Annotated in this window: 53 protein-coding genes, 1 tRNA gene and 5 pseudogenes (2 of these 59 running past the window's edge); 21 read left to right on the top strand and 38 right to left on the bottom strand. The window is 72.3% G+C overall.

Annotated elements, in window-relative coordinates; translation table 11 throughout:
- Both P0R35_RS14410 and P0R35_RS14405 read right to left on the bottom strand, forming a co-directional pair.
- Window positions 1-576: the 5' portion of an NUDIX hydrolase gene (locus P0R35_RS14410; protein ID WP_284013105.1), read on the bottom strand. Its footprint begins 12 nt before the window's first position; the window shows 576 of its 588 coding nt (coding positions 1-576); the start codon lies at window positions 574-576; its stop codon lies off the left edge, out of view.
- 93 nt (window positions 577-669) lie between these two features.
- Window positions 670-1620 carry a diacylglycerol/lipid kinase family protein gene (locus tag P0R35_RS14405; protein ID WP_284013104.1) on the bottom strand — a complete coding sequence of 317 codons (951 nt, stop codon included), beginning with the start codon at window positions 1618-1620 and terminating at the stop codon, window positions 670-672.
- Window positions 1621-1671: 51 nt separating this feature from the next.
- On the opposite strand from P0R35_RS14405, the gene P0R35_RS14400 reads away from it, so the two are divergent.
- Window positions 1672-2340 carry a PHP-associated domain-containing protein gene (locus P0R35_RS14400; RefSeq protein ID WP_284013103.1) on the top strand — a complete coding sequence of 223 codons (669 nt, stop codon included), beginning with the start codon at window positions 1672-1674 and terminating at the stop codon, window positions 2338-2340.
- A 41-nt stretch (window positions 2341-2381) separates the two neighbouring features.
- On the opposite strand, the gene P0R35_RS14395 is transcribed toward P0R35_RS14400, so the two are convergent.
- Entirely contained in the window at window positions 2382-2795 is a 414-nt protein-coding gene (locus P0R35_RS14395) for an Lrp/AsnC family transcriptional regulator (protein ID WP_284013102.1), read from the bottom strand.
- 97 nt (window positions 2796-2892) lie between these two features.
- On the opposite strand from P0R35_RS14395, the gene carA reads away from it, so the two are divergent.
- Both carA and P0R35_RS14385 read left to right on the top strand, forming a co-directional pair.
- Window positions 2893-3960 (top strand): glutamine-hydrolyzing carbamoyl-phosphate synthase small subunit, encoded by a 1068-nt coding sequence (gene carA, locus P0R35_RS14390; protein WP_284013101.1) that lies wholly within the window; start codon window positions 2893-2895, stop codon window positions 3958-3960.
- Between the two features lie 84 nt (window positions 3961-4044).
- On the top strand, window positions 4045-5826 hold the full coding sequence (locus P0R35_RS14385; protein ID WP_284013100.1) for a Rieske 2Fe-2S domain-containing protein: 1782 nt from the start codon (window positions 4045-4047) through the stop codon (window positions 5824-5826).
- Between the two features lie 6 nt (window positions 5827-5832).
- Here the strand turns inward: P0R35_RS14385 and P0R35_RS14380 are convergent, their stop codons facing one another.
- The 9 genes and pseudogenes from P0R35_RS14380 to P0R35_RS14340 all read right to left on the bottom strand — a co-directional run bounded on the left by P0R35_RS14380 (window position 5833) and on the right by P0R35_RS14340 (window position 12942).
- Entirely contained in the window at window positions 5833-6555 is a 723-nt protein-coding gene (locus P0R35_RS14380; protein ID WP_284013099.1) for an HAD family hydrolase, read from the bottom strand.
- Window positions 6556-6673: 118 nt separating this feature from the next.
- Window positions 6674-7075 (bottom strand): LWR-salt protein, encoded by a 402-nt coding sequence (lwrS, locus tag P0R35_RS14375; RefSeq protein WP_284013098.1) that lies wholly within the window; start codon window positions 7073-7075, stop codon window positions 6674-6676.
- A gap of 4 nt (window positions 7076-7079) precedes the next feature.
- Window positions 7080-7358 carry a 4a-hydroxytetrahydrobiopterin dehydratase gene (locus tag P0R35_RS14370; RefSeq protein WP_284013097.1) on the bottom strand — a complete coding sequence of 93 codons (279 nt, stop codon included), beginning with the start codon at window positions 7356-7358 and terminating at the stop codon, window positions 7080-7082.
- 66 nt (window positions 7359-7424) lie between these two features.
- Entirely contained in the window at window positions 7425-8345 is a 921-nt protein-coding gene (locus P0R35_RS14365) for a DUF7260 family protein (protein ID WP_284013096.1), read from the bottom strand.
- A gap of 126 nt (window positions 8346-8471) precedes the next feature.
- Window positions 8472-9812: a glutamyl-tRNA reductase gene (hemA, locus tag P0R35_RS14360; RefSeq protein WP_284013095.1), complete on the bottom strand. Its 1341-nt coding sequence runs from the start codon at window positions 9810-9812 to the stop codon at window positions 8472-8474.
- Window positions 9805-10443, bottom strand: coding sequence for a precorrin-2 dehydrogenase/sirohydrochlorin ferrochelatase family protein (locus tag P0R35_RS14355; RefSeq protein ID WP_284013094.1), 639 nt, complete (start codon window positions 10441-10443; stop codon window positions 9805-9807). Before P0R35_RS14355 ends, hemA begins: the two co-directional genes overlap by 8 nt.
- Before the next feature lie 124 nt (window positions 10444-10567).
- A pseudogene (gene ahbB, locus P0R35_RS14350) lies at window positions 10568-11665 on the bottom strand (siroheme decarboxylase subunit beta).
- Window positions 11666-11759: 94 nt separating this feature from the next.
- Window positions 11760-12266: a DUF7344 domain-containing protein gene (locus tag P0R35_RS14345; RefSeq protein ID WP_284013093.1), complete on the bottom strand. Its 507-nt coding sequence runs from the start codon at window positions 12264-12266 to the stop codon at window positions 11760-11762.
- Between the two features lie 277 nt (window positions 12267-12543).
- On the bottom strand, window positions 12544-12942 hold the full coding sequence (locus tag P0R35_RS14340; RefSeq protein ID WP_284013092.1) for a DUF5778 family protein: 399 nt from the start codon (window positions 12940-12942) through the stop codon (window positions 12544-12546).
- A 132-nt stretch (window positions 12943-13074) separates the two neighbouring features.
- Here P0R35_RS14340 and P0R35_RS14335 point away from each other — a divergent pair.
- From P0R35_RS14335 to P0R35_RS14315, 6 genes and pseudogenes are all read left to right on the top strand, one after another.
- A pseudogene (locus tag P0R35_RS14335) lies at window positions 13075-13350 on the top strand (ubiquitin-like small modifier protein 1); the annotation flags it as partial.
- Window positions 13327-13704, top strand: coding sequence for a MoaD-like domain-containing protein (locus tag P0R35_RS16855; protein WP_490396515.1), 378 nt, complete (start codon window positions 13327-13329; stop codon window positions 13702-13704). The pseudogene P0R35_RS14335 and the gene P0R35_RS16855, both read left to right, overlap by 24 nt.
- Window positions 13704-14120 (top strand): DUF8048 family protein, encoded by a 417-nt coding sequence (locus P0R35_RS14330; RefSeq protein ID WP_284013091.1) that lies wholly within the window; start codon window positions 13704-13706, stop codon window positions 14118-14120. Before P0R35_RS16855 ends, P0R35_RS14330 begins: the two co-directional genes overlap by 1 nt.
- A gap of 73 nt (window positions 14121-14193) precedes the next feature.
- Entirely contained in the window at window positions 14194-14601 is a 408-nt protein-coding gene (locus P0R35_RS14325) for a response regulator (protein WP_284013090.1), read from the top strand.
- A 75-nt stretch (window positions 14602-14676) separates the two neighbouring features.
- Window positions 14677-15420, top strand: a complete 744-nt coding sequence (locus P0R35_RS14320; protein WP_284013089.1) for an AzlC family ABC transporter permease — start codon at window positions 14677-14679, stop codon at window positions 15418-15420.
- Window positions 15417-15764, top strand: a complete 348-nt coding sequence (locus tag P0R35_RS14315; protein ID WP_284013088.1) for an AzlD domain-containing protein — start codon at window positions 15417-15419, stop codon at window positions 15762-15764. The genes P0R35_RS14320 and P0R35_RS14315 overlap by 4 nt, the downstream gene beginning before the upstream one ends.
- On the opposite strand, the gene P0R35_RS14310 is transcribed toward P0R35_RS14315, so the two are convergent.
- Together P0R35_RS14310 and P0R35_RS14305 are read right to left on the bottom strand one after the other, a co-directional pair.
- Window positions 15765-16046, bottom strand: a complete 282-nt coding sequence (locus P0R35_RS14310) for a DUF8066 domain-containing protein (protein ID WP_284013087.1) — start codon at window positions 16044-16046, stop codon at window positions 15765-15767. It lies immediately after the preceding gene.
- Between the two features lie 111 nt (window positions 16047-16157).
- Window positions 16158-18086, bottom strand: a complete 1929-nt coding sequence (locus P0R35_RS14305; RefSeq protein ID WP_284013086.1) for an aldehyde ferredoxin oxidoreductase family protein — start codon at window positions 18084-18086, stop codon at window positions 16158-16160.
- A 139-nt stretch (window positions 18087-18225) separates the two neighbouring features.
- On the opposite strand from P0R35_RS14305, the gene P0R35_RS14300 reads away from it, so the two are divergent.
- On the top strand, window positions 18226-18612 hold the full coding sequence (locus P0R35_RS14300; protein WP_284013085.1) for a VanZ family protein: 387 nt from the start codon (window positions 18226-18228) through the stop codon (window positions 18610-18612).
- A gap of 21 nt (window positions 18613-18633) precedes the next feature.
- On the opposite strand, the gene P0R35_RS14295 is transcribed toward P0R35_RS14300, so the two are convergent.
- Window positions 18634-19917, bottom strand: coding sequence for a bifunctional metallophosphatase/5'-nucleotidase (locus P0R35_RS14295; protein WP_284013084.1), 1284 nt, complete (start codon window positions 19915-19917; stop codon window positions 18634-18636).
- Window positions 19918-20761: 844 nt separating this feature from the next.
- Here P0R35_RS14295 and P0R35_RS14290 point away from each other — a divergent pair.
- Entirely contained in the window at window positions 20762-21838 is a 1077-nt protein-coding gene (locus tag P0R35_RS14290) for an archaeosine biosynthesis radical SAM protein RaSEA (RefSeq protein ID WP_284013083.1), read from the top strand.
- A 293-nt stretch (window positions 21839-22131) separates the two neighbouring features.
- Here P0R35_RS14290 and purQ read toward each other — a convergent pair whose 3' ends face one another.
- Entirely contained in the window at window positions 22132-22809 is a 678-nt protein-coding gene (gene purQ / locus P0R35_RS14285) for a phosphoribosylformylglycinamidine synthase I (RefSeq protein ID WP_284013082.1), read from the bottom strand.
- Window positions 22806-23060: a phosphoribosylformylglycinamidine synthase subunit PurS gene (gene purS, locus P0R35_RS14280; RefSeq protein ID WP_284013081.1), complete on the bottom strand. Its 255-nt coding sequence runs from the start codon at window positions 23058-23060 to the stop codon at window positions 22806-22808. Before purS ends, purQ begins: the two co-directional genes overlap by 4 nt.
- A gap of 122 nt (window positions 23061-23182) precedes the next feature.
- Between purS and P0R35_RS14275 the strand changes: the two are divergent.
- A pseudogene (locus P0R35_RS14275) lies at window positions 23183-24067 on the top strand (formyltetrahydrofolate deformylase); the annotation flags it as partial.
- Window positions 24068-24351: 284 nt separating this feature from the next.
- On the opposite strand, the gene P0R35_RS14270 reads toward P0R35_RS14275, so the two are convergent.
- Window positions 24352-25371, bottom strand: a complete 1020-nt coding sequence (locus P0R35_RS14270; RefSeq protein WP_284013080.1) for a phosphoribosylaminoimidazolesuccinocarboxamide synthase — start codon at window positions 25369-25371, stop codon at window positions 24352-24354.
- A 193-nt stretch (window positions 25372-25564) separates the two neighbouring features.
- On the opposite strand from P0R35_RS14270, the gene P0R35_RS14265 reads away from it, so the two are divergent.
- Complete coding sequence (locus P0R35_RS14265; RefSeq protein ID WP_284013079.1) at window positions 25565-26590, top strand: phosphotransferase family protein; 1026 nt, start codon at window positions 25565-25567, stop codon at window positions 26588-26590.
- 65 nt (window positions 26591-26655) lie between these two features.
- Here P0R35_RS14265 and P0R35_RS14260 read toward each other — a convergent pair whose 3' ends face one another.
- Window positions 26656-28092, bottom strand: coding sequence for an FAD-binding oxidoreductase (locus tag P0R35_RS14260; protein ID WP_284013078.1), 1437 nt, complete (start codon window positions 28090-28092; stop codon window positions 26656-26658).
- 132 nt (window positions 28093-28224) lie between these two features.
- On the opposite strand from P0R35_RS14260, the gene cofH reads away from it, so the two are divergent.
- Window positions 28225-29628: a 7,8-didemethyl-8-hydroxy-5-deazariboflavin synthase subunit CofH gene (cofH, locus tag P0R35_RS14255; RefSeq protein WP_284013077.1), complete on the top strand. Its 1404-nt coding sequence runs from the start codon at window positions 28225-28227 to the stop codon at window positions 29626-29628.
- A gap of 159 nt (window positions 29629-29787) precedes the next feature.
- Here cofH and P0R35_RS14250 read toward each other — a convergent pair.
- Window positions 29788-30178 (bottom strand): annotated as a pseudogene (locus P0R35_RS14250) (DUF7971 family protein).
- Window positions 30179-30253: 75 nt separating this feature from the next.
- On the bottom strand, window positions 30254-30409 hold the full coding sequence (locus P0R35_RS14245) for a hypothetical protein (RefSeq protein WP_284013076.1): 156 nt from the start codon (window positions 30407-30409) through the stop codon (window positions 30254-30256).
- A 245-nt stretch (window positions 30410-30654) separates the two neighbouring features.
- Here P0R35_RS14245 and P0R35_RS14240 point away from each other — a divergent pair, with 245 nt between their 5' ends.
- A complete protein-coding gene (locus P0R35_RS14240) occupies window positions 30655-31059 on the top strand; it encodes a hypothetical protein (RefSeq protein WP_284013075.1) in 405 nt (134 codons plus the stop codon).
- 167 nt (window positions 31060-31226) lie between these two features.
- Window positions 31227-31862, top strand: coding sequence for a molybdenum cofactor guanylyltransferase (locus P0R35_RS14235; RefSeq protein WP_284013074.1), 636 nt, complete (start codon window positions 31227-31229; stop codon window positions 31860-31862).
- A gap of 20 nt (window positions 31863-31882) precedes the next feature.
- Here the strand turns inward: P0R35_RS14235 and yqeC are convergent.
- From yqeC to P0R35_RS14170, 13 genes and pseudogenes are all read right to left on the bottom strand, one after another.
- Window positions 31883-32619 (bottom strand): annotated as a pseudogene (gene yqeC, locus P0R35_RS14230) (selenium cofactor biosynthesis protein YqeC).
- Between the two features lie 6 nt (window positions 32620-32625).
- Window positions 32626-33084 carry a hypothetical protein gene (locus P0R35_RS14225; protein ID WP_284013073.1) on the bottom strand — a complete coding sequence of 153 codons (459 nt, stop codon included), beginning with the start codon at window positions 33082-33084 and terminating at the stop codon, window positions 32626-32628.
- Between the two features lie 47 nt (window positions 33085-33131).
- Complete coding sequence (locus P0R35_RS14220; protein ID WP_284013072.1) at window positions 33132-33653, bottom strand: redoxin domain-containing protein; 522 nt, start codon at window positions 33651-33653, stop codon at window positions 33132-33134.
- Between the two features lie 119 nt (window positions 33654-33772).
- Window positions 33773-34000 (bottom strand): hypothetical protein, encoded by a 228-nt coding sequence (locus tag P0R35_RS14215; RefSeq protein WP_284013071.1) that lies wholly within the window; start codon window positions 33998-34000, stop codon window positions 33773-33775.
- A 103-nt stretch (window positions 34001-34103) separates the two neighbouring features.
- Window positions 34104-35807 carry a hydantoinase B/oxoprolinase family protein gene (locus P0R35_RS14210; RefSeq protein ID WP_284014656.1) on the bottom strand — a complete coding sequence of 568 codons (1704 nt, stop codon included), beginning with the start codon at window positions 35805-35807 and terminating at the stop codon, window positions 34104-34106.
- 86 nt (window positions 35808-35893) lie between these two features.
- A complete protein-coding gene (locus tag P0R35_RS14205; protein ID WP_284013070.1) occupies window positions 35894-37954 on the bottom strand; it encodes a hydantoinase/oxoprolinase family protein in 2061 nt (686 codons plus the stop codon).
- A gap of 58 nt (window positions 37955-38012) precedes the next feature.
- Window positions 38013-38441, bottom strand: coding sequence for an SHOCT domain-containing protein (locus tag P0R35_RS14200; RefSeq protein WP_284013069.1), 429 nt, complete (start codon window positions 38439-38441; stop codon window positions 38013-38015).
- Between the two features lie 51 nt (window positions 38442-38492).
- Window positions 38493-40259, bottom strand: a complete 1767-nt coding sequence (arcS, locus tag P0R35_RS14195) for an archaeosine synthase subunit alpha (protein ID WP_284013068.1) — start codon at window positions 40257-40259, stop codon at window positions 38493-38495.
- Between the two features lie 24 nt (window positions 40260-40283).
- Window positions 40284-41819 carry a tRNA guanosine(15) transglycosylase TgtA gene (gene tgtA / locus P0R35_RS14190; protein WP_284013067.1) on the bottom strand — a complete coding sequence of 512 codons (1536 nt, stop codon included), beginning with the start codon at window positions 41817-41819 and terminating at the stop codon, window positions 40284-40286.
- Window positions 41820-41914: 95 nt separating this feature from the next.
- Window positions 41915-42682 carry a CPBP family intramembrane glutamic endopeptidase gene (locus P0R35_RS14185; protein WP_284013066.1) on the bottom strand — a complete coding sequence of 256 codons (768 nt, stop codon included), beginning with the start codon at window positions 42680-42682 and terminating at the stop codon, window positions 41915-41917.
- Between the two features lie 142 nt (window positions 42683-42824).
- Window positions 42825-43433, bottom strand: a complete 609-nt coding sequence (locus tag P0R35_RS14180; protein ID WP_284013065.1) for an NUDIX hydrolase — start codon at window positions 43431-43433, stop codon at window positions 42825-42827.
- A gap of 52 nt (window positions 43434-43485) precedes the next feature.
- Window positions 43486-44820, bottom strand: a complete 1335-nt coding sequence (locus tag P0R35_RS14175; RefSeq protein ID WP_284013064.1) for an aryl-sulfate sulfotransferase — start codon at window positions 44818-44820, stop codon at window positions 43486-43488.
- Between the two features lie 87 nt (window positions 44821-44907).
- Window positions 44908-45405, bottom strand: a complete 498-nt coding sequence (locus P0R35_RS14170; RefSeq protein WP_284013063.1) for a P-loop nucleotide/nucleoside kinase family protein — start codon at window positions 45403-45405, stop codon at window positions 44908-44910.
- Between the two features lie 145 nt (window positions 45406-45550).
- Between P0R35_RS14170 and P0R35_RS14165 the strand changes: the two genes are divergently transcribed.
- Complete coding sequence (locus tag P0R35_RS14165) at window positions 45551-46153, top strand: flagellin (protein ID WP_284013062.1); 603 nt, start codon at window positions 45551-45553, stop codon at window positions 46151-46153.
- A 196-nt stretch (window positions 46154-46349) separates the two neighbouring features.
- On the opposite strand, the gene P0R35_RS14160 is transcribed toward P0R35_RS14165, so the two are convergent.
- Both P0R35_RS14160 and trmY read right to left on the bottom strand, forming a co-directional pair.
- Window positions 46350-46422 (bottom strand) — tRNA-Pro (locus P0R35_RS14160).
- A gap of 79 nt (window positions 46423-46501) precedes the next feature.
- Window positions 46502-47092, bottom strand: a complete 591-nt coding sequence (gene trmY / locus P0R35_RS14155) for a tRNA (pseudouridine(54)-N(1))-methyltransferase TrmY (RefSeq protein ID WP_284013061.1) — start codon at window positions 47090-47092, stop codon at window positions 46502-46504.
- Between the two features lie 143 nt (window positions 47093-47235).
- Here trmY and P0R35_RS14150 point away from each other — a divergent pair, with 143 nt between their 5' ends.
- The 4 genes from P0R35_RS14150 to P0R35_RS14135 all read left to right on the top strand — a co-directional run bounded on the left by P0R35_RS14150 (window position 47236) and on the right by P0R35_RS14135 (window position 53479).
- Complete coding sequence (locus P0R35_RS14150) at window positions 47236-48936, top strand: ABC transporter substrate-binding protein (protein ID WP_284013060.1); 1701 nt, start codon at window positions 47236-47238, stop codon at window positions 48934-48936.
- Between the two features lie 105 nt (window positions 48937-49041).
- The gene (locus P0R35_RS14145; RefSeq protein ID WP_284013059.1) at window positions 49042-50037 is read left to right on the top strand and encodes an ABC transporter permease; all 996 of its coding nucleotides are present in this window, start codon (window positions 49042-49044) and stop codon (window positions 50035-50037) included.
- Window positions 50037-51035, top strand: coding sequence for an ABC transporter permease (locus P0R35_RS14140; protein WP_284013058.1), 999 nt, complete (start codon window positions 50037-50039; stop codon window positions 51033-51035). Before P0R35_RS14145 ends, P0R35_RS14140 begins: the two co-directional genes overlap by 1 nt.
- Complete coding sequence (locus P0R35_RS14135; protein ID WP_345782750.1) at window positions 51035-53479, top strand: dipeptide ABC transporter ATP-binding protein; 2445 nt, start codon at window positions 51035-51037, stop codon at window positions 53477-53479. Before P0R35_RS14140 ends, P0R35_RS14135 begins: the two co-directional genes overlap by 1 nt.
- A gap of 61 nt (window positions 53480-53540) precedes the next feature.
- On the opposite strand, the gene P0R35_RS14130 is transcribed toward P0R35_RS14135, so the two are convergent.
- Window positions 53541-54032 carry a DUF7974 family protein gene (locus tag P0R35_RS14130; protein ID WP_284013057.1) on the bottom strand — a complete coding sequence of 164 codons (492 nt, stop codon included), beginning with the start codon at window positions 54030-54032 and terminating at the stop codon, window positions 53541-53543.
- 47 nt (window positions 54033-54079) lie between these two features.
- Window positions 54080-54370, bottom strand: the end of a protein-coding gene (ggt, locus tag P0R35_RS14125; protein ID WP_284013056.1) for a gamma-glutamyltransferase. It continues 1347 nt past the right edge of the window; only the last 291 of its 1638 coding nucleotides appear in the window; its start codon lies beyond the right edge, outside the window — the gene reads right to left on this strand; it ends in the stop codon at window positions 54080-54082.

Genomic DNA, 54370 nt, shown 5'->3' with positions numbered 1-54370 from the left:
GCGCCGCATCGCGATCTCGAACCACGGGCACAGGCGCAGTTGGCGGTACCACTCGGGGTGCTCGTGGAGGTGGTCGTAGTCGACCCACAGCAGGCCCGCGATCTCCTCCTCGTCGGGGTCGAGCGCGTCGTCGTCCAGGTGGACCTTCAGCACGGCACACACCTCCCACTCCAGCCCCGCGTTCTCGAAGTAGCGCTTGTACTCGAAGCGGTCGGTGAGTTTCACGTCGCCGTACTGGTCGGGCGTGATGCCCAGTTCCTCCTCCAGCCGCTGGCGCGTCGCCGCCTCCTGCGACTGGCCCTCGACGGGGTGGGAGGCGACGGTGCCGTCCCAGTAGGTGCCCCACAGCCGCTTGCCGGGGGCGCGCTGCCCCAGCAGGAGCCGGCCGTTCGAGTCGAACACGAGGCAGGTGAACGCGCGGTGGCGGACGCCGTCGCCGGTGTGGGCCTCCAGCCGGTTCACCGTCCCCTGCGGGTTGTCGTCGCTGTCGACGGCGATCACGTCCTGGAGGGCGTTCTTGTGCTCCACGTCCTCGGCGGCTCCGGCGTCGCTCGCGCCGGCGTCGTCCGTACTCATACGCCGTCGTGCGTGAGGGCGAACCATGACGGCTTCGGTGTCGTCGCGGCCGCGAGCCGCCCGCGGCGGCCCGGGCGCCGGGACGGCGCGGCCTCACACCACGTCCGGGGGGTTCTCCTCGGGGTGGCGGTCGTACGCCTCGCCGACGACGAACTCCATCGCCCGCGGCCGCGCGGCGAGTTCGACGTGACGCCGCTCGACCAGCTCGCCGTCGAGCGAGAACTGGCGCGGCTTGGCGGCGTCGACCGTCAGCGACGGCACCTTCAGCCGGGTGAGGTGCGAGGCCCCCCGCCGCAGGAGTTTGTCGAGGGCGCCGCGCGCGAGGTAGTCGTACCCGGGGGCGTCCTCCACGACCACGACGTTCAGCTTGCCGTCCTCCATGTTCGCCTGCCGGCGCGCCTCCCCCGGGAACCGTCGCCCGTTGCCGACCAACAGCATCGCCGCGGTCCCCTCCCACACCGGGTCGCGCGCGGGCCCGGCGCGGACCTCCAGCTCCAGCCCCTCGAAGCTCCGCGTGTGCGCCATCGTCGCCACGACGTACGCGAGCACGCCGAGGCGGCGCTTCGACTCCCGAGTGGTCCGCGCGCTCGACTCGGCGGTGAGCCCGCCGACACAGGAGTTCAGGAACGGTCGCGGGGGGAGGTCGTCGTCGTGGTCGTCGCTCGGCCCGCGCGGCAGGTCGGCGCTGCCGAGGTCGAGCCGGCGCCGGTCGCCCGACTCCAGCAGGTCGAACGCGTGGTCGACGCCGCGGATCCCGACGTTGTCGGCGAAGTCGTTGCCCGTCCCCGCGGGGACGACGCCGACGGTGACGCGGTCGAGAGCGTCCTCGTCGTCGACGCCGCGGACGACGTCGTTGAGCGTGCCGTCGCCGCCCGCGGCGGCGACCAGGTCGGCCCCGTCGGCGACGGCCTCGCGCGCGAGGTCGTACGTGTCGCCCCGCTCGCGGGAGCTCCGGACGTCGTAGCCGCGGTCGCGGGCGATGTCGGCCGCGCGGGCGCTGCGCTTGCCGTCGCCGCTCCGTGGGTTGTGAACGAGAACGCGCATGCCTCACGACCCGTCCGCAACAGCAAAGCCCTGCCGGCGAGTCCCCCCGCCGTGCCCACGTTCGCCGTCGACCTCCACAGCCACAGCCGCTTCTTCCACGGCTTCGCCGGCCGAGCGACGGCGTACGACCGGCTCGGCGTCCGCCTCCAGACGGCCGCGGCCCGCCGTCGGGGGCTCGACGCCCTCGCGGTGACGAACCACGACTACGCCTACCCGACGGAGACGGCGTTCCCGACGCTCCCCGGCATCGAGGTGTCGACGACGCGCGGCCACGTCCTGATCGTCGGCCCGGACCCGCCCGCGCGCACGACCCCCGGCGAACTGACGCCCGGGGAGGCGGTCGCCGTCGCCCACGAGCGCGACTGCGCGGCGGTGCTCGCACACCCGTACCGCGGGAGCACCGCCCGCCGGAGCGGCGCCGCGTTCGACGCCGTCGAGATCAACGGCAAGAACCCCGAACACGCGGCTCGGACCCGCCGCCTCGCCGCCCGGCTCGACGTGCCGCTCGTCGGCGGCAGCGACGCCCACTACCCCGTCGAGGTCGGCCGGGCGTACACCCGGGTGACGGTCGACGGCGACGCGCCGACCCCGCGGGCGGTCGCCGACGCGATCCGGGCCGGGCGGACCGAGCCGGTGCTCCGGTACGACGGCCTCCAGCGGGTCATCGACCGGGCGTACACCGCCGTCCACGCGTGGCGGGGACGGGCCTCCCGGGAGTGACGGCCGGCCGGTCGGGCCCGCGGCGCGACCCGCGCGCCGACTCAGCCGAGGCGTTCGTCGAGGATGAGTCGCGTCTTCGTCCCCTCGATCTCGTCCATCTCCCTCGCGCGCGTGATGAGTTCGTTGACCGCACGGGTGTCGACGCAGTCGACGATGAGCACGATGTCCTCCTGCCCCGACACCTGCCACACGAAGTCGACCTCCTCCCAGTCGGCCAGCCGCTCGGAGACGGCGCTGGTGTTGACGTTCATGTCGACGCTGATCTCGACCATCGCCTTCACGTTCCCCGTGCGCGTGGTGACCGTGAACCGTTCGATCACGCCCTCGCTCGTCATCCGGTCCACCCGGTTTCGAACCGTCCCCTCGCTCGTCCCGACCTCCTCGGCGATCTCCGTGTACGGGGTCCGAGCGTCCCGTCGAAGGAGGTTGAGGATGCGCCGGTCCAGGTCGTCCATGCACGCCCTTGCCGGAGGGTCGCCAAAGAGATTACGAAATTCGTAACGAGGCTTCGAACGACGCACTTATGGTCCGCCCCTCGTTGTGTATCTCGTAATGGCCGACGCCTACGTCGCCCTGGCCGACGGCCGTGTCTTCGAGGCACGCGCCCGCGCGCCGGGCCGGACACGTGGTGAACTGGTCTTCACGACCGCGTACACCGGGTACGAGGAGTCGCTGACGGACCCCTCCTACGAGGAGCAGGTCCTCACGTTCTCGTACCCCCTGATCGGGAACTACGGCGTCCGAGACGAGCGGTTCGAGTCCGACCGCGTCCACCCCAACGCCGCCGTCGCCCGCGAGCTCACCGACGACGTCGCCGAGTGGCTCGAATCCGAGGGCGTGCCCGCGGTCGACCACCTCGACACGCGCGACCTGGTGACGAGCGTGCGCGAGGAGGGCGCGATGGCGTGCGGCATCGCCGCCGGCCCCGACGCGACCCCCGAGGCCGCGAAGGCTGAGCTCGCCGAGTGCGTCGGCATGTCCGACCACGTCGACATCGGCAAGCAGGTGTCGACGGACGAGCCGTACACCGTCGAGGGCGGCGGCGACGTCGACGTCGCGCTCGTCGACTGCGGCATGAAGGGCTCCATCGCCACCTCGCTGGCCGAGCGCGGCGCGGACGTCCACGTGCTCCCGTACGACGTCGACGCCGACACCGTCGCCGAGTTGGAGCCGGACGTGCTGTTCGTCTCGAACGGGCCGGGCGACCCCGCGAACTTCGCGGCCGCGACGGAGCTGGTCGAGGCGTTCGCCGGCGAGGTGCCGCTGGCGGGCATCTGTCTCGGCCAGCAGATCGTCGCCCGCGCGTTCGGCGGCGACACCGAGAAGATGGCGTTCGGGCACCGCGGCGTCAACCAGCCCGTGCGCGACCTCGAGACGGGGCAGGTCGTCATGACCACCCAGAACCACGGCTACTCGGTCGCCGACCCCGGCGACCTCGAGGTGACGCAGGTGAACGTCAACGACGACACCGCCGAGGGGCTCAAGAGCGACGAGTTCTCCGTCGTCACCCGGCAGTATCACCCCGAGGCGAACCCCGGCCCGCACGACTCGCTGGGCTTCTTCGACGAGGTGCTCGATCTGGCGGGCAACGGGTCGCGGACGCCCGTCACGGCCGACTGACCGCGACGGTCCCGCGCCGTCGCGCGACCGTACTGAAACGAGTTTCAGAGAACCTTCTTCGGGGTTCGTGTCGACTCGCCGAGTATGGCAGTCGACGACACACCGACGTTCCACGAGGTCGTCCCGCTCGACGAACTCCGCGAGACCGGCCGGACGCTGACGGCCGTCGACGGGACGCCCATCGCGGTGTTCCACCACGAGGGCGAGGTGCGCGCGGTGAACAACCGCTGTCCCCACATGGGGTTCCCCCTCACCGAGGGGAGCGTCGAGGAGGGCGTGCTCACCTGTCACTGGCACCACGCGCGCTTCGAGCTGTCCTGCGGCGACACGTTCGACCCGTGGGCCGACGACGTCGACACCTACCCCGTCGAGGTGCGCGACGGGGTCGTGTACGTCGCCCCCGAGCCCCGACGCTCGGAGCCGCCCGCCGAGCACTGGCGGAGCCGGCTCGACGACGGGCTCGAACAGGACATCCGGCTCGTCCTCGCGAAGTCGGCCGTCGGCCTGCTCGACAACGGCGTCGACCCCGGCGAGGTGCTCGACCGGGGCGTCCGCTTCGGCGTCCGCAACCGCGCCGACGGGTGGGGTTCCGGGCTCACGATCCTCGTCGCGCTCGCGAACCGCCTGCCGGACCTCGACGAACAGGACCGCAAGCGCGCGCTGTATCAGGGACTCGCCGAGGTCGCCGGCGACTGCGCGGGCGAGCCGCCGAAGTTCGACCAGGAGGCGTTCGACGCCGCGGACGTGCCGTTCGAGCGCCTGCTCGCGTGGTTCCGCGAGAACGTCGAGGTGCGCGACGCCGACGGCGCCGAGCGCGTGCTCCGCACCGCCGTCGCGGCCGGGTACGGCCCCGAGCGACTCACGGAACTGCTCGTCACCGCCGCGACGGACCACCGCTACCTCGACACCGGCCACGCCTTCGACTTCGTCAACAAGGCGACGGAGGCGCTGGACCGCGTCGGCTGGGACGACGACGAGCGCGTCGCCGACGTGCTCGCCTCGCTGGTGCGCGGCCTCGCGACCGCCCGGCGCGCCGAGGAGACGTCGTCGTGGCGCCAGCCGGTCGACCTCGCGGCCATGTGCGAGGACACGTTCGACCGTCTCGACGACCTCGTCGCCGCCGGCGAGGGCGCGACGTGGACCGAACCCGACGGCTTCACCGACCGCCTGCTCGCCGAGGACCCGGAGACGGTGTTCGAGGCGCTGGAGACGGCGATCCGCGGGGGCGCCAGCGTCGAGCAACTGGCGAGGGCGGTGTCGCTGGCGGCCGTCACCCGCGTCGCGCGGTTCGCGACGAGCAACGAGTTCGCCGACTGGAACACCGTCCACCACACGTTCACCTTCGCCAACGCCGTCCAGCGGGCGGCCGAGCGCACCGACGCGACCGCGCTGTACCGCGGCGTGGTCGACGCCGCGGTCAACGTCTACCTCGACCGGTTCCTCAACACGCCGCCGGCGCCCGAGCCGACGGGCGACCCCGACGCCGACCCCGCGGCCGCGCTGGAGGAGCTCCGGCTGGCGTTCGAACAGCAGGGGAAGGTGGAGGCGGCCGGCGGCGCCGTCGCGGACTTCCTCGCGGCCGGCGGCGACTCCGAGCGCCTGAAGGCCGCGCTGGGGAACGCGCTGCTGGTCGAGGACACGGACTTCCACACGTTCCAGGCGTACGAGGCGGCGTGTCGCCAACACGACGCGCGCGACGACCCCGCCGAGCGGCGGACCTGTCTCGTCGCCGCCGCCCGCTACATGGCCGCCCACTACCCGACGCGGCGCTCGCGCGAGCAGACGTTCTCCATCGCCGCGCGGCTGCTGCGGGGCGAGCGCGTCGACGGCGCCGACGGGGGCGCCGCCGCCGGGGCGGCGGAGTGAGGCGGCTCAGTCGGTGAGGTTCTCGCCGCCGACGCCGGCGCCGTCGGCCCGGGCCGTCCCGAACACCCGGTCGACGCCGGCGCCGCGGGCCAGGTCGTCGAACGTCCACACGCGGTGGTCGGCGCGCACACAGCGTCCGCGCTGCTCGTGGCCGTGGCGCTCGACGTGGACCGCGTCGAGCCCCGCGTTCCACGCCGCGCCCACGTCGCTGTCGCCGTCGCCGAGGTAGACGCCGCGCTGTGTCGCCGGGTCGACGCCGATGTCGTCCATCGCGACGCGGAGGGGGCCGGGGTCGGGTTTCCAGCCGGTGTCGTCGGAACACGAGAGGAACGTGTCGAAGCGGTCGGTCAGCCCGAGGCGGTCGGTGACGGGCCGCGCGAGGAACTCCGCACAGTGGGTGACGAGGCCGAGGGGGACGTCCCGCCCGTGGAGGTCCTCGAGCAGGCGTTCGGCGTCCTCGTGGAGGAAGGTGGCCTCGGCGCGCGCGGCGGGGTCCTCGACGGCGTGGAAGGCGGGCCAGAACTCCGCGGGGTCGAGCCCCCACTCGCGCAGCTGCGGGTCGCGGGCGCCGGTGAGGCCGTGCCACAGCAGTTCCGCCTGCCGGTCGTCGAACTCGTAGCCGATGCGATCGCCCACCCGGTCGAACACCCCGCGGGTGTAGGACCACTCGGCGTCGACGAGCGTGCCGTCGAGGTCGAACAGCCAGAAGTCGTAGGTGTTGGGGACCATCCGAGACCCAACGGTAGGTCGCTCCCCGTGTTATATGTTCGCTCCCTACCGACCGAGTAAACAATCGCCTAACACGACGACCGCGGCCGGACCGCGGACCGGCCCGTCGGCGTCCCGCTCACCCGTCGACGCCGGATCCGCCGGTCGACCCGTCGGCGACCCGGATCGACGAGCCGAGGTACTTGTGGAGCGCCTCGCGGACCGAGTCGGCCCGGAACGCCGGCAGGTCCGCGGCGACGGCCTCCCGGAGCGCTTCGAGGTACGCCTCGTCCGTCTCGAGCTCCCGGAACTCCGCCGTCGACACCTCGACGCCCGCGGGGAGGCGGTCGGCACACAGCTCGCGCACGTGGTCGTCGTCGTTCGCCTCGCCGCGCCACAGCGCGTCGCGGAACAACAGCCACCCCTCCTCGCCGGGCGTCGCCGCGGGGATCCGCACCACCGTCTCGAACGTGTCCGGGTCGATCCGCGCGCGCCGCGGCGAGAGGGTGAACCGGACGCGGAACACGTACGCCGCCTCCATCGGCTCAGTCCGCCAGTTCGTTCAGCCGGCCCGCGAGGTCGAGGTCCTTCCCGGTGACGCCGCCGGCGTCGTGGGTGGTGAGCCGGACCGTCACCTCGCGCCACTCGACGGTCATCGTCGGGTGGTGGAACGCCTCCTCGGCGAGGCCGCCCGCCCCGGCGGCGAAGCCCACCCCCTCGAGGTAGGAGTCGAACTCGAAGGTGCGCGCGATCTCGTCGGCGTCGTGGTGCCAGCCGTCGGGGAGCTGTGCGGCGATCTCGTCGGCGTCGAGGACGTCGGTCACGGTCGATCTGTCGCTCGCCGTGGACAAAAGCGTACCCCGGGGGCGCGGGGAGCGCCCCGCGCCGGGTCAGCGCCGGCTCGCCGCCGAGGTCAGCGCGGTCTTCGCGTCGGCGACCAGCGCGAGCGTCTCCGCGCCCGCCGACAGGACGGGGTACGGCGACGACAGCGAGCGGTAGAGGTAGTCGAACCAGTACCGGCGCTCGCCCTCCTCGTCGTGGATCCGCCCTTGGCGGTCGGTCAACAGGGTCTCGACGCGGTCCTCGTGCCACTCCAGCCGCTCGTACTCGCCGACCAGGTCGGTGTAGGTGGCGTGCGCGAGGTCGCGCTCGACCGTGCGCTCGCCGGCCTCGACCGCCGGCGCGAGCGTCGACTCCGCGTCCGCGAGCGCCGACTCCTCGGTCTCCAGCCGGGTGAGCATCTCGGCGCGTTCCTCGCGTGCGCGCTCGGCCCCGCCGGCGAGCGTCGCCCGCAGCGTCGGCGTCAACGCGCCGCCGTCCTCGACGAGCGCGCCGGCGACGGCGCCGGAGAACTCCTCGGCGACGCTCTCGGCGAGCGTCTCGTCGTACTCCTCGTCGTAGTGTGCGGTGGCCATCACGGTCTCCCGGTAGGCGGCCCGGGCGGCCGCCAAGCCGCCGTCGTCACCCCCTGGAGCGCCGACGCTCGCGGTGAGGACGTTCGTCCCGCCGCCGGTCGGGGTCGGTCGCCCGATCTCGTTTGGCTCCAGCGCGACGACGCGGCGGCGGAACCGCTCGAACGCGTCGCGCTCCGCGCGGGTCCGCGTCACCTCCCGCCCGAGCGCCTCCCGCGCGACCTCGAGGCGTCCCAGGACCGCCCCCACGGCCAGCAGGAACGCCGCCGTCAGGCCCAACACCGCGAGGCCGACGGCGATGTCCGGGTGGTCGCACGCCGCCACCCGGCACATCGACTCCACTCCCTGTTCGACCGGCGCGGTCGAGAGCCGACCGACGCCGTGACTCGCGCCTCTCATGGACTACCGTGCGACGGCATCGCACATCACCCTTTCCCCTGTGGGGGCACTCGCCGTATCGTTCACGGGTAATCGGTCGAAAAGTACCCGACTGGAGTACCGGCCGCGGGGATCGCCCCCGGCGGGTCAGTCCTCGGAGAGCCGGTCGAGCACCCGGGGCGGAATCCCGCCCGCGCCCTCGGATCCGTCGGCGGCGTCGGCACTCGCGGGGGTCGCCGGCGGCGAGTCGAACTCGGGGTCGAACAGCTGCATCGCCGTGTGGATCGTGTTCCAGTCGTCCTCCGCGGCGGCCTCGCGGAGGCTCTTGGTGGGCGCCGCCAGCAGTTGGCCCACGAGCGCGTCGGCCAGCCCCGCGACCGTCTCGCGCTGGTCGTCGGTGAGGTCGCCCTGCGCCTCCAGCTTCGAGAGCGCCTCGCGGAGCTCGCGACGCTTCGTCCGTTCGGCGGCCTCGTACATCATCGACACCGCGTCGTCCGCGCGCTTGCGTTTGAAGTCGTCGAGGAGCCGCTGGAACTCGACGTCGATCATCTCCTCAACCGACCGGGCGGCCGCCGCGCGCCGCTCGCGCGTCTCGCCGGTGACGGTCTCGAGGTCGTCGATGTCGCGGACGACGACGCGCTCGTCGCCCGCGTCGGGCGCCACGTCGCGCGGCTGGCCCAGATCGATGCACAGCGTCTCGCCGGCGTCGGCGAACGTCCCGTCGTGCAGGACGGGGCCGTCCGCGCCGGTCGCCGCGATGAGGACGGCCGCCTCGCGGGCGACGGCGGGGACGCGGTCCAGCGGCACCGCCGCCGAGTCGCTGTCGAGGGCGGCGGCGACGTGTTCGGCCGCCGCGAGCGTCCGGTTCGCGACGACGACCCGCCCGACGGGCGACGCGTCGAGCGCGCGCGCCGCGAGCGTCCCCATCTCGCCGGCGCCGACGACGACGGCGGTGGCGTCCGCGAGGTCGGTCTCGCGGGCGGCCAGTTCGACGGCCGCCGACCCCAACGACACCGACCCCTCGTTGATGCGGGTCTCCGCGCGGGCACGCTTCCCGACCTGCAGCGCCTTCGAGACGGCGTCGTCGAGCACGCCGCCGTGGAGCCCGCCCGCCTCCCGCGCGACCTCCGCGGCGTCGCCGAGCTGGCCGAGGATCTGGTCCTCGCCGATGACGAGCGACTCCAGCCCCGCGGCGACGCGCATCAGGTGCCGGACGCTCCCCTCGTGGTCGAGGTGGACGACCGCGCCCTCGCGGACGTCCGGGGCGAACGGCTCCAGCGCCCGTCGCGCGGCCGCGGCGTCGTCGGCCGCGACGTACGCCTCCGCGCGGTTGCACGTCTGGAGCGCCAGCGCCTCGTCGACCCCGTCGCGGGCGAGCAGCTCCGACACGAGCGTCGACTCGCCGACCGCCTGGGCGGTCTCGATCTCCTCGACCGAGGCGCGGTCGTGGCTCACGCTCACGCCCGCGACGACGCCGGTGTCAGTCATCGATCGCCTCCATAACTCGGTTCGCTTCCTGGCGAGCATTGGAGACTCCGTCTTGTAAAGCCTTCCAAACCTCGGGGGCGTCGACGACCGCGCGAACCCGGTCGCGTCGTGCGGTCGCGGCCATCCCCGCCGCCTTCTGTTCGGCACGGATCTCCGCGACCAGATCGGCCATCGCGCCGGCCCCCTCGATCTCGCGTTCGATCCGGCGGCGAAGCTCCTTCGACAGCGCCGGCGCCGCCCCGCCGGTGGCGACGGCCGCGACGACCGACCCGTCGCGCACCGTCGCCGGGACGACCACGCTGTCGGCGTCGCGCCCGCCCGCCTCGTCGGCCCGGTTGACCAGCGCGCCCGCCTCGCGGGCGGCCGTCTCTGCGGCGTCGTTGACGGCGGCGTCGTCCGTCGCGGCCACCACCAGCGCGGGGGCGAGCCGCGCGACCCAGTCGCCGACCGTCTCGGGGGTCGGCGCGGCGCGCACCAGTTCGGCGTCGCCGAAGTCGCGGTCGGCGAACGCGGGGCTCACGACGACCGTCCGCGCCTCGCGCGCGAACCGCCGCGCCTTCCGCGCGCCCACCGGCCCGCCGCCCACGACCAACACCGTCTCGTCGGCGAAGTCGTGCAACAGCGGGATCACCGCGCGGCCTCCATGTCGTCCGCCGATCCCACCCCGGGGTGATAAACTCCCGGTCGCGGTTCGCAGTCGCGAGACGCGGCGCCGACGGCCGCGGGCGGTCGTGTCCGTCCACGCATCGGCCCGGTCACGCGTCGGCCGGGTCGGCCTCCTCGTCGCGCACCTGCGCGTCGGCGCGCTCGTCGAGGCGGATGCCCGTCTTCTTCAGGATGCGCGTGGAGAACAGCGAGTCCCACTCGTCGTCGGCGACGTCCCAGAACTCGGTCATGGTGTCGCGGACCTGCTCGATCCGCCGCTCGGACTCGGCCTCGTCGCGCCCGTGGGTCATCGCGAAGAAGTTGTACGGCCACACGCCCTCGTGGCGCGGGCGGTGGTAGCAGTGGGTGACGAACCCCAGCGAGGCGACCGCCGGCCCCACCTCCTCGAGCAGGTCGTCGGGCACGTCCCAGACGGTCATCCCGTTCTCCGTGTAGCCGAGCGCGTAGTGGTTCGGGATGACGCCGACGCGGCGCACCTTCCCCCCTCCCGCTCGAACCGCTTGATCGTCTCGACGACCCACTCGACGGGCTGGCCGACCGCCTCGGCGACGTCGGCGTACGGCGTCTCCGTGACGGGGAGTCCCCCCCTGGATCTCGACGACGAGGTCGCGCTCGCGGGCGGTGATGCCGCGCTCGTCCGACGGCTCCACCGCGGGCCCGAGGTGCGACAGGTCGAGGTCGCCGTCGGGCACGGGGCCGTCCAGCAGGAACTTCGCGCCGACGTGGAACTCCTCCCGTTTGGGGAGGTTGTACGTCTCCTGCCCGGTCGCGGCCTCGATGTCCGCGAGCACGCGCTCGACGGCGGCCTCGTCGGCGACGGAGACGACGAACCACATGTTGAGGTGCGGGTGTTCGCGCTCGTAGTTGTGGGCCACCTCGCGGAAGTCGTTGACCGTCTCGGCGACCTCGTCGTAGCGCTCCTCGGGGGCGTGCATCGCGACGAGCGTCGCCGTCCCGCCGATGGCCTCGGCGTTGACGAGCGCGCCGAACCGCGACAACACGCCGCGGTCGTCGAGGTCGCGGACGGTCGCGAGCAGTTCCGCGGCGTCGACGTCGACGCCGCGCTCGGCGAGCGCCGCCGCCGCGGGCTCCCACGGCCGCTCCGCGACCGGGAAGCCGCCCTGGAAGGCGTTGATGACGGCCCGTTCGAGCGTCGTGAGTTCGACGTCCGACCCGACTTCGTCCATAGCGTCGTTCCGGACGCCGCGAGGATAAGCGTCGCGTTCGCGGGTGTGCGCCCGCGCGGGGTGGCGGCGACCGGGTCCGGTCGTGCCGGCCGACTCAGTCCTCGCGGGCGTCGCTGCTCGACCCCGTGTCGGCGGTCGGCTCCGGCGCCCCGGCGGCGCGTCTGTTCGCGTCGGCCGTCGGGCCGGCGTCGGCGGTCGCGCCCTCGCCCGCCAGCGGCCGGGCGCCGAGCGCGCCGAGCGCGAACGCGAGCGCGCCGAAACGGTCGCCGACGGCGACGCGGCCGCGGTCGGCGTCGTACTCGATCACCCGGGCGTCGGCCAGCCGCGGGAGGTGCGTCTGGCGGAGGGAGACGTACACGCGCTTGCGCTCGTCGTAGGCGGGGTCCTCGCCGAACTCGCGTTCGGCGATCGCGTCGATCAGCGGACGGACCTCGACGGTGTCGTCCGCGGCGTCGAGGTGCTCGACGACGTAGCGCCGGCGGACGCTCGCGAGCAGCTCGAACACGAGGGTCTTCGAGAGCCGACCGCCGGTCTCGGGGAGCGCGTCGAACCGCGCGCGCGACCATCGGTGGCTCCACTGGTTCCGGTGAGCGTCCGTCATGCGTACTCCGTGTGCTCGTTTCGCTGGCGGGAGCATGCGCACATAGCAGTTTCGGCCGACGGCAGAAGGTCCCATGCGGGAGTTTTGGTCCCGCCGGCGGCGCGGGGCCGCCACGGTGGTCGGGACCCGACAGCCACCGGGGTGTGGAATGCCGTGGTGATGCCGGAATGGTGGTGTCGGTCCCACCGGTAGTTCCGGACAGGGGGATGTATGTAAGTGGCGCTTACCATCACCGAGTCGAGGGGAGATCGCCCGTGGGCACCGGGGCCCCGGCGGCTCAGGGGACGAGCGTCACGTCGCGCACGCCGTCCAGCGCGGCGACGTCGGCGCCGAGCGCCTCCTGGTCGACGCCGGCCTCGTAGTAGAACACGAGGTCGAACGTCCCCTGTCGGAGCAGCTGCTGGCACTCCCAGACGAACGCCTCGTCGTCGAGCGTCAGCCCCTGGAACTGGTTGGAGGCGAAGTCGGTGTCGTCGTTGCCCGCGTAGATGTACGTCTCTCCCTTCTCGGCGTGGTCGGCGATGACCTCGTTCAGCGCCACGGTCAGCTCGTGCATCTCCAGGTCCTCCTGCCCGGCGAGGTCGGTGTGGACCACCATCCCGAGGAGGTCGATGTCGCCGGGCTCCAGCAGCGCCTTCGTCCGCTCGTACAGGTCTCGGTCGATGGCGTCGGTCATACTACCGACTCGGTCCACCGCGGGCATACCGGTGACGGTTCGTCCCCGCGCGGGTCGCGGGCGACCGCGGTCGCGGCGTCGCGCCCCGCCCGCGCCGCGCACCTTTTTACCCGCCTCCACCCACCTGCGGACATGGAGCTCACGCTGAAGTTCTTCGCCACCTTCCGGGAGGCGGTCGGGTCCAAGATCGTCGAGCGGGAGTTCGCCGACGCGTCCACCGTCGGCGACGTGCTCGCCGCCCTCGAGGCGGAGTACGAGGGGCTCGCGGGGAACCTCCTCGTCGACGGGGACCTGAAGCCGCAGATCAACGTCCTGCTCAACGGCCGGGAGGTCCTCCACATGGAGGGCGTCGACACCGGCGTCGCCGACGGCGACACCCTCGCGGTGTTCCCGCCCGTCGCCGGCGGCGGCGTCGACTGCGACCGCCGCGGGGCGACGGGCGACCCGCACCGTGCCGACGGCGGCGCCGGGGGCGACGACGGGACCGGGGACGCCGCGACGCGCGTCGAGGCGTACCGCGGCATCTCGCGGCGCCTCGCCGTCCACTACCTCCGCAACCTCGGCGGCGAGGCCGACGCCCCCGACGAGGAGGCGACGGCGGTCGTCGGCGACGGCTGGCGCGCGAGCGTCGACACCGCGGAGGTGAACGCCGCGGGGAGCATCACGCTCACCGAGGTGACCGTCACCTTCGAGGGCGACGCGGCCGCGCTCGACGACCTCGTCGAGCGGTTCGGACGGAAGGCGATGCGCGCGGGCGGGTGATGGCCGGCGGCGACGGGGGCGACGCGCCGGCCGAGCGCGACTACGACCCCGAGGCGCGCGACCGCGGCCACCCGATCGACGCGAACGCGCTCATGATCGCCGCCGCGAAGGCGAGCGTCGGCGCGGGCCGCCTCCCGGAACTGCTGCGTCGGGCGGACGACCACCTGCGCGCGAACGCCGACGAGTACGAGCGCCGCTTCGAGCGCGTCGACGACACCGACGGCGTCGCCACCTACCTCGTCCCGGACGGCCACTGGGCCGAGGTGGGCGAGGCGCTCGGGGTGAACCGCCGCGAGGTCGACGCGCTCCGGCGCGCCCACGAGCAACACCTCCTCCGTGTCGGCACGCGCAGTCGGCGCCGCCGGGAGTTCGAGACGGCGCTCGAACTCCGGGAGGCCGCCGTCGTCGAGCGCTGATCGGGTTTCGTTCCGCCGTTCGCTCGCGGATCCAACGGCGCACATTTATTACTCGACGGACGTGTTGACGAACGTGAACGACCGCGTGCTCGTCGTCGAGGACTCCGCCTTCCAGCGGGCACGCATCCGCGAGTGTCTCGAGCCGACGTTCGAGGTCGTCGCGTCGGTCGGCGACGGCGACGCCGCGGTCGACGCCTACCGCGAGCACGACCCCGACGCGGTGACGATGGATTTCGCGCTCCCCGGCCGCGACGGGCCGGCCGCGACCGCCGCCATCGTCGCCGACGACCCCGACGCCGTGGTCGTCTTCTGTTCGTGCGTCGCCCAGCAGGCGCAGTTCAAACGCGCGATCCGGGCGGGCGCGGCCGACTACGTCCGCAAGCCGTTCGACGAGGAGACGCTCGTGACGGCGCTGCGGGGGGCCGTAGCCGACGCGGAGGGGGACGCCGACCCCGTCGACGCCCGGCCCGTCTCGGAGTGAGCGGGCCGCGGGCCGTCCGGGCGGCCCGTTCGCCGGGACCGACGACACCTTGAGGCCACACGGCGCGCGTTCGACATGGACAGTCGCCTCCCGCCCGACCTCCGCGAGGGGGTCCGGGACACGCTCCCGCTCCTGTTGGGCATCGTCCCGTTCGCGCTCGTCGCCGGCGTCGCGGGCGTCGAGGCCGGCCTCACGCCGCTCCAGACGGTCGGGTTCTCGGTGGTCGTGTTCGCCGGCGCCTCCCAGTTGGCCGCCATCGAACTGCTCGGCGACGACGCCGCGCTCGTCACCGTCGTCCTCACCGTCGTCGTGATCAACCTCCGGATGCTGATGTACTCGGCGTCCATCGCGCCGTACTTCCGCCACCTCTCGACGCGGGTGCGCGCCGGCTGTGCGTACGTGCTCACCGACCAGGCGTACGCGCTGGCGCTGGCCCGCTACGCGGGGGACGACGACGGCGACATCCGCCGGCCGTTGTACTACCTCGGCGTCGCGTGGACGCTGTGGGTCGTCTGGCAGGCCGGCACCGTCGTCGGCGTCGTCTTCGGCGCCGCCGTCCCCGACGGGTGGCGCCTCGGGTTCGCCGTGCCGCTCGTGTTCCTCGCGCTGGTCGTGCCCGCGGTCGCCGACGGCGCGACGCTCGTCGCGGCCGTCGTCGGCGGGGGCGTCGCGGTCGTCGGCGCCGGCCTCGACTACAACGCGGGGCTGATCCTCGGCGGCGTCGTCGGCGTCCTCGCGGGCGTGGCCGCCGAGCGCGCCGGGCTCGCCGGCGGCGACGGCGACGCTGACGACGGCGACGCCGCGGAGGGCCACCCGTGACGACGACGTACGGACCGCTGTCGGTGTGGGGCGTGATCGTCGCCGGCGGCGTCGCCACGTTCGCGATCCGGCTGTCGTTCGTCCACCTGTTCGGCCGCGTCGACGACGTCCCGCCGTGGCTCGAGCGCGCGCTGGTGTACGTCCCCGCGGCCGTGCTGGCCGCGCTCGTCGCGCCGAGTTTCGCCCCCGCGTCCGCGACCGTGTCGGCGGCGCTCGCGCCCGACTACCTCCCGGAGCTGTGCGGCGGGCTGGCCGCGGTGCTGGCGGCGTGGTACACCGAGGACGTGCTGTGGACGGTCGCCGCCGGGATGGCGGCCCTCCACCTCGCGCGGTTCCTGCTGTAGCTACGCCTCGGCTGGCTCGTCGGTGTCGTCGGTGTCGGTGTCGGTGGCCGGCGAGGCGGCGGCCGCGCGACGCGCCTGTGCGTCGGCGATCCGTTCGTGGGCACGGACGAAGCGGTAGAGGAGCCACAGCAGGAGCCCGAGCGACACGTAGGAGACGACCAGCAGGATCTGCGACTGGATCACCACCGCGTACAGCGCGAGGAGCACGAACGCGACGGCCGCGGCGATACCGGGCGGCGAGCGGAGCGACTCGCGGAGGGACGGCGGGGACTCGGTCGGCATGTGGGATCCGAACGGGGGCGACGTGGCAAAAAGGTGGGAGATCGGCGCGCGTGGAGCCGCCGCTGGCGGGCGAGCGTCGAAAGAAGGTCGCGTCCGTGTGGGCGGCTCGCGTCAGTCGTCGGCGGGTGCGACGCCGGAGTCGCCCGAGGAGACGCCCGTGCCCGGCCCGATGTCGATGCCGAGCTCGTCGAGCTTCTCGTCGGGGACGACGCCGTCGACCCAGCCGCGGACCTCGTAGTACTCCGCTTTCATCTCGGGGAGCTCGCAGTACTCGCCCTCGGAGGCGCCCTGCCCGCGGATGCCGTCCTCGAGGAAGCGTGCCGGCAGCGAATCGTCCGAGCCGTCGAAGCCCGCGAGGTTGTTGTAGTACCGCTCGAGCGTGTACACGCGCTCGCCGGACTCCAGCAGCTCCTCCTCGGAGACGTCGAGGCCCGTCATGCCGTTGTACTGCATGACGTACTCCTCGATGCCCTCCGCGAAGGCGTTGAACTTGCAGATGTCGAACGAGTCCGAGATGGCGTGCATGTCCTGGAAGGTAGCCGTCAGCTCGCCTTTCCCCTCCCAGGCGTACGGGTCGACCTTCTGCGGGAGGCCGAGGATCTCGGCCGAGGGGGTGTACGCGCGCAGGTGGCACGCGCCGCGGTTCGAGGTCGCGTACGCGATGCCCATGCCCTTCATGCAGCGCGGATCGTACGCCGGGATCGTCTGGCCCTTGACGGCCAGCGAGTTGCCGGCGGCGTCGAAGCGCTCGGCGAGGCCGTTGGCGCCCGCCGCGAGCGCGTCCGCGAGCTCGCCGTCGCGGTGGGCCGTCTCCGTGATCAGGTCGATCATGCGCTCGGTGTCGCCCCAGTCGAGCTGCTCGTCGAGGTCGTCGAGTTTGCCCTCCTCGGACATCTCCATCGCCATCGCCATCATGTTCCCCATCTCGATGGTGTCGACGCCCATGTCGTTACACCGGTCGAGCATGATCGCGATCTCGTCGCGCTCGGTGTGGCCCGAGTTGGGGCCCAGCGCGAACGCCGTCTCGTACTCGTACGACTCGGTCCGGACGTTCATCTCCTCGCCCTTGTGCATCACCGACACCTCGACCTCCTTCTTGCAGGCGACCGGGCAGGAGTGACACGTCGGCTCGTCGACGAGGATGTTCTCGCGGACGTTCTCGCCGGAGACGCGCTCGGCGTCGATGTCGATCCCCTCGGCGTCGCGCATCGCCCCCGTCGAGGTGTACTTCGCGTTCTTCGTCGGGAGCCCGTCCATCTCCTCGGTCGCGTTCATCAGGACGTTCGTCCCGTACAGCGACAGGCCGCCCTCGTTGGGCGCGGTAACCTCCGACTCCCGGATCACCTGCATCGCCTGCTGGTACCCCTGTTTGAACGTCTCGGGATCCTTCGGCTTGGGCATCCTCGTGCCCGACTTGACGACGACCGCCTTGAGGTTCTTCGACCCCATGACGGCGCCGGTGCCGCCGCGCCCGGAGGCGCGGTCGTCCTCGTTGACGATGCAGGCGTACTTCACGCCGTTCTCGCCGCCCGGTCCGATCGCCATCACGGAGACGTTCTTGCCGACCGAGCCGTCGACCTCCTCACCGAGCGTGTCGATGGTGTCGTGGACGCCCATCCCCGTCAGGTGGGAGGCGTCGCGCAGCTCCACCTCGCCGTCCTCGACGTAGGCGTACACCGGCTCGTCGCTGGCGCCGTCGAACACGAGGCCGTCGAAGCCCGACCACTTGAGGCGCGCGCCCGACCAGCCGCCGTGGTGGCTGTCGGTGACCGTGCCCGTGAGGGGGGACTTCGTCACGACCGCGATCCGACCGGACATGACGGTCTGCGTGCCCGTCAGCGGGCCGTTCATGAAGCACAGCCGGTTCTCGGGGCCCATCGGGTCGACGTCCGGACCGGCGTCGAACACGTACTTCACGCCGAGGCCGCGCGCGCCGATGTACTTCTTGGCGTCCTCGTCGTCGATACCCGCGTACGATACGTCACCGCTGGAGAGGTCCACGTGGCCGACGTGGTCCCGGAAACCGCCGAGGTCTGTCATGGTTAATCTACAATCGTTATATCGGACTGGAGTCTGTTAGCCGTTGCCACGTCGGGGTAACCGGATCCGGTTTCGAGACTCGTCACCGAGTCGAACCCGGTCGTCGGTGTTTTCCCCGCGCAGTCCGGTGGTACGGTCGATGACCGACGACCGACGGCGACTAGCAGTTTTCGTCGCCGTCGCGGCGACAGTCGTCGTCGCCTCGCTCCTCCCGGGCCCGTCGGCCGCCGGCGGGGAGCCGACCCCGGACGCCGCGCCGCCGGGCACGGATCTGGTGCTCCACGCGGCCGGCTACGCGGCGGTGGCGTACGCGATGGCCCGGGCGCTGCCCGCGCGCGACCGCCGACGCGACGCGCTGGTCCCGCTTGCGGGCGTGGTCGTCGCGGCCGTCGCGCTCGGCGCCGGCGTCGAACTCGCGCAGGGGCTCGTCCCGGGTCGGACCCCGTCGGTGCTCGACGCCGTCGCCAACGCGGTCGGCGCGCTGGCGGGCGTCCTGTGGTGGCGCCGTCGCCGGCGGCGCGAGTGAGCCGGGACCGCTGGCGCCGTCTCAGCGGCCGGCGGGGGCGCCGCGCCCGCGGTCGCGAACGGTCGCGGTCACGTCGGCGTTGAGCCGCGAGCGCTCGAAGTAGACGTGGTCGAACTCCGTGGAGTCGTACTCGGCGTACAGGTCCACCGGGAGTTCGTCGCCGTCGGCGGCGTCCCCGACCGCGTCGGCCAGCGCCGCGTCGTCGACGCGGGCGACGAGCGTCCCCTCGTCGGCGTCGAACACGGCGTGCTCGGCGGCGACGCGCTCCCCGTCGGGCGACCGAACCGCGACGGTGTCGGTCGCGACCGACTCGACGTCGGCGGGCGTGTCGAACCGCGCGACGACCTTCCCGTTGCCGTCGACGGTGACCGACGCGTCCGGGAGGTCGCGGTCGACGCGCTGCATCCGCCCCTCGACGGTCGGCGCGACCGTCCCGCGGGCGTCGAGGTACTCGACGACCGCCGTCGCCAGCAGCACGTCCGTCTCGGCGACCCGCGGCTTGTCGGCGAGCGGGTAGCCGCTCCCGCCGGCCGCGATGAAGCTGTTGACGGCGACCTCGTACGTCGCCTCGGGGTCGAGCGGCTCGCCGCCGACGCGCACGTCGCGGACCCGCTCGTCGACGCCCTCGTGGGGCACCCACTCGAAGCGGACGCCGCTGACCTGCTGGGAGATCTCCTCGCCGAACGCCCGTCCGGTGTCGCTCTCCAGCGTGATCACCTGACTCGCGAGCGTCTCGACGAGTTCCTCCCCGGTCAGCTCGACGGTGACGAGCGTGTTGGCGAACGGGAGCGTGTTGAACACGTCGCCGCCGGTGATGGGGCCGGGGCCGTACACCGCGTTCGACCGGATGCCGCCGGCGTTGGTGATCGCCACGTCGGCGCCGGTGCGCTCGCGCATCGCGTCGGTGATCAGGTTGCCGTAGTTGCTCTCGCGGTGGTAGTTGGTCGCGAACCGCGCGTCCAGCGGCACCGCGGACTCGGCGATCACCGTGTCGAGTTTCGCCTCGCCCCGGTAGTCCGCGATCGTCGCGGACGCCTCGGGGTCTTTCGGGATCCCGTCGGTCACCGGGAGCAGGTCGCCGTCGAAGCCGGTGACGGCGCCGGCGTCGGTGTCGACGGAGAGGCGGAGTTCGCCGAGGTAGTTCGCGCGGGCCTCCCCCTCGGTGACGACCGTGCCGCTCGTCGCTTCGGGCGGGTAGACGATCTCGTCGTCGCCGGCGACGACCACGTCGATGGCGTCATCGGTGTCGGCCTCGGCCAGCGCCTCCGCGTCGGGGACGCCGGTGTGGGCCAGCGCGACGACCACGTCGACGTCTTCCTCCTCGCGGAGTCGCTTCGCCTCGGCCGGGCCGGTCTCGGTGTAGTCCTCGACACGGAGCCCCTCGCCCTCGAAGTCGATGTTCGTCTTGCCGAACGTCGCCCCGTCGTCGACGAGGCCGATGAGCCCGACACGGACGCCGCCGCGGTCGACGACCCGGGCGGATTCGGTGCCGGCGAACGCCTCGCCGGTGTCGGCGTCGACGAGGTTCGTCGCGAGCCACGGGAACCGCGAGTCGTTCGTGACGCCGCCGCCGCTCTCGGCGTCGGTGATCGCGTCGAAGCCCGTAGTCGAACTCGTGGTTGCCGATCACGTCGGCGTCCGGACCGATCCGGTTCAACACGTCGACCGGGCACCGCCACTGGGAGATCGGCCCCAGCGCGTGCGGGCCGACCTGGTCGCCGCCCCCGACGACGACCACGGGGCCGTCGGCGGCCGCGCGCCGCCGCTCGATCAGCGTCACCAGCCGCGGGAAGTTCACGTCCTCCGCCGCGGCGGTCTGGATGTCGTTGTACGACAACACCGTCAGCGTCGTGTCGCCGGTCGCGTCCGTCGCGGCCGTCGCCGACCCCGACAGGACCGATCCCCCCCAGGAGGAGTCCACCCGCCTTGAGCACCTCGCGTCGCTCGCACACACCGTCTCGTGGCATCGATCGTCTCCTGTATCCGAGCGTTGGAAAAACTACCTACATAGCGAAATATAATCACGAGTACCGGCCGGTGACGGTCACGAGCCCGCACGCGTCGTCGGCGTCGCCGCCGGCCGGGCGACCGGTCGCGTCCGGAGCGGGCGAGCGAAGCCGTTTTCCGCCGGACCCGCCCAGTCCCGACAATGAGCAAGCCGAGCCCCGAGGCCCACGAGCGCGACCGGGGGATGGACGCGCACAACGCCGTCATGCGCGACATCCGGGCCGAGCGCGACGAGACGTACGACGCCCACGAGCCGACCCGCGTGTGGCTCGACGAGGACAACACCCCCCAGGGAGTGAAGACCAGCCTCACGATCATCCTCAACACCGGCGGCTGTCGGTGGGCCCGCGCCGGCGGCTGCACGATGTGCGGCTACGTCGCCGAGTCCGTCGAGGGGGGCAGCGTCTCCCACGAGGCGCTGATGGACCAGATCGACGTGTGTCTCGACCACGAGGCGGAGAACGCGGACGAGCCGGCCGAACAGATCAAGATCTACACCTCCGGCTCGTTCCTCGACGAGCGCGAGGTGCCCGCCGAGAGCCGCCGCGCCATCGCCGAGACGTTCGGCGACCGCGAGCGGATCGTCGTCGAGTCGCTCCCCGACTTCGTCTCCGCCGAGAAGCTCTCGGCGTTCACCGAGCAGGGGCTGGAGACGGACGTGGCGATCGGGCTGGAGACCGCGACCGACCGCGTCCGCCACGACTGCGTGAACAAGTACTTCGACTTCGCGGACTTCGAGGACGCCTGCGCGGCGGCCGCCGACGCCGACGCCGGCGTGAAGGCGTACCTCCTGATGAAGCCCCCGTTCCTCGCGGAGTCGGAGGCGCTCGAGGACATGGTGTCGTCGGTCGAGCGCTGTGCGGGCGTCGACAACTGCCACACCGTGTCGATGAACCCGTGTAACGTCCAGCGGTACACGATGGTCGACGAGCTCCACTTCCGCGGCGGGTACCGGCCGCCGTGGCTGTGGTCGGTCGCCGCGGTGCTGGAGCGCACCGCCGACGCCGACGCCATCGTCGTCTCCGACCCCGTCGGCGCCGGCGCCGACCGCGGCGCCCACAACTGCGGCGAGTGCGACGACCGCGTCCAGACCGCGATCAAGGACTTCGACCTCCGGCAGGACCCCTCGGTGTTCGAGCAGGTGGCCTGCGAGTGCGAGCGCACGTGGGAACTCGTGTTGGCGGAGGAGACCGCGTACGGCCAGCCGCTGGCGCGCTGAGGCGGCCGCCGCCCCCCGTCGCCGGTGCGGGGGCCCGGGGGACAGACGGCGTCTGACGCGCGGCATACAGCTAAGTACCTTGCTACCATGTGACAACAACATGGGGCCGACAGACCGTGCCGTGTTCACCTGTGCCGACTGTGGAGCGTCAGCGCCGTCGTTCGGGATCGACTACGACCGGCTCGGCTATCCGGTGTGTCCCGCGTGTGAGGCCGTCGAGAGCCCGCTCGGGGGACCGGGCGCCCGCGTCAGACCCTGACCGGGGCGCGTCGGCGACACGCTCGCTCGGTCGACTACTCCGCGAACGCCCGGAGCACGCCCTGGCCGTCGGTGCCCCCGACGTCCGGGAGCGTCGCGCGCTCGGGGTGGGGCATCATCACGGCGACCGAGTCGCGGGCGCCGAGCACGCCCGCGACGTTCGCCGTCGAGCCGTTCGGGTTCGCCGCGTCGGTGACGTTCCCGTCGGCGTCGCAGTAGCGGAACAGCACGCGGTTCTCGGCCTCCAGCGTCTCCAGCCGGTCGGCGCGGATCTCGAAGCGGCCCTCCCCGTGGGCGATCGGCACCTCGATCACCGCGCCCTCGTCGTAGGCGGCCGTCCACGGGGTGTCGGCGCGCTCGACGCGGAGGTGGACGTGTTCACACTGGAACCGCGCCGACCGGTTCGTCGTGAACGCGCCCTCGGTGAGCCCGGACTCGCAGCCGATCTGGGCGCCGTTGCAGACGCCGAGCACCGGCGTGCCAGCCTCGGCGGCCTCGCGGACCTCGGCCACGATCGGCGTGCGCGCGGCCATCGCGCCGGCGCGGAGGTAGTCGCCGTACGAGAAGCCGCCGGGGATCACGACGCCGTCGGTGTCGGCCGGGAGGCCGTCCTCGTGCCAGACGCGCTCGGCGTCGACGCCGAGGTGCGTGAGGGCGGCGACGGCGTCGCGGTCGCAGTTCGAGCCGCCGAACTGGATCACCGAGACGGTCATTCGCGTGCCTCGACCGCCACCTCGTAGTCGTGGATGGTCGGGTTCGCGAGCAGGCGGTCGGCCATCTCGCCGGCGCGCTCGCGCGCCGCGTCGGCGTCGGCGGCGTCCAAGTCGATCTCGAAGCGGTCCGCCGAGCGCAGGTCCTCGAGTTCGAAGCCGAGGCGTTCGAGCGCGCGCGCGGTCGTCTCGGCCTCCGGGTCGAGCACGCCGTGTTTCAGACGGACCGTCACCGTGGCGGTGTAGCCGGTCATCGTCCGACCCTGCGAGGTCGTGCGCAAAATCCGTTTCGGGACGCGCTCGCTATGCACGTTCGTGGATGGCAGTCGTCGCGCGGAGCGACACCGGTTTACTCGCGGACGAGGAAACGAGGGGTATGGAAGGGGCCGACCGTCCGAATCCGAGGCGCTGGGACACCGAGATCGTCGTCGTCGGGGACGACGCGACCGGACTGGTCGCCCGCGTCACCTCGCTGTTGTTCGAGCGGGGGTGCAACATCGAGGACCTCGACCAGGACGTCCGCGACGGCGTGTTCCGGATGCGCCTGCACGCCGACACCGACGGGATGGTGTGCAAGCCCGAGACGCTGGAGGAGGACCTCGCGGATCTGGGCGACGACCTCGGGGTCGACATCCGGGTCCGCCTCGCGGACGCGGAGGCGGCCCGGAAGGCCGCGCTGCTCGTCACGAAGGAGGAGCACGCCCCCCGCGCGGTGCTGGAGGCGTGCCGCGACGACAGGCTCGACGCGGAGGTGCCGGTGATGATCGGCAACCACTCGACGCTCCGCTCGCTCGCCGAGGAGTACGACGTCCCGTTCGTCGACGTCGGCGACGAGAAGGGCTCCCACGACGAGCGGGAACTGCTGCGCGTGCTCGACGAGTACGACGTCGACTGCCTCGTGCTCGCGCGGTTCATGCGCATCCTCTCGCCGGAGGTCGTGTTCCGCTACGAGGGCCGGATCGTCAACGTCCACCCGTCGCTGCTGCCGGCGTACCCCGGCGCGGAGGCGTACCGGCAGGCCGTCGAGGGCGGCGCGCGCGTCCACGGCGCCACCGCCCACTACGTGACGACCGACCTCGACCAGGGGCCGATCATCGCCCAGCGGGCGTTCCGCGTCGACCCCGACGACGACGCAGAGGACCTGAAGGAGCGCGGCCAGCCGCTGGAGGCGGAGGCGCTCGTCGCCGGCCTGCAGGCCCACCTCGACGACGCCGTCGTCGTGCGCCGCGGGCGCACCCACTTCCGCGAGGGGTCGACCCGGACGCGTACGACCTCGGCGGCGTCGCCCCGGCGCCCGAGTGAGCGGCCGTCGGTCGACCGCCGGCACGGGTTAGCCGCCGGCGACCGTGCTCCCGACACCGATGTCCGGAGGAACCGGAGCCGCCGGGGGTGCGGACGCGATGCTGACGCTGTTCCTGCTGTTCGTCGCGCTCGCGGCGCTGGCGGTGTTGCTGTACGTCGCGGCCGAGCTGCTCGGGTCGCTGCCGGACCCGCTCCCGCGGCGGTGAGGACCGACCGCCCGGACGGCGGGGCCGGACCGCCGCCTCACAGATCGCGGACGGCGTCGACCGCGTCGGCGACCGGGGGCGCGTCGAACCAGTCCGTCCCGGTGTAGGCGTTCGTCCCCGCGGCGTACATGTCGGCGACGCGCTCGACGACGGCGGGGTCGAGCGCGGGCGGCCGCTCGCCGCACAGCGCCTTCCAGTCGGCGACGCCCTCCGCGTCGGCGCGCGCCTTCGCGTCGCCCACGGCGGCGACCCAGTCGGGCGCGACCCGCTTGTAGTGCTGGCGGACGACTTCCTTGGACACCTCCTGCCCGTCGTACGCGAAGCGGTTCTCGTCGAACGTGCCGACGACGTCGGCGACGCGCACCTCGCCGTCGGCGTACACGCACTCGATCTTGCCGTCCTCGTGGACGAACCCCGCCGCGGCGGCGTGCTCGGTGACGACGTCGTTCACCTCGCGCGCGACCCGGTTCAGTTCGGGAAGCGGCGCCGCGCCGGCGATCCGTTCGGCCGCCTCGGCGTCGAGGTAGCGGTCCTGCTCCTCGTACTTGGTGGAGAACTCGATCCGCGGCTCGGGCAGGTCGACCGGCTCGTCGGGCCACGCGTCGCGGTCGAGTCCCACGTCGCGCGGGTCGACGCGCGAGCGGAGGCTGGAGCCGACGGGGACGGTGTTGCGGAACACGATCTCGAGGGGGACAACGTAGCCGGCGGCCGCCCGCGCCTCGGCGTGGAAGGCGTCGTAGTCGTACGCGCCGTCGACGAACGGGAGGTCCGGCACGGTCGCGAGGTCGATGGCGAGTTCGCGCGGCGGCCCGTCGACCGCCGACAGCGGCTCGGCGTCCGGGCCGACGCCGCGGTAGTGGGTGGGGACGCCCGCCCCCTCCAGCAGCTCGAAGTTGAACGCGCCCATCGTGCAGAGGCTCGCCCCCTTCCCCGGGATGGGGTCGGGCATCTTCCCCCAGTCGAACACGGAGTAGTCGTCGGTGAAGGCGAAGCGGCCGGCGCCGAGCGCGTCGTCGGTCGGCTCGGCCTCGACGATGAACTCCTTGACGCTCGTCATGGTCGGTGGCGCGCACGCGGGGGGCAAGAATCCTTCCACTCACGTGCCCACATGGGACCGGCCGGGCGCCCGAATCGACCACGGACGTGCATATCCGCCGACCGCCGGGCGACCCGCGGCACGCCGCTGCGCCGGCGGCCGGGGCGCCGCGGCGGGGCCAACGGTTTCCGTTCCGCGGCCGAGCCGTGGACGTGTGTTCACCGACACGGCGATCCGCGGAGCCGTCGCGGACGTCCACGACGCCGCGGTGGCGACGGTGAGCCCGGTCGAGCCGGGGAACAACCGCACCTACCGCGTGGCGTTCGACGACGGCCGGAACGTGCTCCTGAAGGTCGGAACGCGGTTCCCGGACCTCTTCCGGGCGGAGCCGGCGACGGTCGGGCTCGTCGCACGCGCGACGACCGTCCCGGTCCCCGAGGTACTGGCGACGGGCACCCGACCGCTCGGCGCCCCGTTCGCGGTGTACGAGTACGTCGACGGTGCGGACGTCGACTGGGTCGGCGAGCTCCCCGAGGCGACGGCGACGGCGCTCTGTCGGGAGGCCGGCGAGCATCTCGCCGCGCTGCACGACGTCTCGTTCCCCGCGTTCGGCCGCGTGGGCGTCGACTCGGAGGCCGGGGTCGCCGACTGCGCCGAGCCACGGGCGCCGGCGGACCCGAGTCGCCTCGCCGTCGTCGAGCCGCGCCCGTTCGGCGAGTCGCTTCGTCGGTCGCTCGACCGCCAACTGGCGGAGTTGGCGGGAACGCCCTTCGCCGACCGCCGGGCCGCGCTCGCGGCGGCGGGCGACCGGCTCGTCGACGACGTCGACCTCGACGGCGTCGACCCGGCGCTCGTCCACGGCGACTACCGGCTGGACAACCTCCGCGTCGACCCCGACGCCGAGCGGGTGACGGCCGCCGTGCTCGACTGGGAGCGCCCGACCGCGGCGGATCCGCTGTGGGACGCGGTCACGACGGAGACGTTGCTCACGACGGGGTCCCGTACCGACCGCGCGACGGGCGCGGCGCTTCGCTCGGCGTTTCGCACGGGGTACGGCGGGTACCCCGACGCGCCGACCCGGCTCCGGCTGTACGAACTGCTCGGTCGGCTCCGGCTGGCTCGCCACCTCGACGTCGAGACGAGCGGCGACTCCGCGTCGGCGCGGGCGGAGCGGGCGGAGGAGCATCGCGCGGCGTTCGACCGACTCCTCGCGGGAGGCTCGGTGCTCCGGGACGACTGATCCGTCGCGGGTGGTTCTCAGCCGGCTGCCCCGGTGTGTCGTCGCCCGGGGGGCGCTCGTGGCCGCTACTCCTCCGGGAGGACCTTCCCGGGGTTGAGCGTCCCGTTCGGGTCCAGCGCCCGCTTGATCGCCCGCATCGCGTCGACGGCGGCCGCGCCGTGCTCCGGTTCGAGGTAGTTCCGTTTGCCCGCGCCGATGCCGTGTTCGCCGGTCGCGGTGCCGCCCAACTCGATGGCGCGCTCCACGAGTTCGCCGTACGCCGCCTCCGCGCGGGCCAGTTCGTCGGGGTCGTCGGGGTCCCGCAGGACGAAGTAGTGGAGGTTGCCGTCGCCCGCGTGGCCGAAGCAGGGGACGAACAGGTCGTACTCGGCGGCGACGTCCTTCACCGCGCGGATCATCTCCGGGTACGAGCCGATGGGGACGGTGACGTCGCCGGGGTGGCCCATCTCCCGGTCGGGGTCGTACGCCTCGGCGGCGTAGGTGATGTCCTCGCGCGCCCGCCACAGCTCCGCCATCCGCTCGCCGCCGGCCGTCTCGAACCGCTCCACGTCGTGCGCCTCGAACACCGACCGGCAGAAGGCGACCTCCTCGTCGACCCCGTGGTTCGCGTGGAACTCGACGAACACCATCGGGCGCTCCGGCAGGGCCGCGTCGCTGTAGTCGTTCGCGAGCATCGCCGTCTCGGCGTCGATCAGTTCGATCTTCGCCACGTCGACGCCGGCGGTGACGGCGTCGGAGACGGCGGCGGTCGCGTCGTCGAGCGTCGGGAAGACGGCGCGGCCGCCCTCGATCTGGGCCGGCCGGCCCGCGAGTTCGAGCGTCGCGCGCGTGACGACCGCGAGCGTCCCCTCGCTGCCGACGATCAGCTCCTGCAGGTTGTAGCCGGCGGACGTCTTGGCCGCCTTCGAGCCGACGGTCGCCACCGAGCCGTCGGCGAACACCACCTCCAGTTCGAGCACCCAGTCGGCGACCTCCCCGTACTTCACCGTCCCCATGCCGGAGGCGTCGGTCGCGACCATCCCCCCGACGGTTGAGATGTCGCCCGAGGAGGGGAGCGGCGGGAAGAACAGGCCGTGTCGGGCGACGGCCTCGTCGACGTCGGCGCCGACGGCGCCCGGGCCCACGTCGACCTGCAGGTCGTCCGGCCGGACCTCGTGGACCTCGTCCATCCGGGTGAGGTCGAGGCTGATCCCGGCGTGTGCCGGCACCGCGCCGTCCTCCAGTCCCGTGCCCGCGGCGTACGCCGTGACGGGGACGCCGCGCTCGTCCGCCGCGCCCACGACCGCCGCGGCGTCCGCCGTCGACGCGGGGTACACGACCGCGTCCGGGCGGACCGCGTCGGCCGCGTCGGTGCCCCAGTCGGTCGCGTGCTCGTCGCGGTCGGAGATGCCCAGCGACACCTCGCCGTCGAGCGCGAGGGCGGCGAGGAACGACACGTCGTGTGTGGGCGGGTCGTCGTCGCCCGTGTCGTCGGTGGGCGCGCCGTCCGTCGTGTCAGTCATTGGCTCACCACGGGTCGCCGGCCGCATCAACGCACCGGTGAGCGCCGTCGCGCGCCGTCGACGACGCCGATCCGTGACCCCTCGGTGGCCGCTATCGCCCCGCTTTTCACCCCGCACCGATACCCTCCGACGATGACGCGTTCGGCGGCCGACCTCGACCCCGACGACCTCGGTTTCGAGCACACGCCCGACACCGACCAGTCGTTCGAGAACGCCTTGGCGAAGGCGCGCGACGGGGTCCGACTGACCGTCGACGACGCGGTCGAACTGTTCACGACCGGGAGCGACACGCCCGGCATCGACCGCGCGCGCAAGGAGGCGGTGCTGGAGGCGGCCGACCGCCGCCGCGCGGAGGTCGTCGGCGACGAGGTGACGTTCGTCGCCAACCTCAACAACAACGTCACGACCGCCTGCAACACGGGCTGTCTGTTCTGCAACTTCAAGGACACCGCCCACCAGTTCGAGGCCGACTACGACGCGGACCACGCGGGGTTCACGAAGACGCCCGCCGAGTCGCGGGAAGTGGTCGAGGCGGCCGTCGAACGGGGGATCTACGAGGTGTGCTCGGTGTCCGGGCTCCACCCCGGCTTCGCCCTGAACGACGAACACCACGAGATCCTCCGCGACTACGACGACGCCGCGAGCACGGCGAACTACAAGCCGCCCGAGACGTACGCGACCGACCCCGGCACGTACGTCGAGCAGGTGGACGCGATGAGCGTCGACGGCGTCCACCTCCACTCGATGACGCCCGAGGAGGCGTACCACGCCCGCCGCGGCACCGACTGGAGTTACGAGGCGGTGTACCGCGAACTCGCCGACGCGGGCCTCGACTCCGCGCCCGGCACGGCCGCGGAGATCCTCGTCGACGAGGTGCGCGACGTGATCTGCCCCGGGAAGATCGACTCGCAGGGGTGGGTCGACGCGATGGAGGGGGCGATGGCCGCCGGCCTCGACACGACCGCGACGATCATGTACGGCCACGTCGACAACGAGATGCACCGCGCGATGCACCTGAAACGGGTGCGCGACCTGCAGGACCGCACGGGCGGGATCACGGAGTTCGTCCCGCTGAGCTTCGTCCACGAGCGCACGCCGCTGTACGAGCACGGCGTCGTCTCCGGCGGGGCCAGCGACGCCGAGGACGAACTGATGATCGCCGTCTCGCGGCTGTTCCTCGACAACGTCGACAACGTCCAGACGTCGTGGGTGAAGTACGGCGACGAGAAGGCGCTGAAGACGCTTTCGTGCGGCGCGAACGACTTCATGGGCACCATCCTCTCCGAGGAGATCACCAAGCGCGCGGGCGGCTCGTTCGGCGAGTTCCGCAGTTTCGACGACTACGTCGAGTTGATCGCCTCGGTCGGTCGCGTCCCGGTCGAGCGCTCGACGGACTACCGCCGGCGGCGCCGGATCGACCCCGACGACGGCCCGCCGTTCGGCCCGACGCTCGGCCCGAAGGCGGACGGAACACCCCTGTTGAGCGAGCGCGAGCGCGCCGAGCGGGCGGGCGACGCGGCGACGGCCGACGACTGAGGGAGGCCCGTTCCGGCGACGCGAGCCGACTGACCACGGCCGCGTGGGAGTCGGTCGGCGGTCGACGACCGTCCCGCCGATCCTCGGGCGAGGCGTTCGCGGTCGTCGTGTCGGTCACGACGACGGACCCGTCACGGAGAACGAAGCCGACGTGTTCGTCTAGTCCTTCCCGAAGCGGATCCCGTCGTCGACGAGCCGGTAGTTGCGCTCGCGGTCGATGCGCTCGGCGAGCCAGTCGACCTCGTACACCTGTCCGGCCAACTCGATGTACAGGTCGCGCCACGCGATGGCGTAGATGGGCGACTGCCCCCACGCGCGCAGCTTCCGGCACGAACTCGTCGTACGTCTCGGCGCGCTCCTCGGCGTACTCGAGGAAGTCGACGGCGACGGCGGCCGCCTCGCCCTCGTCGGCGGCGGCGGCGAACCCCTCCTCCAGCGCCTGTCGGTAGCCGGCGACCGCGCGGCGGAGGTCCTGTTCGGCGTTGCCGTCCTCCTCGGGGAGCGATTCGAGCACGCCGCGCGGGATACCGAGGTCCAGATCCACGTCCATGTCCACGCCTTCGGCGGCCGCGGGGGAAAACCTTCCGTCGGCCGCCACGTCCGCCCGGGCGCCGGGGCGCGTCCCTCACGCGCCGTCGAGGAACCGCGACAGCGCCGCCGCACACTCCACACACAACAACGCCCGCAGCTCGCCGTCGGGCGCGATGCCGTCGACGGCGGCGTACTCGTCGCCCGGCGCGATGGTCGTCCCACAGCGGTCACAGTCGTGCGGTCGGCGCAACACCGTCGACCCCGTCGGGTCGTCCGCGCCCCCTCAGGGGTCCCCGAACGGGCCGGCGGCGCGCCCGGTCCGGAGACCGACCGCCGGAGCGCGGGGCGCGACGACTGGGACGACGACGCCGGACACCGTGTCGAGGAGTGTGGGGAGCATGGTCGCCCGCACACTCCGGCGCGTAATAAGCACGCGTCCCGTCGCGGCCGTCCCCCGGGCCAACGTATATCGGACTCGGCCGCAGACGGCGGGGTATGCGAATGGAACTCCGGGTGTGCGAGCACTGTCTCGCCGGGGAGCACGGCGACCCCTCCAAGACGGAGGTGTCGAAGGACATGGTGGAGTGCGCCGAGACCGTCCGCGAGTACAAGGACCTCATCGGGCTGGACGCGATCTACGTCACGAGGGTCGGCGAGGGCGACAGCGGCGCCGCACAGGCCCTCCCGGCGGTCGTCGCGAGCATCGAGGGCGACCGGATCCGGCTGTCCGACACCCAACTCGTCATGGAGGACGACGACGGGAACATGCTGGTGTACCCCGAGCCGAAGGACATCCTCGAGGTGCTCGCCCGCAACGTCCGGCAGATCGCCACCCACACGAGCGACGACGTGGCCGTCGAGTTGAGCGAGGAGGCGCTGGACCTCGGCGTCGACGTCTGAGCCGGGGTCGGTTCCCCGTCGACGGCCGACGGCCGACAGCCGACGGCGGTTCCGAGCGGGCCGAGCGCGAACCGGAGCGGGTCCGCCGGGCCGCGCGGGTCGGCGTTCGCGAGGGGTGCCGGGGGTGACCCGCGGGTGTTTTCACGGCCCGTCGACCACGGTCGGACGTGTCCCGGTACGCCGCGGTGGTCGCCGGCGGGCGCTCGACCCGCTTCGGCGACCGCGACAAGGCCGTCGCCGACCTCGCGGGCGTCCCGATGATCCGCCGCGTCGCCGACCGCCTCGTCGACGCCGTCGACGGCGTCGTCGTCAACTGCCGGCCCGACCAGCGGGACGCCATCGAGGCGGCGATGGCCGACTACCCGCTCCCGGTGCGCTACGCCGAGGACCCCGTCCCCGACGAGGGGCCGATGGCCGGCATCCGCACCGCCTGCCGCGGCGTCGAGGCGTGGGGCGGCCCCGACGCGCCGGCGTTCGTCGTCGCCTGCGACATGCCGTTCGTCGACCCGACGCTCGCGACGGCGCTGTTCGACCGGCTCGCCGCGGGGTACGACGCGGTGGTCCCCCGCGTCGACGACGAGTGGTTCCAGACGACACAGGCCGTCTACCGCGCGGGACCGATGGCCGACGCGTGCGACGCCGCGCTCGACCGGGGCGACCGGAAGGTCCTCGCGCCCCTGTTCGAGTTGGCGTACGCCGAGTTCGGCGCCGACGACCTCCGGGCGCTCGGCGTCGACGAGCGGACGTTCGAGAACCTGAACGACCGTGCGGAGTTCGAGGCGGCCGCCGCGGCGTTCGAGTAGCCCGCGGATCGACCGGCCGCTCAGGGCTCGACCACGTCGACGACGCGCCCCTCGCCCATCGCCGCGAGGACGACGCGGTCGAGCCGCCCCGCCGCGTCCGCCTCGAACGCCGCCGCGGCGATCGCCCGCCCGACCGCCTCGTCGGCGTCGTCGTCGACCTTGTTCACCAGCGCGACCGCCGCGGCGTCGGCGGGCACGCCCTTCAGCCCACCCGCGGGCGAGGCGAGCACGCGCCCGACCGTCTCGGCGGTGACCGCGTCGCCGACGGAGCGGTCGGTGATCGCGGCGACGCGCTCGGGCCGGTGGACGCGCTCGTCGGTGAGCGGTTCGCCGACGACGTGCGCCGAGGCGATGGGCACGACCGCGTCGGCGCCGGCGGGGATCTGCGGCTCGCGGTCGTTCGGCGCCTTGAACTCGCGCATCCGGGCGCCGTCGGCTTTCACGAGGACGGGGCCGTCGTGGGCGGCCGCGAGGTCGTCGACGACGCTCGGCTCGTAGCCGAGGTATCGGTCGTCGCGCTCGCGCTCGGGGACGAGCCCGAGGGGAAGTCGTCTGGCGTCGCGTCCGCGAGCGCGTCGACCGGGTCGGCGGTCACGGCGACGCGCGCGACGTGCTCGTCGAAGACGGGGATGCGGACCGTCGCGGTGACGACCGCGCGGTCGAGGCGGTCGGCGAGCGTGTACAGCGTCGTCTTCTTGCCGCCGGCGCCGACGACGCAGACGAGGCCCTCCGTCGGGAGGGCGTCCTCGGGAGTCACGTCCGATCAGTTCGTCGCCGGCGCCGAGTAGCTTGCGTCGCGAGCGACCGACAGCGCCGCGCCGGCGACGCCACCCGCGACGAACGGGACGCTGCGCACGAGTATCGCGGCGACCGCGACGAGCGCCTGTCCGCTCCAGTCGTCCACGAGGAACCGGGACGCGAGGAGTCCCGCGGCGAACCCGACGACGGCGGCGACGGCGAACACGGCGGCGGTGCGTGCGACGGCCTCGGGACTCGGCTCGCGCATCCCGGCGGCGTACCCCGCGACGCCGGCCACGACCGCGCTCACGCCAGCGGTGAGGGCGCTGGCGGCGGTGAGCAGCCAGACCGTGTCGCCGGAGAGGTCGATCAGCGTGGGGACGAACGCTTGGACGGTGCCGACGACCGCAGCGACGGCGGCCGCCGCGAGTGCGAACAGGAGCTGTCGGCCGGGACCGCCGGTCGCGTCTGTGGTGGAGGACATCGTCCGCGGATACCTGCGTCGACTGACAAGTGTTGCGGTCGCGCCGGCTACTCGCCGGCGGCCGCCTCGGCGACGGCCGCCTCGACCGCGTCGGTGTCGGGGAACGTCAGCGGCTCCGTCGCCTTCCACGTGTACGTCACCGTCCCGGACGGGTCGACGACGAACACGGCGCGGTTCGCGATGCCCCGCATGATCCCCTCCGCGCGGCGCACGCCGAAGTCCGCGACGACGGAGTTGTTGAACCCCGAGACGAGCGGGTACTGGATGTCGTGCTCGTCCATGAACGCCAACAGCGACCACGGCGTGTCGGCGCTGACGCCGTACAGCGGGGCGTCGAGGTCGGCGAGGTCCGCCTTCCAGTCGCGCAGTTCGCACAGCTCCTGCGTGCAGGTGCGCGAGAACACGCCCGGGTAGAAGGCGAGCACGACCGGGCCGTCGGCGAGCGCGTCGGCCAGCGAGAACTCGGCCACGTCGTCGCCGGTGTAGGAGCCGCGGTCGGTGCTGGCGGCGGCCTCGGGGGTCGCCATCGGTGCCGTCACGTCGGGGGCGTCGTCGCCGACTTCGAGCATACGCCTACCCACCGGCGCGGGGGGGTAAACACTTCGTGCCGCGGCGACGGGTTGCCGGCGGCGACACCGTCCCGGCGACGACGCCGTACTGAAGCCGGCGTCACACGACGCGGCCGCCGTCAGATCCCGCCCAGCGCGATCCCGATCCCGTACAGGACGATGACCGCGCCGCCGAGACGACCGATCAGGATCGACGTCTCGCTCATCTCGATGTCGTCGGGGGTCTGTTTCGTCCCCATCGACTTCACGATCCGATTGAAGCGGTCCACGAGCGGGTGGTTGACGACCGCGAGTCCGCCACCGACGACGAGGATCGCTCCAGCCACGATCCGGAGGGCATCGACCATGCGCCGGTGTCGGCGCTACCGGCCGATAGGCGTTGCCCCCGGTCGCCCCGAGGCGTACCCGCACGGACCGTCGGTCCCGCCCGAGCGACGGCGTTCGGGACGGTCAGTCGTCGCGCTCGGGTCGCCCGGCGCTCGGCTCCGAGTCCTCGTCCTGCTCTTCGCCCGTGGCCTCGTACCCGTACTGCTCGCGCGCCGCCTCGGGCGTCAGTTTCCCGAGTCGCAGGTCGCGCTCGACGGCGTCGGCGTCGCGGTCGGCGGGGTCGCCGTACCCCCCGCCGCCGGGCGTGCGGACGCTGACGACGGAGCCGGCGGGCAGATCGCGCGTGTGCTTCGCGGGCAGCTTCTCCAGCTCCTCGCCGTCCTCGTCGACGAGGTACGCCGCGCCGTTGGTACCCTCGCCGCCGCCGGCGAGCCCGTACGGGTGCGACTCGTGGCGCTCGGCGAGCAGGCTGACGCGGGCGGTGTGGTCGCGCACGCGGATGTCCCGGCGCAGCCCCAGTCCGCCGCGGGAGGCGCCGGCGCCGCCGGAGTCGGGCCGGAGTGCGTACCGCTCGACGCGGAGCGGGTACGCCGTCTCCAGCACCTCGGCGGGCGTGTTCAGCGTGTTGCTCATGTGGACGTGGACGCCGTCCATCCCGTCGCCGCCGGCGCGGCCGCCGAAGCCGCCGCCCTGCGTCTCGTAGAACGCGTACGGCGAGCCGTCCCGCGGGTCGGTGCCGCCGAGCGTGACGTTGTTCATCGTCCCCTGCCCCGCGGCGGCGACGGCCTCGGGCGCCGCCTGCGCGAGCGCGCCCAGCACCGTGTCGGTGACGCGCTGGCTCGTCTCCAAGTTGCCGCCGACGACCGCCGCGGGCGGCTCGGGGTTGACGATGGTGCCCTCGGGGGCGACGATGTCGATGGGGCGGTAGCAGCCGTGGTTCGGCGGGATGTCCGGGTCCGTCACGCAGCGCACGGCGTAGTACGTCGCCGACGCGGTCACCGCGAGCACGGCGTTGACCGGGCCGTCGGTCTGGGCGGCGGTGCCGGTGAAGTCGACGGTCACCGCGTCGCCGTCGACGGTGAGCGTCACCTCGACCGCGAGGTCCTCGTTGCCGCGGCCGTCGTCGTCGAGCGCGTCGGCGAACTCGTAGGTGCCGTCGGGCAACTCGGCGAGCTCGGCGCGCATCCGGCGTTCGGAGTAGTCGTTGATCGCTTCGAGGGCGGGCGCGAGGTCGTCGCCGTGTTCGGCGGCCAGCTCGCGGAATCGCCGGCGCCCGGTCGCGTTCGCCGCCACCTGCGCGCGGAGGTCGCCGCGGCGCTCCTCGGGCGTCCGGACGTTCGCGAGGATCATCGAGAGCACGTCCTCGCGCACCTCGCCGACCGGCGTGCCGTCCTCGGCGACCGCGCCGGTGCCCGCCTCGAACTTCACCGGCGGGATGCGCAGGCCCTCCTGGTAGATCTCGGTGGAGTCGGCCGCCACGGAGCCGGCCGTCGACCCCCCGATGTCGGCGTGGTGGGCGCGGTTCGCGGCGAACGCGATCACCGCGTCGCCGTCGGCGTCGTGGATCGGCGTCACCAGCGTCAGGTCCGGGAGGTGCGCGCCGCCCCGGAACGGGTCGTTGAGCAGCACCGAGTCGCCCGGCGACAGCGTCTCCGGCGGGAACGCCTCGACGGCGGCGGCGACGGAGTACGGCATCGCGCCGAGGTGGACCGGCATCGTCTCCGCCTGCGCGATCATCTCGCCGTCGGCGTCGAACAGCGCCGTCGAGCAGTCCCGTCGCTCCTTGATGTTCGGCGAGTAGCCCGTCCGCACGAGCGTCGCGTTCATCTCCTCGGCCACGGCCTCGCAGCCGTTGCGGATCACTTCGAGGGTGACGGAGTCGACGCCGGCGTCGGCGTCGTCGTTCCCGGCGGTCACTCGTCGTCACCTCCGGTGTCGACGACGAGGTTCGCGTCGCCGTCGACGCGCGCCCGCTGGCCGGGGTGGACGACGACGGTGCTCTCCGTCCCCTCCACCACCGCGGGGCCGTCGACGCTCGCGTCCGTCGGCAGCAGGCCGCGGTCGTACACCGGCGTGTCGTGGTCGCCGTCGGCGAAGCCGACCCGGCGGGTCCCGGTGACCGCGTCGTCGGGGTCGCCGGCGCGGTCCGCGACGGCCAACTCCGGCGGCTCGACGAGCCCCCGCGCCCGCAGCCTGACGGTCACCAACTCGACCGGCTCCCCGGGGGAGGCGTGGCCGTACCGCCGCTCGTGGGCCGCGTGGAACCGCTCCGCGACGGCCGCGAGTTCGTCGCTCGTGAGGTCGCCCTCGACGGGCACCGACAGGTCGAACGACTGCCCGGCGTACCGGAGGTCGAGCGTGCGCTCGAACGCCGTCTCGTCGGCCGTGCGGCCGGCGTCGCGCAGTTCCGCGCGACCCTCGGCCTCGAACCCGGCGAACGCCTCGCGGAGCGCCGCGGGGTCGACGTCGTCGAGCCGGCGCACCATCGACGTGGAGTAGTCGTACACCACGTCGCTGATGAGCAGGCCCAGCGCCGACAACACCCCGGCGGCGCGCGGCACGATCACCTCGGGGACGTCCAGCGCGTCCGCGAGGGCGGTCGCGTGGAGCGGCCCGGCGCCGCCGAAGGCGACGAGGGCGAACTCGCGGGGGTCGTAGCCGCGCTCGACGCTGACGACGCGGAGCGCCCGGCGCATGTTCGCGTTCGCCACGTCCAACACGCCGCGGGCGGCCGCCTCCGTCGCGTCGGGGTCGTCGGCGACCGCCTCCGCCAGCGGGGCGAACGCGTCGCGGACCGCGTCGGCGTCGCGGGCGAGCGCGTCCGACAGGAACCCGGAGGGGTCGATGCGGCCGAGCACGAGGTGGGCGTCGGTGACGGTCGGCGCGGTGCCGCCGCGGTTGTAGCAGACCGGGCCGGGTTGGGCGCCCGCGGAGCGCGGGCCGACGCGCAGGGCGCCGCCGGTGTCGACGTAGCCGATCGAGCCGCCGCCGGCGCCGACGGTGTGGATGTCGACCGTCGGCACGGAGACCGGGTAGTCGCCCACCACGGTGTCGGTGGTGACGAGCGGGTCGCCGTCGCGCACGAGGCTCACGTCGCAGGAGGTGCCGCCCATGTCCATCGTGATCAGGTCCGAGACGCCGCGGCGGCCGGCGACGTGGGTCGCGCCGCGCACGCCCGCCGCGGGGCCCGAGAGGAGGGTGTCGACCGGGCGCTCGCGGGCGGCCGCGGCGGCCATCAGGCCGCCGTTCGACCCCATCACCCGCAGCGGCGCGTCGACGCCCAGCTCGGCGACGCTGTCGGCGAGCGAGCCGAGGTACGCGTCCATCACGGGCTTGAGCGCGGCGTTCATCGCGGTGGTGAGGGTGCGCTCGTACTCGCGGATCTCCGGGAGCACGTCCGACGAGAGCGAGACGCTGGCGTCGACGCCCTCCGCGCGGAGGATCTCGCGGACGCGACGCTCGTGGTCGGGGCGCTCGAACGAGAAGAGGAGCGAGACGGCGAGGCTCTCGACGCCCGACTCGCGGAGGTCGGCCGCGAGGTCGCGGACGGCGGCCTCGTCCAGTTCGCGCAGGACGTCGCCGCGTTCGTCGACGCGCTCGGGCACCTCGAACCGGCGGTCGCGGGGGACCACCGGGTCGGGCTTCGTCGCGTCGAAGTCGTAGATGTCCGGGCGGGTCTGGCGGCCGATCTCGACGGCGTCGCGGAACCCCTCGGTGGCGAGGAGGGCGGTGTCGGCCCACTCGCCCTCCAGCACCGCGTTCGTCGCGACGGTCGTCCCGTGGCCGAGGAAGCCGACCTCGGACAGCGGCGCGTCGAGGGCGCGCAGGCCCGCGACGACGCCCTCGTCGGGCGCGGCCGGGGTCGAGGGCGTCTTGTCGACGCGGATCCGGCCGTCGCGGACCGTGACGAGGTCCGTGAACGTGCCGCCCACGTCGACGCCGACGCGGGTGGCCGGCGCGTGGTCGTCGGTCATACCCGTGGGTACGGGGGCTCGGTTGTAGGCGTTCGCTTCGCGGTCGGCGGCGCCTCGGTCAGCGCTCGAACTCGAAGTCGGCCTCGCGCTCCGCGTCGGCGTCGCGGTCGCGCTGCCGCACGCGCTCGCGGGCGGTCGCCGCGTCGACGCCCTCCGTGTCCAGCAGGAGGTCGAGCCGGCGCTCGAACTCCTCCTCGTCGATGTCGCCGGCGGCGTAGCGCCGACGCAGCCGGTCGACCGGGTCGGTCGCGGCGTCACGCGCGGGTTCGGGGTCCGACTGCCGGGCGGGCTGCGCGTCCGTCTCGTCGGGGACGAGCACCTCGCCGAGGATCGCCGACAGCGGCGTGAGGAGGAGCCAGCCGACGACGGCGACGATCGGGACGAGGCTCCCGAACCCGAGGATCGCCGTCAGCGCGACGATCGCGAGCGTGGCGACCGCGATGATCCCGGGCGCGGCGTCGACGAGGTCGCGAGTTCGCTCGTTCACACCGACGAGGCGGCGACGGAGCGTAAGAAGGTGCCGGCGTCGATACGGGGGCTACAGCTCCTCGCTGTGGCGCACGTCGACGGCGATCCCGCGGGTGGACGAGCGCATCTCCGCGCCGTGCATCTCCGCGCGGCCGACGGCGAACGCCGTCGGCCCCTCGACGACGACCTCGTCGCCGACGCGGATGTCGTCGTCCGCGTCGACGACGCCCGGGGCGAGCACGCTCCCCTGCGGCACGAACGCGTCGATCTCGACGGTCTTGGTCGGCGCGTCGCTGTCGACCCACCGGCGGGCGCCCGCGAGCGTGAACGCCAGCGCGCCGTAGGTGGGCACCATCGTCGCGAGCAGCTCCTCGTCGTCGTCGCGCACCTGCAGTTTGGGGTACCGCGAGCGCGTGTTCAGTTCGTCGAACAGGTCGTCGCCCGCGCCGTCGCCGAGCATGTAGTCGGCGAGGGCGCGCACCGTGTTGTGCTCGCGCTCCCGCTTCGTGTACTTCAGCTCGCCGTCGAGCGTCGACATGAGGTTCCCGATGGACTCGGTCGTCGTCGGGTGGTCCTCGACGGTGTACTCGAACGGCACGTCCACCTGTGCCTCGACGCGCTCGCAGATGTCGCGGTAGCCGTCCGCGGGGACGTGCGCGACGACGCGCGGGTACTCGTTGCGCTCCAAGTAGCGCTTCAGTACCTCGGCGACGAACTGCTTCTCGTCTTCGGACCACCGCCCCGTGACGACGGTGTCGTAGTGCTGGGCGGGGTAGGTGAGTTCGAGTTCCTGCGGGACGACCCCGATGGGCGAGGTCATCGACGCGAGGTGCGCGCGGAACTGGATGGCGTCGTGGAACTGGCCGTGGCTCTGACTCTCGGAGTACGGCTTCTTCGCCGAGCACGGGACGAGCACGAGCGGGTTCCGGAAGCGGTTCACGTAGCGGTCCGTGACGCGCTCGGCGAACCGCTGGATCTCCGGGCGGCGGATGGTGTCGCTCGTCGCCGCCGACAGCTCGTTGTTGCGGGCGACGGGCGCGCGCGCCTCGACGTAGCCGTACTGCTGGTCCAGCTCGCGGAACGTCGCCGTGAGCCACTGCTCGTGGCGGGCCTGCCCCTCGACGTAGTCGCGGAGGCGCCCCTCGCGGATGCGGCGGCGCACGCGGCGAAGCTCCGCCGCCAGCGCGTTGACGTTGTGCTCCTCGCAGGCGGCGCGGTCGAACTCCTCGCGGGGCACCTGACACGCCGGGCACGAGCAGGGGAGTTCGTCGAGGTCCTCCAGGAAGCGCTCGCCCTCGTCGGTGAGGTACTTCCCTTGGCTCCCCTTCACCCGCGCCCGCTTCGCGTCGACGAGGTCGACGCCAGCGTACACCAGCGTCGCGACGTTCAGCGGCGTGGCGACGCCCGAGCAGTACAGCGCGGTGTCGGCCGGCACGGTCTCGCGCACGTCGACCACGGCCTCGGCGAACGCCGACGCGTGGCCGACGACGCCCTGCGCGTCCGAGAGGACGTACGCGTCCACGGGCGCGTCGGCGGCGCCGCCCACGTCGGGCGCGTCGCTCGGGATCACGGCGGCGCTCGGCCCCCCGATGTCCGGGTAGTCGGCGGCGAACGCGTCGATCACCTCGTCGCGTGTGCCCGCGGGGTACGCGCGGTGGGGGAGGATCGTGAGCACCGCGTCGTCGCCGTCGGGGGTGTCGCGCTCGGCGTTCCACAGCGAGCCGGCGTCGCGCACCACGTCGTCCGCCAGCGCCGGCGTCGTCAGCGGCGACTCGAGGCGCAGTTCCCCGAGGCGGGCCGCCCCGTCCCGCTCGTGGACCTCGAAGTAGTCGGTCATGCTCCGAGGTGTGCGGGCCGGGCGTTATTCGCTTTCGCTTCCGTCCTCGGCGTCGGCGGACGCGACGGCGTCACGGTCGCGGTGGCCGTCGGCCGCGAGGTCTTCGAGCGTCACGGAGTCGGGGACCGCGGCGAGCGCGTCGGCGCCCCAGCCGTCGTGCGCGAGCGTCAGATCCGTGTCGGGGGCGGCCTCGACGAGCGCGCGGATCCCCTCGGCGGCGGCCCGCTCGGCGGCGGCGTCGGTACGGTCGGGCACCTCGGCGGTGAGCGGGTACGTCTCCGAGAGCGCCCGCGGGAACGGCCCGAACGGGGGGACGACGCGCCACACCGCGTCGTAGTCGTGGTCGGAGGGCGTGCCGTACTCCGTACACAGCAGGCGGTCGGGCACCGACAGCCGCGCGAGCCGGTCGTGGTGGCGGCGCACCTCCGGCCGGCGCGCCGACTCGTGGGAGACCGAGAAGAAGGTGCCCTTGGAGGCGCTGTCGATACGCTCCAGTTGGTCGGCGTGTTCGAGGAGGGCGCGGTAGCCGTCGGCCATCGCGGGGTGGCCGCGGGCGCGCTTCTCGACGAGTTCGAGCAGGTCGCCGTCGCGGATGGCCTGCTTCACGCGGCGCAGTTCCTCGAACGTGACGTGGAGGTTGTGCTCTGCGAGCAGCGACTCGCGGTCGTCGTCGCCGGCGGCGCGCAGTTGCTCGGGCGTGTGTGTGTGGCAGATCGGGCACGAACACGGGAGGTAGTCCAGATCCTCCAGCTGCTCGGTGCCCGACACCGTGAGGTAGCGGCCGTCCCGGGCCATCAGCGCGTACGCCGCCGAGTCGAACAGGTCACAGCCGAGCGCGACCGCGAGCGCGAACATCATCGGGTGGCCCGCGCCGAACAGGTGGACCGGGCAGTCCTCCGCGAGGCCGCGCTTGGCGGCGGCGACGGCGTCGACCATGTCGTCGTAGCGGTAGCTGTTCATCATCGGCACGACCGCGCCGACGGGGAACACGTCCAGGTCGGTCGCGGCGGCCTCGCGGCCCGCCCGCTCGCGGAGGTCCGGGTACGTACTCCCCTGCACGGGCGCGTTCACGAGCATGTCGCCGGTGTCGACCGCCTCGGCGTCCGCGAGCGCCTGCCGGGTGACCTCCAGATCGGACTCGGCCTGCTCGCGGCTCGCGTCCGGCGGCGTCGGGATGTCGACCGGGGTGCCGACGTCGCTCCCGATGTCGCGCTGGAACTCGAGGATCTCCGTCGTCGTGGTGTCGATCTCGCCGTACTCGGCCAGTTGGAAGCTGCCCGAGTCGGTCATGATCGCGCCGTCGAAGCCGAGCAGCTCGTGGAGGCCCTCCTCGAGCGCCCGCTCGCGCACGTCGTCGGTCGTGCGGATGATGTAGGAGTTGGTGATCAGCATGTCGGCGCCGAACTCCGAGCGGAGGCGGCCCGGGTCGATCGTCTCGATGTTGGGGTTGATCACCGGGAGGAGGGCGGGGGTCTCGACGGTGACGCCCGCGCGGGGAACGGTCAGCTCCCCGATGCGGCCGGCGGCGTCGTGGTCCCGGATCTCGAAGTGCTCGCGCATTACGCCGAGGTTCCCGGGGACGCGAGTAAGGGTTGCGACACGGCCGTCGCGACGGCGGCGGGCGTGTCGGGCGCGGGGACGGCGACGGCCTCCGTTTACAGCCCGAGCAGCGCGGCCGCCGTGCCGGGGCCGAACTGGGTCGACACGTAGATCGACCCGAAGACGAACGAGTTCCAGATCCCGTGGATGAGCGCCGGGACGACGAGGTTGCGCGTGTACTCGTACACGACGCCGAACACGAGGCTGGGGACGAACAGGATCACGATCGTCGTGCCGCGCGCGCCCAGCGAACCGGTGAGCGCGGTGACGTGGACCGCCGCGAACAGCGCCGCGGTGAGGACGATCGCCGCCCCCGCCGGCAGCGACTCCCGGAGCCGGTTCTGGACGGTCCCCCGGAACAGCGTCTCCTCGCTGGGGCCGATGACGACCAGCGACGCGAGCACCAGCAGCGGCACGATCGAGGGGACGTCCTGCGCGAGTTCGCCGGTGGAGTTGTTCGCGGGCTCGAGCCCGAGCACCTGTGTCACGACCACCGCGGTGCCGAGGGTGAGCACCAACACGGCGAAGAAGCCGGCGACGACGATCCCGACCTCGCGCAGCGAGGGCACCTCGACGCCGAAGTAGTCGCGGATGCCGCCCCAGTCGAACCCCCGCCACCGGAGGTACGCGATCGGGAACCCGATGAACGGGACGTACTGGCCGAGGACGAACAACACGGCGAGGCGTGCGGGAAGCGACGCGACGCCGACGAGCGCGAGCACGAGGATGCCCGCCAGCGAGAGGACGGCGGCGAGCACGGCGCCGCCGATGCCGAGGCCGTAGCCGCTCGCGACGGCGCGGACGTTCGCAGGCACGGTGACCATACCCCGCGTTGGGCCGGGCCGGTCAAGACCCTTGCCGCTCCGGGCGGCCCTTCGCACCTCAAAGCTCCCCCGACCGCCCGCTCCTCGCACCGGGCTCTCCCGCTCCCGCCCGTCGCAGCGGCCCGCCCGCCGCGCCGGGCGGCTACCGCCGCCGGAGTTCGTACATCGCCACCCCCTGCACCGCCCGGCCGTCGCGCACCTCGCCGGCGGCGACCGCCTCGCGGAACGCGTCGTACGCGGCGGTGACGGGCCGGATGCTCTCGTTGAAGTCGAGATCCTGGTCGCTCGCCGGCTCGCAGCCGCGGGCGAGGAAGTAGTGGTGGACGGAGTTGGCGAAGCCGTTCGCCGGCTCGCTGGCGTGCAGCGGCTCGACCGCGTCGGCCTCGTACCCCGTCTCCTCGCGGAGCTCCCGGCGGGCGGCCGTCGCGAGGTCGGCGTCGTCGGCCTCGACGGTGCCCGCGGGCAGCCCCCGGTTCACCCGCCCCACCGCCTGTCGCCACTCCTCGATCAGCACCACGTCGCCGTCGGGCGTGAACGGGAGCACGACGACGGCGGGCGGCTCGTCGACGTAGTGGAAGTCCGTCTCGGTGCCGTCCGGGAGGCGGACGTCGTCGCGGCGGACGTCGAAGCCGGGGCACGAGTAGTCGATGTCGGTGTCGAGCGTCCCCCACGCCAGCGGGTCGGTCGCGTCGTCGGTGTCGGCGGTGTCGGCGGTGTCGGGGTCGACGGCGTCGTCGCCGCGGTCGGTCATACGCCCGGCACCCGGGCGAGCGAGAAAAGCGTGCGGGAGCCGGGACGCCGCGTCAGATCCCGAGCCGGCGGCGCAGCGACACCGCCCCGCCGGCGAGGACGAACGCCAGCGACACGAGCGTGAGGCCGACCTGCGCCTCGCTGAACCACACCGGCGCCCACGGCGCGACCGCCCTGACGCCCACGACGAGCGTCGAGAGGACGGGGACGCCCGACTCCCCGGCCCCGTCGCTCCCCCCGCCCGTCGCCAGCGGGAGGTCGCGCTCGGTGCCCTGGAACTCGCGGGGGACGCGGTCGGCCTCGTACGGGATGCGCTCGGTCGGGTACGTCCAGACGGCGCTCCCGTTCTCGTCGAGTTCGACGATCCGCTTGTTCAGCGTGTCCGTGATCAGCGTGTGGCCGTTCTCCAGCCGGTCGGCGTCGCGCGGCCACCGCAGCGACTGCCCGTCGGCGTGGGTGACCACCCACGCGATCTCCCACTCGCCCGAGGAGGCGTTGCGGTGGAGCTCGACCACGCGGTCGTTGTCGGAGTCGGCCACGAGCACCGCGCCGTCGCCGAGCCACTGCGGGTTGTGCTGGTGGTCGAGGATCGACGGGTCGCCACAGCGCACGTCGCCGTCGCCGTCGGTGTCGCGCAGTTGCCCGTTCCCGGTGCAGGAGGCGTCCGACGAGCCCGCCTCGTCGGCGTTGACGATCTCGACGACCTCGCTCCCGCCGTCGTCGGTGCGCTCGACGATCACGAGTTGGTTCGCGTTGCGGACGGAGACGAGGAACCGGCCGTCGCCGATCCGGTCGATGTCGTTGATGTGGAGCCAGTCGGTGCGGGTCGGGTCCGCGGGCGCGTCGTACAGCGTGGAGGCGTTCCACGTCCACGTCACCGCGCCGTCCTCGACGATCAGGATCCGCTCGTGGTCCATGTCGGTCATGGCGAAGCCGCCGCCGGGGAGCGGTTCGGCGTCGTGGATCTCGCTGTTCGTCTCCGTCCGGACGGGGAAGCCGTACTCCTCGGCCACCGTCGGGCCGCCCTCGGCGTCGGGGTCGAGGAGCCGGAAGCCCGTGTGCGCGCACGGCGACTCGTACGGACCGCAGTCCGCGTACCCCCCGTCCATGAAGCCGGCGAGCACCCGGCCGTCGGGGAGGCGCTGCACGTCGAAGTAGCTGTCCGCGGAGTCCTCGCGCCACTCCACGTCGGTGCCGTTCAGCAGGTAGACGCTCCCGTACTCGTGCCACCCGGGGCCGCCGCCCTGCGAGCCGACGAGGGTGGTGCGCTCGGCGCCGTCGGCCGCGGCCGGGGTCGAGCGGTCCGGCGCGACGAGGGCGCTGCCCGCGACCGTCAGCCCGAACAGGAGCACGCCGACGAGGACCAACTCGACCGCGCGTGTTCTCATCGGCGAACCCGAACCGGGCGCCGAGCAAAAGCCTTCGGTCTCCGTGTCCGGGACCGCCGGACGGAGGGGTCTACCGCCGATACCTTTTCACAAAATCTCGCGCACGCGTGCGAGCGTCGCATCGAGGTCGCCGGAGTTGTCGACGACGATGGGGTCGTCGACCGGTTCGAACTCCTCGCACAGCAGGTCGTACACCGCGACGTCGGCGTCCGACTCGTCGTCCTCGCGAGCGCGGATCCGCGCCTTCGCGGTCGCCTCGTCGCAGGTGACGCGGAGCAGGGTGAAGGGGACGCCGGCGTCGACGGCGACCGTTCTGGCTCGGTCGCGGCGGGCAGCGCGACGGAACGTCCCGTCGAGCACCACCGAGTCCTCCGCGGCCAGTCGCGTCGCCGCGCGGCGGAACACCTCGTCGTAGGTCCGCTGTGACTCCCGGCTGGAGTACGTGGGCTCGGCGACCAGCTCCTTCCGGACGACGTCCGTGCGCACCAGCGTCGCGCCGAGCCGCTCCGCGGCCGCCTCCGCGACCGTGGTCTTGCCCGCTCCGGGCAGTCCGCAGACGACGACGAGCCGCGCTGTGTCCGACATCGGTTCGGTTCCGGGTGTGCCGGCGGCGGGCTAATGTCCGTCGGTTCCGAGCCGTCTGCCGGTCTCGATGTCGATAATCGGGGGCGAACGGTTTACTATCCGGTCGGGAAGGCACAGATATCCCAGTACGGGAGTGGAACACACCATGTTCGAATTCATCACGGACGAGGAAGAGCGCGGGCAAGTGGGGATCGGGACGCTCATCGTGTTCATCGCGATGGTGCTGGTGGCGGCGATCGCCGCCGGCGTCCTGATCAACACCGCGGGCTTCCTCCAGAGCAAGTCGCAAGAGACCGGACAACAGAGCAGCAAGCAGGTGAGCGACCGCGTACAGGAGGTCGCCACCGTCGGGAACGTCAGTAACAACGCGGTCGACTTCGTCAACGTCACCGTGACGCAGGGTGCCGGTTCGGGTGAAATCGACCTCGAGAACACGACCGTCACGTGGATCGGCCCGAGCGGGACCTACCAGTTGATCGCTCACAGCGACTTCGACAACACCTCCGACGCGACGGGCGACGTGTTCACTTACGACGTCGTCAAGGACACGGACACGAGCGCGCCGGTCCTCAACGACAACGACGATCGCCTCCAGTACATCTTCGACGTCAGCGACTTCACCGGCGGGCAGGAACTCGCCGAGGGTGACGAAGTGACGATCAAGATCAACACGATGGCCGGTGCGACGACGAGCATCCGCTTCACGGTGCCCGAGTCGCTCGGACAGAAGGAAGCCGTCGAACTGTAACCGGCATCGGTTCGGACGCGGACCACTTTCTTCGACGTACCGACCGACGTAGCGGTTGCGCCGGGGGCGACCGGCAGTCCGCGGGTCCGCGGAGCCTACACTGCCGCAGTTCGCCGGACCATCTCGTCGAATCCCCGAACCGTCGTCGGGAACGAACGCACTACGCACCGCTCGAGTGTGTAAAAACGCGGGAAAGTGGGCCGGCGCGAATTTGAATCGCGGTTACGGCCACCCGAAGGCCGAAGGATACCAAGCTACCCCACCGGCCCGCACTCCGAGGAACGCCGGGCGCTCTGTTAAGGCTTCCGAACCCCGAGCAGCGTCGCGATCCGGTCGGGGGCCGTGCCGTCAGTAGCGCCTGTAGCCGTCGGTGTCGAGGTAGTTGTTCGCGACGCTGATCGCGTGGTCGGCGTGGATCGCCGCCGGTCCGAGGCGGACACGGCGGTCCGCGCGGTCGGCGAGCAGGTCGCGCTCGGCGTCCGCGAAGTCGGAGTGGTCCGAGAGCACGAACACCGGATCCGCGGGCGGGTCGACCTCGGCGACGGGGTCGCCTTCCTCGTGGAGCTGGACGAGCGTCCCGTCGAGCGCGTCGAGCGTCTCGGCCAACCCCATGCGGTACAGCGACACGCCGGGGGAGACCTCGGCGGGCATGTGGCCGATAGCGTCCTCGCGGGCGTCAACGGCGTCGCGGACGCGCGCGGCGGTCGTCCGCTCGTCGGGGTGGAGGCCGCGGGCGGTCGCGCCGTCGAAACGGACGGTGACCTCGTCCCCGAGCACGAGGTGGACCCGGCTGTCCTCGCGGATCCCGTGGGACAGCAGCAGGCCCGCGTTCACACAGCGACACAACAGGTCGAGCCGCCCGGCCCCGCCCGCGAGGTCGTCGAGGCTGAACTCGGGGGTCGTGGGGGCGTCGTGGCCGCAGACGACGAACTGGCGCATGACCGCGGTCGTGCGCCGAGGACAATCCGCGTTCCGATCGCGGACGCCCTCCGGTGATATCAGTACGTCAATCACCCGCACAGCAACAAGTATTTATGTCGGAACTTACCAAGGCTTCATATCCCAGTTTGGGTAGCACAACCATGACAGAAGACGACGTAAATCGTGTGTTTCAGCGGATGAATCGTCGTCGGTTCCTGACGGGAACCGGCGCGGCCGGCGTCGCCGCGGTTTCGGGCTGTCTCGGCGGCGACGGCGGCCAAAGCGACGGCGACGGGACGGACTCGGGGAGCGACTCGGGCTCCGACAGCGGCTCCGACTCCGGGGGCGACTCGGGGAGCATGAGCGGCGGGACGCTCAACCTGGCGCTCGTCAAGAGCCCCCTCGAGTTCGACCCGATCGTGTTGAACGACGTGCCCTCCTCGCAGGTCGCCAGTCAGATCTTCGAGGGGCTGTACGCCTACGACGAAGGGACCGGCATCGTGCCGGAGCTGGCGACGGGCGAGCCCGAGGTCAGCGACGACGGCACCACCTACACGGTGACGATGACGACGGAGGCGACGTTCTCGAACGGCGACCCCGTCACCCCCGAGGACGTGAAGTACAGCTTCGAGGCCCCGGTCGCGGAGGAGACCGAGAACGCCTCGGAGTTCAACATGATCGACTCCGTCGAGACGGAGGGCGACGACACGATCGTCTTCAACCTGAAGTACCCGTTCGGGCCGTTCATGAACACGCTCGCGGCCGGCTCCATCGTGCCGATGTCCGTCCGCGAGGACGACAAGGACGCGTTCAACACGGAGATGCCCGTCGGCTCGGGCCCGTTCGTCTTCGAGGACTGGCAGGAGGGCGACTACGTCGACATCGTCCGCAACGAGGACTACTGGGGCGAGCCGATGGCGAACCTCGAGAAGGTCCACTTCACGCCGATCACGGAGGCGACGACCCGCGTCACCACGCTCCGCAACGGCGAGAACGACGTCGTCGAGGAGATCCCGCCGAAGCTCTACTCCACGGTGCGCAGCATCGAGGACGCGAGCATCGACGAGGTGCCCGGCATCGGCTACTTCTACCTCGCGTTCAACTGCAACGAGGGGCCGACCGCCGACCCCAAGGTGCGTGAGGCGATCGACTACTGCTTCTCGATGGACACGGCCGTCGAGCAGTACGTCGAGCCGACCGGCGTCCGCCAGTACGCGCCGACGCCCGCCTCCATCACGGAGGACTGGGGCTTCCCCATCGACGAGTGGGAGCAGATCCCCCACGACAAGGACATCGACGAGGCGACCGCCCTCTTCGAGGAGGCCGGCGTCTCGATGGACTACAACTGGAAGATCATCGTCCCGCCGGACGACAAGCGCGAACAGATCGGCATCTCGGTGTCGAACGGCCTCAAGGAGGCCGGCTTCAACAACGTCTCCGTCCAGCGGCTGGACTGGGGCGCGTTCCTCGACGCGTACGTCACCGGCAACGCGGACGACTACAACATGTACACGCTCGGCTGGTCCGGCACCCCCGACCCCGACGCGTTCACGTACTACCTGTTCGGCCGCACCGAGGACACCCTCGGCGTCACGAACGGGACGTACTACGGCGCCAACAGCCAGCGCGGCAAGAACGCCGCCCAGAAGATCGTCGACGCCCGGCAGTCGGCCGACCGCGACGAGCGCAAGCAGCTGTACACCGAGGCGATCACCACGATCCTCGAGGACCGTGCGCACCTGCCCGCGTACAACCTCAAGAACAGCTTCGGCGTGAAAGACTACGTCAGCGACTTCCAGTCGCACCCGGTGGACTCGTTCCACCTGACGACCGGACACAACAACGTCTCGGTCGACAAGTAACTCGCGCGCCGAATCGGGCGGAAACTGACAGGAGCGGCCCAGATGGCCGCTTCCACGAATTTATATACCACCGTGCGAAACGAGGCCATACACCAGTAGAGACAAATGGGACGCGCACAGTACACGATCCGACGGATCCTACAGGCGATTCCGGTACTGCTGGGAGTCGTCACTATCACCTACTTCCTCATGGAGGCGATGCCGGGTGACCCCGTGAGCATCATGCTCGGGCCGTCGCCAAGTGCCCAGCAGGCCGCCGCCATCCGTGCGAAGTACGGGCTCGATCAGCCGTTGTGGCTCCGCTACCTGAATTACCTCTGGGACGTCGTACAGCTCGACCTGGGCACGAGTCTGTACTACGAGGTCCCCGTCACCCAGAAGATCATGGAACGGCTGCCGGTGACCGTGCTCTTGCTCGTGTCGAGCTTCGCGTTCGCCATCGCCACGTCGATCCCGCTGGGGATCATCTCCGCACAGCGCCGGAACAAGCCGACCGACCACGTCGCGCGGATCGTGGCGCTGCTCGGCGTCTCGACGCCGTCGTTCTGGATCGGCCTGGTCCTCATCATCCTGTTCTCCTACCAGGTGAACTGGTTCCCGGCGACGAACCTCGTGTTGCCGTGGGCCCCCCTCGAGGAGGTCGGCGTCGATAGCCGGGCGGACGTGATCCTCAAGTCGCTCCACCACCTCGTGTTGCCGACGCTGTCGCTGGGGACCCTCCAGATGGCGGCGCTCACCCGGATCGAGCGCTCGTCGATGCTGGAGGTGCTCGGCGAGGAGTACGTGAAGCTCGCGCGCGCCTACGGCGTCAAGGAGTCGACGATCCTCCGCAAGCACGCGTTCCGTAACGCACAGCTCCCGCTCATCACGCTGCTGGGCCTCCAGCTCACCAGCGCGATCGGCGGGGCGGTGTTGACCGAGACCGTCTTCTCCATCAACGGGATGGGGACGCTCATCATCACCGCGATCAACAACCAGGACTTCGCGCTGGTGGTCGGCACGACGCTCGTGCTCGGCTTGGTGTTCGTCGTCGGGGTCATCCTCACCGACCTCTCGTACGCGTACATCGACCCGCGCGTCACCTTCGAGGAGGCCGACTGATGGCGACCACTACCGACACCGACGGTCGAACCGACGGCGAACCGCAGGCGGTCGACGCCGAGGACGACCAGCCGGCGGCGAACGTCGGGTGGCGCTACACCGTCAAGCAGGTCCGTCGCGACCCGACGGCGCTGGCCGGGCTGGCGATCATCGGCGTCGCGACGCTCGTGGCGGCTGTCGCCTTCCTCGACCAGCTCGTCCTCCCGTTGTTCGGCGTCGAACAGTACGCCATCGCCCAGGCGGTGTGGGTGAGCCCCAACGCCGAGGTCGCCTCGCAGTTGCTGCCGCCGGCGATGACGACGAACGTCTTCGGCGAGGGGACGTGGGCACACCCGCTCGGCACCGACGACCGCGGGCGCGACATCCTCGCGCGGCTGTTCTACGGCACCCGGATCGCCATCTCCGTCGGCGTCGTCGCGACGACCATCTCGCTGGTGTTCGGGATGATCGTCGGCTCGGTCGCCGGCTACTACGGCGGCCGCATCGACGACGTGCTGATGCGCGCCGTCGAGACGCTGTACGCCATCCCGTTCCTCGTGCTCGTCATCGTGTTCATGGTCGCGTTCGGCCGCAACCTCACGTTCGCGATGATCGGCGTCGGGATCGCGAACATCCCGACGTTCGCCCGACTCATCCGGTCGCGGGTGTTGTCGGTGCGCGAGGAGGACTACATCGAGGCCGCGCGCGCGGCCGGCGTACGCGACCGGAACATCATCTTCCGGCACGTCATCCCGAACAGCTTCGCCCCCGTGCTCGTGCAGGCGACGCTCCAGATCGGCTTGGCGATCCTCATCGTCGCCGGGCTGTCGTTCCTCGGCTTCGGCGCACAGCCGCCCACGCCGTCGTGGGGCCAGATGCTCTCGCAGTCGCGCGACTACATGCTGCCGGACCCGTGGTTCAGTATCTGGCCCGGGCTGGCGATCCTCATCACCGTGGTCGGCTTCAACCTCCTCGGCGACGGCCTGCGCGACGCGCTCGACCCCCGTATCAACAACTGATGTCCGAACCACTACTCACAGTCGAGAACCTGAAGACCCAGTTCTTCACCGAGGAAGGCACCGTCCGCGCGGTCGACGGCGTGAACTTCGAGGTCCACGAGGGGGAACTCGTCGGCCTCGTCGGCGAGTCCGGCGCCGGCAAGTCCGTCGCCGCCCAGTCGATCATGCGCCTCGTCGAGGAGCCCGGGCGGATCGTCGACGGCACCGTCACCTTCGACGGGGAGAAGCTGGTCGACATCGTCGAGACCCCCGACGGCCGCATGGAGCAGTCCGACGAGATGCTGTCGAACCGGGCGATGCGCGAGCGGATCCGCGGTCGCGAGATCGCGATCATCTTCCAGGACCCGATGGAGTCGCTCAACCCCGTGTTCAAGGTGGGCGACCAGCTCCGGGAGTTCATCGAGCTGAACCGCGACGTTGGCGCCTCCGAGGCGAAGACCATCGCCGTCGACATGCTCCGGGAGGTCGGCATCCCGGAGCCGGAGGTCCGCTACGACGACTACCCCCACGAGTTCTCCGGCGGGATGCGCCAGCGCGTGCTGATCGCGATGGCGCTGGCGTGTGAGCCGCGGCTCATCATCGCCGACGAGCCGACGACCGCGCTCGACGTGACCGTCGAGGGGCAGATCCTCGACCTCGTCAGCGACCTCCAGAAGCGGTACGACACCGCGTTCCTGTGGGTCACCCACGACATGGGCGTCGTCGCCGAGATCTGCGACCGCGTCAACGTCATGTACCTCGGCGAGGTCGTCGAGGAAGCCGACGTGGACGACCTGTTCTACGACACCAAACACCCGTACACGGAGGCGCTGTTGCGGTCGATGCCGCGCCCGGACCGGTCGGTCGAGGCGCTCGACCCGATCAAGGGCGTGATGCCCGAGGCGATCAACCCGCCGTCGGGCTGTCGGTTCCACACGCGGTGTCCGGAGGCCCGCGAGGCGTGCAAGGAGTTCCACCCGGAGTTCCACGACGTGAGCGAGGCCGGGGGGGAGCCGCACGCCGTCTCGTGCATCAAGTACGAGAACGTCGGCTACGAACACAGCGAGCCGCTGGAGACGGAGGCGACCGGCGCCTTCGCCGGCGGGCTCGCGGGCTGCGCGGGGAGGACGCGCGCGACGCCGCCGGCGCCGCCGGGGGTGACCGCGATGAGTGACGCCGACCCCGCGGGCAACGGCGCGGCCGCCGTGGACGACGACACAATCCTGAGCGTGCAGGGGCTGACGAAGCACTTCAGTCAGTCCGACGGAATGCTGTCGACGTTCTTCGACGAGCCGCCCGTGCGCGCCGTCGAGGACGTCAGCTTCGACGTGAAGCGCGGGGAGACGCTCGGCCTCGTCGGCGAGTCCGGCTGCGGGAAGTCGACGCTCGCGCGCACCATCCTCCGGCTGGTCGACCCGACGGACGGGGCGGTGTACTTCAACGGCGACAACCTCGCGGAGCTGTCCGGGAAGGACCTCCGGGAGTGCCGCCGCGACATGCAGATGATCTTCCAGGACCCGCAGTCGAGCCTGGACCCGCGGATGAAGGTCGGCCCCATCGTCGAGGAGCCGATGAAGGCCCACGGGCTGTACGAGGGCGAGCGCGAGGAGCGTGCCCGCGAACTGCTGGAGAAGGTCGGCCTCGACCCGCACCACTACAACCGCTACCCCCACCAGTTCTCCGGGGGGGCAGCGCCAGCGCATCAACCTCGCGCGGGCGCTGTCGGTCAACCCCGACTTCATCGTCTGCGACGAGCCGGTGTCGGCGCTCGACGTGTCGATCCAGGCGCAGGTGCTCAACACGATGCAGGAGCTCTCCAAGACGAGTTCGGGCTCACCTACCTGTTCATCGCGCACGACCTCAGCGTCATCCGGCACATCTCCGACCGCGTCGCGGTGATGTACCTCGGGCAGATGGTCGAACTCGCCGACACCGAGGAGCTGTTCGAGCACCCCAAACACCCGTACACGGAGGCGCTGTTGGGTTCGATCCCGGTGCCCGACCCGCGCGCGTCGGGCACCCGGAGCGTGCTCGAGGGCGACGTGCCCTCGCCCATCGAACCGCCGTCCGGCTGTCGGTTCCGCACGCGGTGCCCGAAGCTCATCCAGCCCGACGAGTTCTCGCTGAGCGACGACGAGTGGGCCGCCGTCAGGGAGTTCACCCGGGCGGTGAAACGGCGGACGTTCGACCCGAACGACCGCGCGGAGGTGCGCGCGGCGTTCTTCCCCGGCGGGACGCCCGCCGGGAGCGCGGGGTCGGTCGTCGACGACGCCATCGACCGCGTCGCCGCCGGCGAGTGGGAGGTCGCGAGCGAACGGCTCGTGTCCACGTTCGCCGACGCGAGCATCTGTGCGACCGAGCAGCCGTCGTACTCGGTCGATGCGGAGATCGGCGACGGCGAGCACTTCGCCGCCTGCCACCTCCACCGCGACTCGGTGGCCGCGTCGCCGCCGGCCGACGACTGAGCCCGGCGCCGCCGCTCGCGGCGACTTCTCCCCGTCCGTCGTGCGCCGAGCGGCGGCGCCGTCACTCCACGCGGATCGTCGTCCGCGCGGCCGGGCGCTCCCGGCGCGTGGCGACGAACGCGCGGATCTCGTGGTCGCCGCGGGACAGCGGCGTCGACCGCGTCCGGCGGCCGTCGCGGCGGGTCACGCGCCCGTCCCACGTCCACTCGTGGGTCTTGCGCTCCCGGGCCCGGAAGGAGAGCGTCCCCGAGCCGCCGGGGTCCCGGCGGGGTTCCTCGCTGGCCTCCAGGGCGCCGTCGACCTCCCACCCCCACAGCCGTCGCGAGGGCGTCGACACCGCGATGGGGACGGGGAGCCGGTTGCGGATCGCGACCCGTACGGCGACGGGGTCGCCCGGCGCGTACACCTCGCGGTCGGTCTCGACGGCGATCGTCAGCCCGCGGGCGACCAGCGGCGCCGGGAGGAGCGCGCCGACGGCGGTGCCGAGGTAGTCGCGCGTCTCGTCGAAGCCGAGGCGGTCGCGGTCCTCGTGGCCGCGCGGGGACTGTGGCACGCGAGCCAGAAGGGACGACGGCCGAATGAGGATGTCGGTTCGGCGACTCAGTACCCCTGTGCGTTGCCGTCCTTGCGGGGCTCGGTCGCCCCCGAGAGGACGCCGTCCTCGGTGCGGACGATCTGGGCGCCGCCGAACAGCGCCGGCGGGAGCGTCTTCACGTCGTGACCCTTGCGGACCAGCTTCGCGGCCGTGTTGCCGTCGAACTGCGGCTCCAGCGCGAGACTCCCCTCCTCGCGGTAGCGCCACCGCGGGCTGTCCAGCGCCGCCTGCAGCGGCTGGTCGTAGTCGACGAGGTTGGCTATCACCTGCACGTGGCCCTGCGGCTGCATGTAGCC

The organism is Halobaculum litoreum (assembly GCF_030127125.1).
In the GTDB taxonomy this organism is placed as follows: Archaea; Halobacteriota; Halobacteria; order Halobacteriales; family Haloferacaceae; genus Halobaculum; species Halobaculum litoreum.
The sequence above is the reverse complement of the archived record's forward strand: the minus strand, read 5'-3'. Positions and strand labels throughout refer to the sequence as shown.

What these genes read in the sequence shown, in the direction of transcription:
- P0R35_RS14405 (WP_284013104.1), bottom strand. Translation starts at nt 1,620, where the DNA reads ATGCGCGTTCTCGTTCACAACCCACGGAGCGGCGACGGCAAGCGCAGC.
- P0R35_RS14395 (WP_284013102.1), bottom strand. Translation starts at nt 2,795, where the DNA reads ATGGACGACCTGGACCGGCGCATCCTCAACCTCCTTCGACGGGACGCT.
- carA (WP_284013101.1), top strand. Translation starts at nt 2,893, where the DNA reads ATGGCCGACGCCTACGTCGCCCTGGCCGACGGCCGTGTCTTCGAGGCA.
- P0R35_RS14385 (WP_284013100.1), top strand. Translation starts at nt 4,045, where the DNA reads ATGGCAGTCGACGACACACCGACGTTCCACGAGGTCGTCCCGCTCGAC.
- P0R35_RS14380 (WP_284013099.1), bottom strand. Translation starts at nt 6,555, where the DNA reads ATGGTCCCCAACACCTACGACTTCTGGCTGTTCGACCTCGACGGCACG.
- lwrS (WP_284013098.1), bottom strand. Translation starts at nt 7,075, where the DNA reads ATGGAGGCGGCGTACGTGTTCCGCGTCCGGTTCACCCTCTCGCCGCGG.
- P0R35_RS14365 (WP_284013096.1), bottom strand. Translation starts at nt 8,345, where the DNA reads ATGAGAGGCGCGAGTCACGGCGTCGGTCGGCTCTCGACCGCGCCGGTC.
- hemA (WP_284013095.1), bottom strand. Translation starts at nt 9,812, where the DNA reads ATGACTGACACCGGCGTCGTCGCGGGCGTGAGCGTGAGCCACGACCGC.
- P0R35_RS14345 (WP_284013093.1), bottom strand. Translation starts at nt 12,266, where the DNA reads ATGACGGACGCTCACCGGAACCAGTGGAGCCACCGATGGTCGCGCGCG.
- P0R35_RS14340 (WP_284013092.1), bottom strand. Translation starts at nt 12,942, where the DNA reads ATGACCGACGCCATCGACCGAGACCTGTACGAGCGGACGAAGGCGCTG.
- P0R35_RS14330 (WP_284013091.1), top strand. Translation starts at nt 13,704, where the DNA reads ATGGCCGGCGGCGACGGGGGCGACGCGCCGGCCGAGCGCGACTACGAC.
- P0R35_RS14320 (WP_284013089.1), top strand. Translation starts at nt 14,677, where the DNA reads ATGGACAGTCGCCTCCCGCCCGACCTCCGCGAGGGGGTCCGGGACACG.
- P0R35_RS14310 (WP_284013087.1), bottom strand. Translation starts at nt 16,046, where the DNA reads ATGCCGACCGAGTCCCCGCCGTCCCTCCGCGAGTCGCTCCGCTCGCCG.
- P0R35_RS14305 (WP_284013086.1), bottom strand. Translation starts at nt 18,086, where the DNA reads ATGACAGACCTCGGCGGTTTCCGGGACCACGTCGGCCACGTGGACCTC.
- P0R35_RS14300 (WP_284013085.1), top strand. Translation starts at nt 18,226, where the DNA reads ATGACCGACGACCGACGGCGACTAGCAGTTTTCGTCGCCGTCGCGGCG.
- P0R35_RS14290 (WP_284013083.1), top strand. Translation starts at nt 20,762, where the DNA reads ATGAGCAAGCCGAGCCCCGAGGCCCACGAGCGCGACCGGGGGATGGAC.
- purQ (WP_284013082.1), bottom strand. Translation starts at nt 22,809, where the DNA reads ATGACCGTCTCGGTGATCCAGTTCGGCGGCTCGAACTGCGACCGCGAC.
- purS (WP_284013081.1), bottom strand. Translation starts at nt 23,060, where the DNA reads ATGACCGGCTACACCGCCACGGTGACGGTCCGTCTGAAACACGGCGTG.
- P0R35_RS14270 (WP_284013080.1), bottom strand. Translation starts at nt 25,371, where the DNA reads ATGACGAGCGTCAAGGAGTTCATCGTCGAGGCCGAGCCGACCGACGAC.
- P0R35_RS14260 (WP_284013078.1), bottom strand. Translation starts at nt 28,092, where the DNA reads ATGACTGACACGACGGACGGCGCGCCCACCGACGACACGGGCGACGAC.
- cofH (WP_284013077.1), top strand. Translation starts at nt 28,225, where the DNA reads ATGACGCGTTCGGCGGCCGACCTCGACCCCGACGACCTCGGTTTCGAG.
- P0R35_RS14240 (WP_284013075.1), top strand. Translation starts at nt 30,655, where the DNA reads ATGCGAATGGAACTCCGGGTGTGCGAGCACTGTCTCGCCGGGGAGCAC.
- P0R35_RS14225 (WP_284013073.1), bottom strand. Translation starts at nt 33,084, where the DNA reads ATGTCCTCCACCACAGACGCGACCGGCGGTCCCGGCCGACAGCTCCTG.
- P0R35_RS14220 (WP_284013072.1), bottom strand. Translation starts at nt 33,653, where the DNA reads ATGCTCGAAGTCGGCGACGACGCCCCCGACGTGACGGCACCGATGGCG.
- P0R35_RS14215 (WP_284013071.1), bottom strand. Translation starts at nt 34,000, where the DNA reads ATGGTCGATGCCCTCCGGATCGTGGCTGGAGCGATCCTCGTCGTCGGT.
- P0R35_RS14210 (WP_284014656.1), bottom strand. Translation starts at nt 35,807, where the DNA reads ATGAACGCGACGCTCGTGCGGACGGGCTACTCGCCGAACATCAAGGAG.
- P0R35_RS14205 (WP_284013070.1), bottom strand. Translation starts at nt 37,954, where the DNA reads ATGACCGACGACCACGCGCCGGCCACCCGCGTCGGCGTCGACGTGGGC.
- arcS (WP_284013068.1), bottom strand. Translation starts at nt 40,259, where the DNA reads ATGACCGACTACTTCGAGGTCCACGAGCGGGACGGGGCGGCCCGCCTC.
- tgtA (WP_284013067.1), bottom strand. Translation starts at nt 41,819, where the DNA reads ATGCGCGAGCACTTCGAGATCCGGGACCACGACGCCGCCGGCCGCATC.
- P0R35_RS14185 (WP_284013066.1), bottom strand. Translation starts at nt 42,682, where the DNA reads ATGGTCACCGTGCCTGCGAACGTCCGCGCCGTCGCGAGCGGCTACGGC.
- P0R35_RS14180 (WP_284013065.1), bottom strand. Translation starts at nt 43,433, where the DNA reads ATGACCGACCGCGGCGACGACGCCGTCGACCCCGACACCGCCGACACC.
- P0R35_RS14175 (WP_284013064.1), bottom strand. Translation starts at nt 44,820, where the DNA reads ATGAGAACACGCGCGGTCGAGTTGGTCCTCGTCGGCGTGCTCCTGTTC.
- P0R35_RS14170 (WP_284013063.1), bottom strand. Translation starts at nt 45,405, where the DNA reads ATGTCGGACACAGCGCGGCTCGTCGTCGTCTGCGGACTGCCCGGAGCG.
- P0R35_RS14165 (WP_284013062.1), top strand. Translation starts at nt 45,551, where the DNA reads ATGTTCGAATTCATCACGGACGAGGAAGAGCGCGGGCAAGTGGGGATC.
- trmY (WP_284013061.1), bottom strand. Translation starts at nt 47,092, where the DNA reads ATGCGCCAGTTCGTCGTCTGCGGCCACGACGCCCCCACGACCCCCGAG.
- P0R35_RS14150 (WP_284013060.1), top strand. Translation starts at nt 47,236, where the DNA reads ATGACAGAAGACGACGTAAATCGTGTGTTTCAGCGGATGAATCGTCGT.
- P0R35_RS14145 (WP_284013059.1), top strand. Translation starts at nt 49,042, where the DNA reads ATGGGACGCGCACAGTACACGATCCGACGGATCCTACAGGCGATTCCG.
- P0R35_RS14140 (WP_284013058.1), top strand. Translation starts at nt 50,037, where the DNA reads ATGGCGACCACTACCGACACCGACGGTCGAACCGACGGCGAACCGCAG.
- P0R35_RS14135 (WP_345782750.1), top strand. Translation starts at nt 51,035, where the DNA reads ATGTCCGAACCACTACTCACAGTCGAGAACCTGAAGACCCAGTTCTTC.